Annotated in this window: 55 protein-coding genes and 5 pseudogenes (2 of these 60 cut by a window edge); 39 read left to right on the forward strand and 21 right to left on the reverse strand. The window is 48.3% G+C overall.

Annotated elements, in window-relative coordinates:
- The 4 genes in view from J1778_RS10840 to J1778_RS10855 are tightly spaced (at most 43 nt apart) and all read left to right on the forward strand, a layout consistent with a single transcriptional unit that may run on beyond the window.
- A protein-coding gene (locus J1778_RS10840; RefSeq protein WP_217173175.1) for a cupin domain-containing protein crosses the window boundary here: on the forward strand, window positions 1-327 show its final stretch. Its footprint begins 393 nt before the window's first position; only the last 327 of its 720 coding nucleotides appear in the window; its start codon lies off the left edge, out of view; the stop codon is at window positions 325-327.
- Window positions 328-348: 21 nt separating this feature from the next.
- On the forward strand, window positions 349-924 hold the full coding sequence (locus J1778_RS10845; protein ID WP_024359927.1) for a DJ-1/PfpI family protein: 576 nt from the start codon (window positions 349-351) through the stop codon (window positions 922-924).
- Between the two features lie 4 nt (window positions 925-928).
- On the forward strand, window positions 929-1,660 hold the full coding sequence (locus tag J1778_RS10850; protein ID WP_217173176.1) for an HAD family hydrolase: 732 nt from the start codon (window positions 929-931) through the stop codon (window positions 1,658-1,660).
- A 43-nt stretch (window positions 1,661-1,703) separates the two neighbouring features.
- Complete coding sequence (locus J1778_RS10855; protein ID WP_015689823.1) at window positions 1,704-2,585, forward strand: polysaccharide deacetylase family protein; 882 nt, start codon at window positions 1,704-1,706, stop codon at window positions 2,583-2,585.
- Between the two features lie 38 nt (window positions 2,586-2,623).
- On the opposite strand, the gene J1778_RS10860 is transcribed toward J1778_RS10855, so the two are convergent.
- Window positions 2,624-3,526, reverse strand: coding sequence for a LysR family transcriptional regulator (locus tag J1778_RS10860; RefSeq protein ID WP_015689822.1), 903 nt, complete (start codon window positions 3,524-3,526; stop codon window positions 2,624-2,626).
- A 425-nt stretch (window positions 3,527-3,951) separates the two neighbouring features.
- A complete protein-coding gene (locus tag J1778_RS10865; protein ID WP_032693554.1) occupies window positions 3,952-4,869 on the reverse strand; it encodes a LysR family transcriptional regulator in 918 nt (305 codons plus the stop codon).
- Between the two features lie 142 nt (window positions 4,870-5,011).
- Between J1778_RS10865 and J1778_RS10870 the strand changes: the two genes are divergently transcribed.
- The 13 genes from J1778_RS10870 (at window position 5,012) to J1778_RS10930 (ending at window position 15,698) form a co-directional block, all read left to right on the forward strand.
- Window positions 5,012-5,716 (forward strand): type 1 glutamine amidotransferase domain-containing protein, encoded by a 705-nt coding sequence (locus J1778_RS10870; protein WP_024359930.1) that lies wholly within the window; start codon window positions 5,012-5,014, stop codon window positions 5,714-5,716.
- A gap of 3 nt (window positions 5,717-5,719) precedes the next feature.
- Window positions 5,720-6,913, forward strand: coding sequence for an MFS transporter (locus J1778_RS10875; protein ID WP_024359931.1), 1,194 nt, complete (start codon window positions 5,720-5,722; stop codon window positions 6,911-6,913).
- Between the two features lie 220 nt (window positions 6,914-7,133).
- On the forward strand, window positions 7,134-8,060 hold the full coding sequence (locus J1778_RS10880) for a hypothetical protein (RefSeq protein WP_217173177.1): 927 nt from the start codon (window positions 7,134-7,136) through the stop codon (window positions 8,058-8,060).
- A gap of 138 nt (window positions 8,061-8,198) precedes the next feature.
- The gene (locus J1778_RS10885) at window positions 8,199-8,393 is read left to right on the forward strand and encodes an AlpA family transcriptional regulator (RefSeq protein WP_009635172.1); all 195 of its coding nucleotides are present in this window, start codon (window positions 8,199-8,201) and stop codon (window positions 8,391-8,393) included.
- Between the two features lie 14 nt (window positions 8,394-8,407).
- Entirely contained in the window at window positions 8,408-8,995 is a 588-nt protein-coding gene (locus J1778_RS10890) for a DUF2857 domain-containing protein (protein WP_163520588.1), read from the forward strand.
- Window positions 8,985-9,194 (forward strand): TraR/DksA family transcriptional regulator, encoded by a 210-nt coding sequence (locus J1778_RS10895; protein ID WP_120150991.1) that lies wholly within the window; start codon window positions 8,985-8,987, stop codon window positions 9,192-9,194. Before J1778_RS10890 ends, J1778_RS10895 begins: the two co-directional genes overlap by 11 nt.
- Before the next feature lie 395 nt (window positions 9,195-9,589).
- Complete coding sequence (locus J1778_RS10900; RefSeq protein WP_024359933.1) at window positions 9,590-9,811, forward strand: hypothetical protein; 222 nt, start codon at window positions 9,590-9,592, stop codon at window positions 9,809-9,811.
- 68 nt (window positions 9,812-9,879) lie between these two features.
- On the forward strand, window positions 9,880-10,527 hold the full coding sequence (locus J1778_RS10905) for a lytic transglycosylase domain-containing protein (RefSeq protein WP_217173178.1): 648 nt from the start codon (window positions 9,880-9,882) through the stop codon (window positions 10,525-10,527).
- Window positions 10,527-10,805, forward strand: a complete 279-nt coding sequence (locus J1778_RS10910) for a TrbC/VirB2 family protein (RefSeq protein ID WP_032693650.1) — start codon at window positions 10,527-10,529, stop codon at window positions 10,803-10,805. The genes J1778_RS10905 and J1778_RS10910 overlap by 1 nt, the downstream gene beginning before the upstream one ends.
- Window positions 10,806-10,816: 11 nt before the next feature.
- Window positions 10,817-13,564: a VirB4 family type IV secretion/conjugal transfer ATPase gene (locus tag J1778_RS10915; protein WP_217173179.1), complete on the forward strand. Its 2,748-nt coding sequence runs from the start codon at window positions 10,817-10,819 to the stop codon at window positions 13,562-13,564.
- Window positions 13,565-13,587: 23 nt separating this feature from the next.
- Window positions 13,588-14,307, forward strand: a complete 720-nt coding sequence (locus J1778_RS10920) for a TrbJ/VirB5 family protein (protein WP_217173180.1) — start codon at window positions 13,588-13,590, stop codon at window positions 14,305-14,307.
- 10 nt (window positions 14,308-14,317) lie between these two features.
- Window positions 14,318-14,593: an EexN family lipoprotein gene (locus tag J1778_RS10925; protein ID WP_217173181.1), complete on the forward strand. Its 276-nt coding sequence runs from the start codon at window positions 14,318-14,320 to the stop codon at window positions 14,591-14,593.
- Window positions 14,594-14,666: 73 nt separating this feature from the next.
- The gene (locus J1778_RS10930) at window positions 14,667-15,698 is read left to right on the forward strand and encodes a TrbL/VirB6 family protein (protein WP_217173182.1); all 1,032 of its coding nucleotides are present in this window, start codon (window positions 14,667-14,669) and stop codon (window positions 15,696-15,698) included.
- Window positions 15,699-15,766: 68 nt separating this feature from the next.
- Here the strand turns inward: J1778_RS10930 and J1778_RS10935 are convergent, their stop codons facing one another.
- Entirely contained in the window at window positions 15,767-15,922 is a 156-nt protein-coding gene (locus J1778_RS10935; protein WP_217173183.1) for a hypothetical protein, read from the reverse strand.
- Between J1778_RS10935 and J1778_RS10940 the strand changes: the two genes are divergently transcribed.
- The 9 genes from J1778_RS10940 to J1778_RS10980 all read left to right on the forward strand — a co-directional run bounded on the left by J1778_RS10940 (window position 15,921) and on the right by J1778_RS10980 (window position 24,259).
- Window positions 15,921-16,604, forward strand: a complete 684-nt coding sequence (locus tag J1778_RS10940) for a VirB8 family type IV secretion system protein (protein WP_217173184.1) — start codon at window positions 15,921-15,923, stop codon at window positions 16,602-16,604. The two genes, J1778_RS10935 and J1778_RS10940, sit on opposite strands and share 2 nt — an antisense overlap.
- Complete coding sequence (gene virB9 / locus J1778_RS10945) at window positions 16,604-17,491, forward strand: P-type conjugative transfer protein VirB9 (RefSeq protein ID WP_217173260.1); 888 nt, start codon at window positions 16,604-16,606, stop codon at window positions 17,489-17,491. Before J1778_RS10940 ends, virB9 begins: the two co-directional genes overlap by 1 nt.
- On the forward strand, window positions 17,488-18,792 hold the full coding sequence (virB10, locus tag J1778_RS10950) for a VirB10/TraB/TrbI family type IV secretion system protein (RefSeq protein ID WP_217173185.1): 1,305 nt from the start codon (window positions 17,488-17,490) through the stop codon (window positions 18,790-18,792). Before virB9 ends, virB10 begins: the two co-directional genes overlap by 4 nt.
- Window positions 18,782-19,810 (forward strand): P-type DNA transfer ATPase VirB11, encoded by a 1,029-nt coding sequence (gene virB11, locus J1778_RS10955; protein WP_217173186.1) that lies wholly within the window; start codon window positions 18,782-18,784, stop codon window positions 19,808-19,810. The genes virB10 and virB11 overlap by 11 nt, the downstream gene beginning before the upstream one ends.
- Window positions 19,811-19,859: 49 nt before the next feature.
- The gene (locus J1778_RS10960) at window positions 19,860-20,162 is read left to right on the forward strand and encodes a TrbM/KikA/MpfK family conjugal transfer protein (RefSeq protein ID WP_217173187.1); all 303 of its coding nucleotides are present in this window, start codon (window positions 19,860-19,862) and stop codon (window positions 20,160-20,162) included.
- 18 nt (window positions 20,163-20,180) lie between these two features.
- Window positions 20,181-20,486: a hypothetical protein gene (locus J1778_RS10965; RefSeq protein ID WP_217173188.1), complete on the forward strand. Its 306-nt coding sequence runs from the start codon at window positions 20,181-20,183 to the stop codon at window positions 20,484-20,486.
- 745 nt (window positions 20,487-21,231) lie between these two features.
- The gene (locus J1778_RS10970) at window positions 21,232-23,106 is read left to right on the forward strand and encodes a type IV secretory system conjugative DNA transfer family protein (protein WP_121525786.1); all 1,875 of its coding nucleotides are present in this window, start codon (window positions 21,232-21,234) and stop codon (window positions 23,104-23,106) included.
- An 11-nt stretch (window positions 23,107-23,117) separates the two neighbouring features.
- Window positions 23,118-23,864 carry a MobC family replication-relaxation protein gene (mobC, locus tag J1778_RS10975; protein WP_131010695.1) on the forward strand — a complete coding sequence of 249 codons (747 nt, stop codon included), beginning with the start codon at window positions 23,118-23,120 and terminating at the stop codon, window positions 23,862-23,864.
- A 107-nt stretch (window positions 23,865-23,971) separates the two neighbouring features.
- Window positions 23,972-24,259 (forward strand): hypothetical protein, encoded by a 288-nt coding sequence (locus J1778_RS10980; protein WP_115657475.1) that lies wholly within the window; start codon window positions 23,972-23,974, stop codon window positions 24,257-24,259.
- 162 nt (window positions 24,260-24,421) lie between these two features.
- Here the strand turns inward: J1778_RS10980 and J1778_RS10985 are convergent.
- Together J1778_RS10985 and J1778_RS10990 are read right to left on the reverse strand one after the other, a co-directional pair.
- Window positions 24,422-25,352: pseudogene (locus tag J1778_RS10985) on the reverse strand (ArdC family protein).
- A gap of 389 nt (window positions 25,353-25,741) precedes the next feature.
- Window positions 25,742-26,536: an AraC family transcriptional regulator gene (locus tag J1778_RS10990; RefSeq protein WP_154904336.1), complete on the reverse strand. Its 795-nt coding sequence runs from the start codon at window positions 26,534-26,536 to the stop codon at window positions 25,742-25,744.
- A gap of 87 nt (window positions 26,537-26,623) precedes the next feature.
- Here J1778_RS10990 and J1778_RS10995 point away from each other — a divergent pair.
- A pseudogene (locus J1778_RS10995) lies at window positions 26,624-27,814 on the forward strand (MFS transporter).
- A 93-nt stretch (window positions 27,815-27,907) separates the two neighbouring features.
- Here the strand turns inward: J1778_RS10995 and J1778_RS11000 are convergent.
- The gene (locus J1778_RS11000) at window positions 27,908-28,825 is read right to left on the reverse strand and encodes a LysR family transcriptional regulator (RefSeq protein ID WP_131010642.1); all 918 of its coding nucleotides are present in this window, start codon (window positions 28,823-28,825) and stop codon (window positions 27,908-27,910) included.
- A gap of 129 nt (window positions 28,826-28,954) precedes the next feature.
- Between J1778_RS11000 and J1778_RS11005 the strand changes: the two genes are divergently transcribed.
- From J1778_RS11005 to J1778_RS24865, 4 genes are all read left to right on the forward strand, one after another.
- A complete protein-coding gene (locus tag J1778_RS11005; RefSeq protein ID WP_131010641.1) occupies window positions 28,955-30,352 on the forward strand; it encodes an amidohydrolase family protein in 1,398 nt (465 codons plus the stop codon).
- A gap of 14 nt (window positions 30,353-30,366) precedes the next feature.
- Window positions 30,367-30,840 carry a DMT family transporter gene (locus J1778_RS11010; RefSeq protein ID WP_131010694.1) on the forward strand — a complete coding sequence of 158 codons (474 nt, stop codon included), beginning with the start codon at window positions 30,367-30,369 and terminating at the stop codon, window positions 30,838-30,840.
- 54 nt (window positions 30,841-30,894) lie between these two features.
- A complete protein-coding gene (locus tag J1778_RS11015; RefSeq protein ID WP_131010640.1) occupies window positions 30,895-31,755 on the forward strand; it encodes an SMP-30/gluconolactonase/LRE family protein in 861 nt (286 codons plus the stop codon).
- Window positions 31,756-31,930: 175 nt separating this feature from the next.
- Window positions 31,931-32,092, forward strand: a complete 162-nt coding sequence (locus J1778_RS24865; RefSeq protein ID WP_391520543.1) for a zinc ribbon domain-containing protein — start codon at window positions 31,931-31,933, stop codon at window positions 32,090-32,092.
- A gap of 151 nt (window positions 32,093-32,243) precedes the next feature.
- On the opposite strand, the gene J1778_RS24585 is transcribed toward J1778_RS24865, so the two are convergent.
- Entirely contained in the window at window positions 32,244-33,110 is an 867-nt protein-coding gene (locus tag J1778_RS24585) for a hypothetical protein (protein WP_131010639.1), read from the reverse strand.
- Window positions 33,111-33,289: 179 nt separating this feature from the next.
- Between J1778_RS24585 and J1778_RS24870 the strand changes: the two genes are divergently transcribed.
- The gene (locus J1778_RS24870; protein ID WP_224378618.1) at window positions 33,290-34,330 is read left to right on the forward strand and encodes a DUF4365 domain-containing protein; all 1,041 of its coding nucleotides are present in this window, start codon (window positions 33,290-33,292) and stop codon (window positions 34,328-34,330) included.
- A 281-nt stretch (window positions 34,331-34,611) separates the two neighbouring features.
- The gene (locus J1778_RS11035; protein ID WP_217173190.1) at window positions 34,612-35,529 is read left to right on the forward strand and encodes a hypothetical protein; all 918 of its coding nucleotides are present in this window, start codon (window positions 34,612-34,614) and stop codon (window positions 35,527-35,529) included.
- 210 nt (window positions 35,530-35,739) lie between these two features.
- Here the strand turns inward: J1778_RS11035 and J1778_RS11040 are convergent, their stop codons facing one another.
- Complete coding sequence (locus tag J1778_RS11040) at window positions 35,740-36,387, reverse strand: hypothetical protein (RefSeq protein ID WP_121525798.1); 648 nt, start codon at window positions 36,385-36,387, stop codon at window positions 35,740-35,742.
- 299 nt (window positions 36,388-36,686) lie between these two features.
- Here J1778_RS11040 and J1778_RS24590 point away from each other — a divergent pair.
- A pseudogene (locus J1778_RS24590) lies at window positions 36,687-36,830 on the forward strand (hypothetical protein); the annotation flags it as partial.
- A 48-nt stretch (window positions 36,831-36,878) separates the two neighbouring features.
- Here the strand turns inward: J1778_RS24590 and J1778_RS11045 are convergent.
- The 5 genes and pseudogenes from J1778_RS11045 to J1778_RS11065 form a co-directional block, all read right to left on the reverse strand.
- Window positions 36,879-37,520: a hypothetical protein gene (locus tag J1778_RS11045; protein WP_217173191.1), complete on the reverse strand. Its 642-nt coding sequence runs from the start codon at window positions 37,518-37,520 to the stop codon at window positions 36,879-36,881.
- 86 nt (window positions 37,521-37,606) lie between these two features.
- On the reverse strand, window positions 37,607-37,846 hold the full coding sequence (locus tag J1778_RS11050) for a hypothetical protein (protein WP_217173192.1): 240 nt from the start codon (window positions 37,844-37,846) through the stop codon (window positions 37,607-37,609).
- A 38-nt stretch (window positions 37,847-37,884) separates the two neighbouring features.
- Window positions 37,885-38,553, reverse strand: a complete 669-nt coding sequence (locus J1778_RS11055; RefSeq protein ID WP_121526076.1) for an HNH endonuclease — start codon at window positions 38,551-38,553, stop codon at window positions 37,885-37,887.
- Window positions 38,550-39,941, reverse strand: coding sequence for an AAA family ATPase (locus J1778_RS11060; RefSeq protein WP_131010637.1), 1,392 nt, complete (start codon window positions 39,939-39,941; stop codon window positions 38,550-38,552). Before J1778_RS11060 ends, J1778_RS11055 begins: the two co-directional genes overlap by 4 nt.
- Before the next feature lie 529 nt (window positions 39,942-40,470).
- Window positions 40,471-41,614: pseudogene (locus J1778_RS11065) on the reverse strand (IS3 family transposase).
- 511 nt (window positions 41,615-42,125) lie between these two features.
- On the opposite strand from J1778_RS11065, the gene J1778_RS11070 reads away from it, so the two are divergent.
- Genes J1778_RS11070 through J1778_RS11080 form a run of 3 tightly spaced genes read left to right on the forward strand, consistent with a single transcriptional unit; the run spans window position 42,126 to window position 46,328 of the window.
- Window positions 42,126-43,352, forward strand: a complete 1,227-nt coding sequence (locus J1778_RS11070) for an ABC-three component system protein (protein ID WP_121526008.1) — start codon at window positions 42,126-42,128, stop codon at window positions 43,350-43,352.
- Window positions 43,349-44,014, forward strand: coding sequence for an ABC-three component system middle component 1 (locus J1778_RS11075; protein ID WP_121526007.1), 666 nt, complete (start codon window positions 43,349-43,351; stop codon window positions 44,012-44,014). The genes J1778_RS11070 and J1778_RS11075 overlap by 4 nt, the downstream gene beginning before the upstream one ends.
- On the forward strand, window positions 43,989-46,328 hold the full coding sequence (locus J1778_RS11080) for an AAA family ATPase (protein ID WP_121526006.1): 2,340 nt from the start codon (window positions 43,989-43,991) through the stop codon (window positions 46,326-46,328). The genes J1778_RS11075 and J1778_RS11080 overlap by 26 nt, the downstream gene beginning before the upstream one ends.
- A gap of 473 nt (window positions 46,329-46,801) precedes the next feature.
- Here J1778_RS11080 and J1778_RS11085 read toward each other — a convergent pair whose 3' ends face one another.
- Complete coding sequence (locus J1778_RS11085; RefSeq protein ID WP_217173261.1) at window positions 46,802-47,542, reverse strand: SDR family oxidoreductase; 741 nt, start codon at window positions 47,540-47,542, stop codon at window positions 46,802-46,804.
- Window positions 47,543-47,938: 396 nt separating this feature from the next.
- Here J1778_RS11085 and J1778_RS11090 point away from each other — a divergent pair, with 396 nt between their 5' ends.
- Window positions 47,939-48,676 (forward strand): metallophosphoesterase, encoded by a 738-nt coding sequence (locus J1778_RS11090; protein ID WP_217173193.1) that lies wholly within the window; start codon window positions 47,939-47,941, stop codon window positions 48,674-48,676.
- A 268-nt stretch (window positions 48,677-48,944) separates the two neighbouring features.
- On the opposite strand, the gene J1778_RS11095 is transcribed toward J1778_RS11090, so the two are convergent.
- From J1778_RS11095 to J1778_RS11115, 5 genes are all read right to left on the reverse strand, one after another.
- Window positions 48,945-49,916: a chemotaxis protein gene (locus tag J1778_RS11095; protein WP_217173194.1), complete on the reverse strand. Its 972-nt coding sequence runs from the start codon at window positions 49,914-49,916 to the stop codon at window positions 48,945-48,947.
- Between the two features lie 198 nt (window positions 49,917-50,114).
- Window positions 50,115-51,092, reverse strand: a complete 978-nt coding sequence (acuI, locus tag J1778_RS11100) for an acrylyl-CoA reductase (NADPH) (RefSeq protein WP_217173195.1) — start codon at window positions 51,090-51,092, stop codon at window positions 50,115-50,117.
- A gap of 123 nt (window positions 51,093-51,215) precedes the next feature.
- The gene (gene acuR / locus J1778_RS11105; RefSeq protein ID WP_217173196.1) at window positions 51,216-51,884 is read right to left on the reverse strand and encodes an acrylate utilization transcriptional regulator AcuR; all 669 of its coding nucleotides are present in this window, start codon (window positions 51,882-51,884) and stop codon (window positions 51,216-51,218) included.
- Window positions 51,885-52,036: 152 nt separating this feature from the next.
- On the reverse strand, window positions 52,037-53,374 hold the full coding sequence (locus J1778_RS11110; protein WP_217173197.1) for an LLM class flavin-dependent oxidoreductase: 1,338 nt from the start codon (window positions 53,372-53,374) through the stop codon (window positions 52,037-52,039).
- Between the two features lie 9 nt (window positions 53,375-53,383).
- Window positions 53,384-54,370 (reverse strand): MsnO8 family LLM class oxidoreductase, encoded by a 987-nt coding sequence (locus J1778_RS11115; protein WP_217173198.1) that lies wholly within the window; start codon window positions 54,368-54,370, stop codon window positions 53,384-53,386.
- A 238-nt stretch (window positions 54,371-54,608) separates the two neighbouring features.
- On the opposite strand from J1778_RS11115, the gene J1778_RS11120 reads away from it, so the two are divergent.
- Window positions 54,609-55,793 (forward strand): M20 peptidase aminoacylase family protein, encoded by a 1,185-nt coding sequence (locus J1778_RS11120; protein WP_217173199.1) that lies wholly within the window; start codon window positions 54,609-54,611, stop codon window positions 55,791-55,793.
- 139 nt (window positions 55,794-55,932) lie between these two features.
- On the opposite strand, the gene J1778_RS11125 is transcribed toward J1778_RS11120, so the two are convergent.
- Both J1778_RS11125 and ispG read right to left on the reverse strand, forming a co-directional pair.
- A complete protein-coding gene (locus tag J1778_RS11125; RefSeq protein ID WP_217173200.1) occupies window positions 55,933-56,805 on the reverse strand; it encodes a glycerophosphodiester phosphodiesterase family protein in 873 nt (290 codons plus the stop codon).
- A gap of 81 nt (window positions 56,806-56,886) precedes the next feature.
- A pseudogene (ispG, locus tag J1778_RS11130) lies at window positions 56,887-57,671 on the reverse strand (flavodoxin-dependent (E)-4-hydroxy-3-methylbut-2-enyl-diphosphate synthase); it runs 312 nt beyond the window's last position.

Consider the following 57,671-nt stretch of genomic DNA (forward strand, 5'->3'; position numbering starts at 1 on the left):
AGAAACAAATTCGACTTACTCAGACTTAAAGATAATTATGGCCGGCAAAATATGGCATATGAAAAGAAATCACAGGAACATGATCTTTTACCTCCTTTGCAACAGATAGCTGCAGGCACATTGATCAGAGAACATGACCTACACAAATTAGCATACTTTTCCGTCAAAAATCTTGATAGAAAAATGTTGAATGACGAGGATGATTTTATTTTTATTTCATTAGATGTAAAAAGCCATCTAATGGGAAAGATCCATATCCTACGAGCTAAAGATGCCATCTCAGAAATGTACTGTGGTCAGACTGTATTTTTAATTAACGTCCCGTAACGCAATAAGAAGGAAAATAACATGTCTAATCCGACACGAGTAGTGATAATCACTGGTCCAGGTTTTCAGGATCACGATGTAGTTTATACTTACTATCGTTCTAAAGAGGAAGGATACGATATATCTATTGCAACAAAGGATGGAAGTGCAGTGACAGGGAAATATGGCATCACTGTTCCTATGGATAAAAGATCCAAAGACAATATTAATTTTGATCAACTCAACGCCACTGATTTTGATGCTGTTATTCTCACTGGCGGTCATGAAGCGCCTGATAGAGTTCGCCAAGATCAGAGAGTTAAAGATTTTCTAAAGCAGATGGTAATACAGGGGAAAGTTGTGGCTGGGCTCTGCCATGGTCCCTGGATTATGATTTCTGCCGGTATTCTAAGAGACAAACTCACCTGCGCTTATGTTGGTCTGAAAGACGATATGGTTAATTCCGGCGCCAATGTAATTGAAGCAGATGTAGTTGTCGACGGGAATATCATAACTTGCTCCTATTATGCTGAATGTGGAAAATTTATGCGTCAGACATTCGATGCAATAGATAGATGGAAGCGCGGCGAAACTCTTAAAGAACCGCTGGTGGTATAATTCGATGTTAATAGCAATGGATTTCGACGGGGTCGTGGTTGATGGAGTAGACGAATGCATGCTAATTACATGGAATGTATTACATGACAAACCTCTCAGTGATTTTAACCAAGATGTACTTCAAAACATCCCACGCCTGATGGCTAAACGATTCAGGAAATTAAGGAATTTTGTACGCCATGACGGTCACTTTATTGCCTCATTCACTGAATTTGGTAATGAAGCTATAGATAATGACAGATTCACTGCTATATATGAATCAATTCCAACTGAAGATAAGAAAATATTCAGGGATAAGTTCATCCATTATAGGAAGCTGGCAAGAAGTCTCTACCCTGATTTTTGGGCTGAACTACACCGTCCGCTATTGGATGTTTCAAATTTATTTGAAACAGCTAATGATATCTATATTGTATCAGGAAAGGATGAAGAGTCTATATTATACATTCTAAGTAAATATGGTTTAAACATACCCGCGAATAAAATATATGGGAGGATGACTGACAAAAACAAGACTCTTACCTTGCTAAAATCAATAGCCTTCGATAAAAACGAGGATATTCTATTTATTGATGACAATATCCAAAATGTTATTGATGCATTAGATCATGGCATTCAATCATTTTGGGCTAATTGGGGATACAACATCCCTGAGCATAAATTAATGGCACTTCAAAAAGGAATTAATGAATTAGATACCGAGGATCTCTTGAAATTAGTCAAGAAAACCTCTTAACGCAATATTATTTCAATTTTTTCTGTATGAGGAGTAATAACTCATGGCGAAAGAAATACTATGTGGTTTTGGAGTGGGTGTAGATGCCGTTGCAGGCTGGCTATCTTCTTATGGGGGAGAAGATTCTCCAAGCGATATATCTCGCGGTATGTTCGCTGGCGAAGTAGGTACTCCACGTCTTCTGAATCTATTTGACCAGTTTAATATCCCCACCACCTGGTTTATGCCTGGTCATTCCATCGAAACCTTTCCTCGGCAAATGGAAGCAGTTGTCAATGCTGGACATGAGGTAGGGGTTCATAATTACAGTCATGAAAACCCAATATCTATGTCGCCTGACCAAGAAAGAGAAGTCCTTCTAAAAGGCATTGACATGGTCACAAAATTAACAGGGAAGAGACCTACTGGGTATGTCGCTCCATGGTGGGAATTTTCTCCTGTAACCACAGATCTTCTATTAGAAAATGGCATCAAATATGACCATTCACTAATGCATCATGATCATCAGCCTTATTATGTCAGGAAAGGTGATTCCTGGACCAAGATAGATTATTCCAAGACACCGACCGAATGGATGAAACCGCTGGTACGCGGAGAAGAGACGGACCTTATTGAATTACCCGCCAGTTGGACAATCGACGATATTCCTCCTTTCATGTTCATGAAAACAAAACCCAACAGCCAAGGTTTCATGAATCCCAGGGACATCGAACAGTTGTGGAGAGATCAATTCGATTGGGTCTACCGTGAGCATGAATATGCGATCTTTACTTTTACGATTCACCCGGACGTATCTGGACGCCCGCACGTATTAATGATGCTCGAACGCCTCTTAACTCATATGCTTGGTCATCCAGGGGTGAAATTCCTAAAATTGAATGACATTGCAGATGACTTTGCCAAGCGATCTCCACGGATAAAATAATGACACGGCAGCCGATGAGGCTGCCTGTTTTATGTATCTCAAACCATAAATCCGCTATTTTTTGATAGTTCGAGAATTCTGTCTCTTATTCCTGAAACGAGTGGGTTACGTAATGAGCTATCAATCCATACCAAATAGATTGAATTTATAGGGAGTCTCTCATGGACATTCACTTCAACGATCTGACCTCCTGCTATGCTTTGGGCGCATAAATACTCAGGCATCACAGTCCAACCAATATTTTCTCGGATCATTCTTTCTAAAATCCGCAAATCCGGTACAGTAATAGACGGACGAAGCAGTGCAAAAAATCGCGAAGAATCCTGGAAAACTTCCCTTATCAAGGGTAACTGTTCATCGTAAGCTATTAGAGGAAGCTTCGACAGCGTATCAATCACGTCCTCGTTTTCTTTGAAGTTGTCTGCTATGAGTGACGCTACCACAACTATTAACTTTTCCATTCCAATTTCAGCATATCCAAATTTTTGTTTATCCGGCATAGAAGTTGTGAAACCTAGTTGACAACTTCCGTCCAGAAGACAGCTGTATATGCGCTTCCTATTTCCTGTCAAAACTTTAAATTTAATACCTTCATTGAATAATATTTTCACCAAGTACGGTAATTTTGACCACATTAATTCTGCTGGCCCGATGAAAGATACTGTCCCCGAGGACTTTCTTGTACGTGATCTAAGCATCGACAACTTCAGTTCAATCGTTTCTAAATCTGAAGCCACCAATCTCGCCAATTCCTCCCCATCCACTGTAGCCACCACACCATGTGAACGACGAGTAAAGAGAACACACCCGGTAAAAGCCTCAAGTGAATGAATGTGGGCAGACATTGCAGGCTGGCTTATGCCCAACCGCATTGCCGCTTTTGAAATCGAACCAGCTTTGTATACTTCAACAAAACTTCGTAACTGAACCAGATAGCTCATACTGCGCATCCTTAAGAGCCTGAAGCTCTCCGATTACGACATAAAATCGAAAGCCTGCACAGTATTATGTTATAAACATGTTCCGTTAATGCTTCTATACATATTAACTTATTTTAACAATTAAAGGATTTTATAGGGCAAGGATAGAACATATCAAGATAACCCATTGATATAGCTATATTTAACGTGCGTTATACTGGTTGGCATTAAGGTTTCAAGCATGCCATGAGATTCGGATTGGCGTGTTGTCTTCTATTACATACTCTGGGGAGTGATAGTCGCTAAACCTTTAAATTGACTAAACAATCATTGTATTTTTATCTATTAACGTTGACAACCTCAACTCAAATCGAGTTATCACAAATTCCGTTGGTCAGCGAAGCGGTTAGCTTCTTTTAGACCGGTTCGGACTACCTCTCGGAACATTAATCATCATCCCATGGTGCCCGTTTCCATTTTTCAGTCATGAAATCAATAAATACACTTAGCCTACGGGGTATTGGTTCTCGCCGCGCCCGGACAACACTGATCTGAGATGTGTTTGCTTCCCAATCAGGCAGAACTCGGCAAAGTTTCCCAGCTCTCAATTCATCATGAATATCCCAAGTTTCTCGAAGAGATATGCCAAGCCCCGCCAAACTCCAGGCATGCAATACGTCTCCGTTGTCACTGATAAGGTTGCCAGTAACGCTGATGCTTCTTTCATGACCGGCTTTACGTAACGTCCATGAATTGTGTAAAAAACCCGGGTAAGCGAATACTAAGCAGTTGTGATTTAAAAGATCTTCTGGTCGCTCAATGGGTGGATGATTCTTCAGATATTCGGACGATGCGATGAGAATACGTCTATTATTTGCTATTTTTCTGGCCAGAAGGCGAGAATCAGCCAGATCCCCCATACGAATAGCCAGATCGAAATCACCACTGTAAAGATCCTGGATTTGGTCAGATAACCTTAAATCAAAGCCCACCCTCGGATGTACTTGGCAGAATGCAGCGATCGCAGGAGCAACATATTTTCGGCCAAACGGTGCGGGCGCAGTCAAACGAATATTTCCGCTTAACTCCTCACTATCCCCTCGGGAAAGTTCCTTCATCTCATCCAGAACGGCCAACGCTACGCGAGCCCTCTCAGCTATAGCTCTGCCCTCGTCTGTAATACGTAGATTACGGGTGTTTCTTTCAAAAAGTGTAGTGCCAAGTGCAGTTTCCAGCCTGGCTATCTGCTTGCTCACCATCTTGGGGAGTATCTGTAGGTCTCGTGCTGCGGCAGAGAAATTGTTTCTGTCGACGACGTGTAAAAACACTTCAAGGTCGTCATTTCTCAAGTTTATTTTGTTCATTTTGGGGTAAGTGTTTGTCCGTTTAGGTCTATTTAAAGGATAAATAGATTGTTCCACAATAAGACTCAATATGACAAGTCTGTTATGTCGCATGCAGTCAGAAGAATTTTGCTTTAAGTCCCCCCATATAGAGGAAGTTAAAATGCCCAAACGTATCCTGTTTGTATTGACCAGCCATGACCGTAAAGGTCAAGCCGAGAGTAAAGATGCCGCACCCAGTGGTTTCTATCTTTCTGAGGTGTCTCACCCCTACGATGTACTCACAAAAGAAGGATATGAAATTGATTTCGTGAGTCCCAAGGGAGGCAAGACACATGTTGACGGTTTAGACCTCAGCGATCCGGTTAACGCCTCCTTTTGGAATAATGATTCCTTACGCGAGGCAACTAAAACCACATTAAAACCCTCGCAGATTGATCCTGACGTCTATGACGCCGTCTACTATGCAGGAGGGCATGCGACGATGTGGGATCTCCCTGACAATATAGAGTTGGCGGGTGTTTCATCACGAATTTATGAAAAGGGTGGCGTTGTCGCTGCGGTTTGTCATGGCCCCGCCGGATTGGTGAATATTCGGCTTTCCGATAATGAATATCTGGTTGCGGGCAAAAAGGTGTCAGCTTTTACCAACGATGAAGAACGTGCTGTAGGGTTGTACGACATTGTTCCATTCTTACTTGAAGACACGCTGAAGCAAAGAGGTGCTGAGCATCTTGCAGCCGCAAATTTTCAGCCACAGGTGATTGTCAGCGAGAGATTAGTGACCGGACAGAATCCCGCTTCCGCAAAAGGAGTCGCTGAGGCAATGCTGCCTTTGTTGGCTTCTATTGAAAATAGAAGAGCCTGAGTTATGAAAGAACGCATGCCTTTTGTTATATATGTCTTTGCACTCTGCGCTTTTGCTTTGGGATTCACTGAATTTGTCACGATCGGCTTAGTTTCCAGGATATCAGCTGATCTAAACGTCAGTGTCAGTCATGTAGGTACAGCGGTGACAGCCTACGCCCTCGGTGCCGTAATTGGTGCTCCGGGATTAACTGCGTTGGCAACACGATGGCCTCGTAAAAGATTATTACTTGTTGCTATGGGCCTGTTTACAGTTGGCAATGGTATCGTCGGTGCGTCTGAGTCCCTAACGCCTATGTTGATTGCACGATTTGCTTCCGGTTTAGGGCACGGAGTGTTTCTTGCTGTTGCTTCAAGTGTGGCAACCCAACTGGCTGGGCGACATCGTGCTGGCGCCGCTGTTTCGGTCGTTTTTGGCGGTCTTACAATTGCGTTGGCATTAGGCGTACCACTTGGTACCTACATCGGTAGTCTGTTGAGTTGGCAGTCTATATTCATGGCAGTAACGGCAAGTGGAGCGATCGGTTTCATTGGATTGGCAATGCTGATGCCCACGGATCAAAATGATCCCTCCTTGCAAGCAAATGCCATGGACGGTTTAAAAGCCATGTTCAACCCACTACTGCTTGCGGGAGCAGGAATTACAGTTTTGGCCTATGCAGGATCTTTTGCCCTGTATACGTATATTTCCCCGATTCTACTTCAGGTAACGCATGTAGACGAGCGTACGAGTAGTTTGCTTATGTTGGTCTACGGCGTGATGGCCGCTATCGGGAATGTCTGGGGTGGTCGCCTGACTGACAAGCAAGGTGCAGATCGTGCCGTGATGACAATTCTTATTGGTCTGGCGATCGTCCTCTTTGCTATGTGGTTCTCTGTCTCATCCTTAATGTTAATGGCACTGTTTATTGGGTTGCTTGGAGCATTGACATACGCAGCGGTCCCCTCAATGCAAGCAAGAGTGATAGGGCTATCTCACATACATGCACCTGAAGCTCCAGCTGTGGCAGCAGGACTGAATATTGCCGGTTTTAACGGAGGAATTGCATTAGGGTCGCTATTGGGGGGGGTAGCACTGGATGTTACTGGTCTTACAAGCCCTACTTGGGTTGGAGGCGGAGTAGTAATCGTTGGTATTTTATGGATGTTATTACAAATAAATTCTAATAAAAGACGCACCACCTCCGATTACTCCTGATAGTACACATAGCATTTAAAATGGCTCAGTGAACACCAAATCACTGAGCCATTTTATTTTACCTCTTTGAAAAATGTCACAACCAAACATAGGTTATTTTTTATTTTATAAAATCAGCCCATGTCATTCTGATCTATTTCATATCAATCAGAATTTTAAACATCTTTCAAAAACACAGCGAAATTCATCAGCAATATCATTGTGTGAAAGGAGATGTATTATGTCAGACAATCCAACTTGCCTAAACATTAGAGATGGAATTCCAGACTGGATAACTATAAGGGAGGCGGTAAGACTTCTCAATGCATTGAATGGGTGTAAAATAAGAAAAAGTGATTTTTATCGATTTGCTCTGCAAGGGAAAATTCGGTTTTCAATATATTTTCAATCCCCAGTAATATTGAGGAAAATTAAATCACGAAATCATAAATTAAAGCTAAGACCAATAAAAAATTCGTCAACGATGAAATCATTCATGCCTGCCGAAAGTTCCTTTGTCAACGAGAACAATTTAACTTTCAGTACTGAAGGAAGATATATCCACCCTGTACAAAGAGTCATTGACACAACATTACTCGGCTATGAATATGTCCTTATACAGCGTTTACTTGCACATTCATTAAAGATACCATCACCTGTAACAGGAGCAAAGTCGAATAATTATGGTATTACCGTCTGTTTATTGGGGGAATCGTTTCAACTTTTCGAAAAGATGACATGGCATGAAAGAATCGAACGACACGTAAAAAGGCTACCTAAAGATATTTCATCAGATGATTACGAAGATATAATACTAAACGCTACAAAGAAAGATTCGCATAAATATTATTTTCCTATGCCTGAATTACCGAGTGATGCCTGCTTTGTCCTCAGAAAAAGTGAACTTGATAAGTTGATCAACAAACCGATCGAAAAAGAAATACTTCAACCGTCTCCAACTCGGATATCCACCCCTCTATCACGCCTCTTCTGGCTTGCCTGCAAAAATAATGAAACTATCAGTCCGTTAATCATGCAACCGTATAAACTACTGTCCATTTTTGAACAATGGGCATCTGAGGAAGGCATTACCGATCGATTCAGTGGCGACACGCTCAAGACTGCGCTTGAGCGCGGCTCGCCCCCTTCCCTGCCAACACAAAAGTAAGATGATGCCCTTCGCTATGAAAACCCGTATTAAGGATTGTATTTCCCGTAATACGGGCTAATCAACTTTCTCCACACCACGACTTTGTGTTGTCGTGTTATCTCCCGGCTAGCGCTATATCTGCCACAGGAGAATAACGTGACATCTCATCAGTTATTACGTCTGAAACAGGTTGAGGAAAAAACGGGCCTGAAGCGCTCTCAAATCTATCTGTATATGAAAGACGGCACCTTCCCCCGCTCAATCAAGATTGGCCCGGCCAGTGTCGCCTGGCTCGAATCGGAAATTGACGAATGGATCAATATTAAATTAGTCCGCCGCTCAATAGGCTGAAGGGAGAAAATACCATGATTATCCCATCACTTAATTACGCCGTATTAACCGATGCCCTGCATGCATTGAAGGATGGCAACATTCGTTACTGTGAATCGCTAGGATTCACTTTCGACGAAATGAATGCCCTCAACCAATTATCACTGGACGAGCTGTTTATCATCAGTCGGGAGTCTGCGCAGTTTTTGGCTGTGACGGTTCATCACGACGCATTACACCTGCTTCTGGCTAAATCCCGTGAGGAGGTTCTGCAGCAGCAACGTATCAATCATGCCATCCGGCTCGGCGGGTCAATTGCGCTCCTCAATAAGTATTTTGGCCTCACCTCCAACGAAGTTTGCCTTCGTCGCCGGTTACTGGGCGTCCGTGTGCCTTATGGCCGGACGCCAGAACCGGACGAAGAGACGGATGCGGCCATCTGGCGGCAATGGCAACAATGCCGGGTGGCCAACCTGGAATCGACCGATGCGTTGGCCGCCATGATGCAGGTAACGCAAACCCTGCTGGCGAAAGTCGAAGGGTTATCACTGACCATCGTCTGGAAGCGTATCGCACTTTGCGAACAGGAGGCGTCAGACCGGAGGGCCACACATGCCGGATGAGATCGACCGCGATCAGGAATTTAATGAGCAACGACTGGAAGAGATGATTGAACAGAGTCGTTTTAAGCCAGGGTCTACACCATCATTATTCAATTGCCGTGTGTGCGGAAAGCCCATTCCTGAAAAGCGACGGCAGGCACTGCCGGGCATAACCACCTGCACGGAATGTCAGGAAAAACTTGAACGCCGAAGACGTTAATAATGGTCACAGAGACATGCAGGAATATTTCCCCTGCATGTCTCTATCATTAACTATAAATCCACAGTCGTCTTTATTAACTATTTCACTTCCTTTTATTCCTCGCAGAGTTTTTAGCCTCTCCACCGTTAATTTATCTCTCATTTTAAATTTGAATTTATCGTTTATATACCGCCCCGGATATCTGATCATGAAGACGTCATTACATAATAGTTACCCGTATTGACGTTAATTCGCTTGGAACGGGTATTGTTCTTTAAAAATAAGGTTCGGGCTGTCACATAACCACAATTCAGGGTGCCGCTGAATGTTCTCGCTGACCCGTTAAAACCGGAATGCAGAATTGGGATGTGACATTTATTTAACTCATCGTTGTTTTTATTAGAGGAGGCCACATGCGAAAACCCATTTATCACGTATTTGTCACCCAGGAAAGTCAACCCGATGCACAGGGCGAAATAAACACGTATTGGACCAGGGTTGGCGTGGCGTTCGCTCATAACGGTAAGTCTGGCCTGAATATCATGCTGACACCCGGTATTGCTGTCTCCGGCAAGCTGGTGCTGCTTGAACCCAGAGAAGATAGCGGCATTTCGCAGGATACCGCCTCTGCTTAATCCGCTTTTGACCTTCCTCCGGCAGGGGCTTGGTATACACCCGCCGGGCTGACTGTTAAGAGACCACCATGCTATCCACCACAGCCTTTCTTACGCTGTCGATGCAGTGCGCCGCCAGCGTTCACCCGTCTACGGCACTCGATGTGGCGCGGGTCGAATCCGGTTTGAATCCGTATGCCATCGCTGAAATTCTGCCCGGTGGCAAAGGCGTGACTTCACATTTCCCCACAAGCAAGGATGAGGCCGTCAGTCTCACCGGACGGCTGGCGGCACAGGGCCGACGTTATTCGGTCGGGCTGATGCAAATCACCAGCACCAATTTCCGTCATTACGGCGTGACCGCCCGTGACCTTCTTGCCCCCTGTACCAACCTGTCCGTGTTTGAGCACATCCTCACCGACTGCTACCGCCGCGGCGGTTCCCTCAAACGTGCGCTCAGTTGCTACTACTCAGGAAATTTCACGACCGGCCAACAGCCGGAATCTACATTTAACCAGACCAGCTACATCCAGCGCATCGGCTACGCCGTGCCGTCAACGCAGGAAGACCGGCAGCTACCTCCCGCCGAAAAGCTCGTGCCGGAAATCCATTACCCCACCGCCGTCTTGCGTGGCGAGCTTACCGATAACGCCACGCCAGTTCTGACATCCCTACGCTACCCCAATGCCGTTATACGCGGCGCGTTACCCATTCCCGGCCCCCAGGAGGGACAATGATGAAAAGAAAAGAGTATGACTGGACCGTCCTCTCTTCCTTGTTAATGGCAAGCCCGGTGCTGGCAGCAGACAGCGGATTTAATAAAGCCAATGAGACGCTGAGTAACACCTCCACCGGCCTGCTCGGACTGGCCGCCGTCACCATCACGCTGGCCACCATGTGGGTAGGATACAAAGTCTTATTTGACGGCAAGAGCCTGCATGACATGCGCAACGTCATCATTGGCGCCATCCTTATCGTCGGTGCATCAGGTTTCGGTGCCTACTGGGCGTCATAAGGGAGGTAACGATGGCTACGCTGAACAAAGCGCTGACGCGACCTGCCGCCATAGCCGGCATTCCCCTCGTGCCGTTCGTGATGGTCAGCGGGGCCATCGTCCTGCTGGCGGTCTATGTCAGCTATTACCTGATATTACTGCTTATTCCCGCCTGGCTGGAGATGAAGGGAAAGGCCAGAACCGATATTCACTATTTCGGGCTGCTCTGGCTGGCCTTTAAAACCCGTGGCCGTTTTGGCACCAATAAACATTTTGGTGCCAATGCCCTGCTGGCAAACCGCTATGACGCCGTCGACGTCTCGGAGTTTATTGAAAAAATGAAGTTAAACGAGCACGTTACGCTGGATAAATACATTCCGTATTCCTCCCATCTTCACCCGCACGTCATCAGAAACCGCCAGGGTGATTTGGTAGCCAGCTGGGAGCTGGAGGGCACCATTTTTGAATGCGAGGACGAACATCATCTGACGTTAATGGCGACGCATCTCAATAACGTGATTCGTGGGTATGAAGGTCTGCCGGTTACCTTCTATCTTCACCGTATCCGGGAAAAGTACCACGATGTCTTTGACGCGAATTCAGGCATTCCCTTTTCTGATGAAGTGACCCGGCTGTATTACCAGCCGATCAGCGAAAAACCGTTCTGGCGGCACCGGCTGTTTTTCACCCTCTGCTACGCGCCCCTCTCTCCGCTGGAGAAAAAGGCCATGAAGGCGCAGCCGTCCGGTAAACGCAAAGCGGCGCTGGATGATGCCCTGAAAGTGATGCTGGAATACCGGGAGGCACTGGCTTCCGCGCTGTCCCGCTATACGGCGACGCCGATGGGGATGTATGAAGACAACGGACGGGTGTATTCCGCCCAGCTGTCCTTTTATCACCGCCTGCTCACCGGCCAGTGGCAAAAGGTGGCGGTCACGCGTGCGCCGTTTTATGAAACATTAAGCACGCCGGATGTCTTTTTTACCACCGACACCGCCGAGTGCCAGACAGTCGGCGGCTCCCGTTTTTTCCGCAGTCTGGAAATCAAAGATTATTCGCCGGAAACCGCGACCGGCCTGCTGGACGCGCTGCTGTATGCCGAAAGCGAGTATGTGCTGACACAGTCCTTCACCTGCATGGCCCGCGATGAGGCGCAGAAGCATATTCGCCTGGCGGAAAAGCGCCTGAATTCGGCGGATGACGACGCCATTTCACAGCGTGAAGAGCTGATTGTCCTGCGTGACCTGCTCCAGTCCGGGCATGTGTCCTGCGGGAAATACCACTTCTCCCTGCTGGTATCTTCAGACAGCCCCGAGCAGGTGGTGAAGGATACCAACGCGCTGGCGCAGCCTTTCGCCGACCTCGGCATCATGACAACGCTGTCCACGCTGTCGCTGCCCGCCGCGTACCTGGCGCAACTGCCGGGGGTGTATACGCTGCGCCCCCGTCTGGTGGTCGTCAGCAGCCAGAACTTTGCCGACCTGGCGAGCCTGCACAACTTTCATTCCCACAAGCGGAACGGCAATCCCTGGGGCGATGCCATCGCCATCCTCAAATCCCCTGGCGGTGGCGGGTATTACCTGAACCTGCACGACAGCCAGAGCGGGCGGGATGACTTCAACGAAAAAACGCCGGGTAATACAGCGATTATCGGGAAAACCGGCTCCGGGAAAACGATGCTGATGACCGTCATGCAGCAACTGATGCAGAAGTACCGCAATCCGGCGACGTTCTCTGAATCAGCCCCTCTTAAGCTACTGACTACCGTGTATTTCGACAAGGACCGGGCGGCGGAGATGGCGATACGTCAGATGGGCGGGCGTTATTTTCGTATTCGCACCGGCGTGCCTACCGGTTTCAACCCGTTTTCGCTGGCCCCAACCCGGCGGAATATCAGCTTTATCAAACGGCTGGTACGCATGCTGTGCGGCCGCAACGGCAAGCCGCTCGATCCGCGCGATGAGGAGCGCATCAGTGCCGCCGTGGATACCATTATGCTCGACTACCCGCCGGAATACCGCAAGTTCGGTATCACCCGGCTGCTGGAAGTCCTGCCGGAGCCGCCAACCCCCGACGCCCGCATCAACGGGCTACGTATTCGCCTTAAACAGTGGGCGCAGGGCGGCGAGTTCGGCTGGGTATTCGACAATGAGGAGGACACCTTCAACATCAGCGACGTCGAAAATTTTGGTATCGACGGTACGGAATTTCTCGATGATGACGATATTCGCGGCCCCATCACGTTTTATCTGCTGTACCGCGTCACCAGCCTGCTGGATGGTCGCCGGCTGGTGATGTTCATGGACGAGTTCTGGAAATGGCTGGCCGATGTCGAATTTTCCCGCTTCTCGCTCAATATGCTGAAAGTGATCCGCAAGCTCAACGGCATCTTCGTCCCCGCCACCCAGTCGCCTGACGAAATCGTCACACACCCGATTGCCCCGGCGATTATCGAGCAGTGCAGCACGCAGATTTTTCTCGCCAACCCGAAGGCCAGCCGGGCGGATTACGTGGAAAAGATGAAAGTGCCGGAAAGCGTGTACGACATCGTTAGAAACCTCGATCCGGGTGAGCGCGACATGGTGGTTCTGAAAACGCCGTTACGTGGAGGTGAAACCCGACCGTTTGTGGCGATGGCGAAAATGGATTTAGCGGGTCTCGGGAAACTTACCAAAATGCTGAGCGGGAGCGAAGACAACCTGAAACTGTTCGACACCCTTTATCAGGAAGGTATGCAGCCTGATGACTGGAAAGCCGCCTTCCTTGAACAAGCCCTGTAATAATCCTGACGGAGGTAATGAAAATGCGGTTCAGAGATATCATACTGGCGTTATCGCTGTTTATTTCCACCCAGGCGATGAGCGCCGGAATACCGGTATTCGACGCCGTACAGAATACCGAATCCATGAATCAGTGGATCCAGAAACTCCAGCAGTGGCAGGAAACCGTCACCCACTATAGAAGTGAACTCGATGCCTACAAGCAGCAATTAGCCACAGCAACGGGCGTGCGGGACGTTCAGGCATTTCTCCGCGAGGCCAAAAGTCTGAAAGCCGATATCGATAGTCTTCGTCAAAACGGTATTTCACTGGATGACCTGCTGAGCAACCAAAGCGGGTCATATTCGTCTGAACTTAATAGCTTGTATAACAAATATAAAACGTTCGATACCTGTAACCCGTCCAGCGCTTCACAACGCTATCTGGACAGCTGCAAACAGACGATCCTGAATCAGGCTGTAGCGATAGAAAATACGTCCGAGGTTGAAAATAAATTCGCGGGCACGCTCGACGATATATCAGATTTATCAGACCGTATTGCTAATGCGCAGGATTCGAAAGAGTCACAGGACCTGGCTAACGCCATCGCGGCCAAAAGCGTACAATTGAATGCGCTGACCAGCCAGTGGGAGATGTCAGTCAAACAAACTGAACAGCGAGCAACGCTGCTGGAACAGCAAAAACAGAAAGCCTTTGAGCAACAGCAATTAACTGCGCCCGTTGCTGATCTGAACTCTTTATAGGGAGGTTAACATGTTAAACCCCGGATTAACCTTATGCGTCATGTCAGGCATTCTCTTCTTATCCGGTTGTAAAGAGACGAAATCAGAAGCCTGGTATAAAGAACATCCCGATGAAACCTATAAAGTCTATACGCAATGCCTCACGGATGGTGAGGCAAGCGACAACTGCGAGTTTGCACACCGGGCAGCACTCATGTTTGCCCAGACAGGGAAACCCGGCATCAGGGAAAAATTCGAGACGCTGTTTCAGCAGGAAGCCCAAAAAAGAAAATCCGTCACTCAGTAAGATCCCCGCCAACAAAAACAGGGATCCCTCCCTGTTTTTATCCCCTGTCTGTTCCTGACTAATGAGAGGCACCATGTCCGGTGGTATTTTTGTTGGTATGGACAAAAACATCATGGATGGACTCAATGCCGTGTTAGAAGGTCAGTCTTCTACCTACGGCACCCTAATCAGTGTGATTATCGTCAGTTCCTTCACCCTATTTATTACGTATCGCGGGTATCAGACGCTTGGCGGCAAACTCCAGACACCGGTTGAAGATGTTGTCTGGGATGTGGGGCGCATGTTGCTGATCACCACTTTCGTTTTAAACCGCGATGGCTGGCTAAATGCCATCATTGCGGCCATTGAAGGGCTTAAGGACGGCATCAGTGGCGATGATAATGTCTGGGCACTGCTCGACACGGTGTGGGAAAAGGCACAAGCGCTGGGGCAAACGCTGTTCAATTTGGACACTTCTACCTACGTTAAAGTGAATGGCGGTTTTGCCGAGGTGCTGGTCTGGGCCGGTGCAATCGTTCTGTTACTGGCTGCAACCTTTGTCAACCTGCTCGCCGAAATCACCATTCTGTTAATGACCACCACCGCCCCACTCTTTATTTTCTGCCTGCTGTACGGTTTTCTTAAACCCATGTTTGATAACTGGCTGAAAACAATATTTACCGCAATCTTAACGATCATGTTCTCTGCCCTGTCTGTCCGGATCGCCATCAACTACCTGAATACAATACTGGATGCCGCCACAGCAACGTCTGCTGAAAGCAATATGGTGACCCTGGCGGCGCAATGTTTGCTGGCCGGGATTGCAGCAGGCGTCGTGGTGTATTTTTCAGCGAAAATAGCCACTGCGCTGAGCGGTGCCGCCGTGCAGGCCGTGTTACAGGGAGCAGCCATGAGCGGACTGAACGGGCTGGCGAGCAAATCTGCCGACGTAGCCAGACCCGGCATAAAGGCAGGGGGCCGACTGACCGCCAAAGGTGGCATGGCCGCAGCAGCGACAACCGGCAGGTTCATTGCCGCAGGGGCGGGAAAAACCGTGAGCGCCTGGCAGAAACGTGCCACCGCCATTGAAAGCATGAAACGCCAGAATCAGCAGCGTCACCGTTAATCCTCCCGACCGCTAATCTCATTCCCCCGTCACGCCGTGGCCTCTGCCAGCGGTGCGGCTTTCCTGCATTAATCCGATAAGAGGCTTCCATGAAATTCAGCATCTTGCTTCTGGTGTTGTGCGCGCTTACGGGCTGCGCGCAGCATCAGGGCGACCTCCCGCCGGTGTCCGGCGATCCCCAGCCGGTTAATTCCCCCGCCATCATTCAGGAGCTGACTCACCATGTCTGATATTCAGCGCATCATTAATGTCTCGCGCTCTTTTGAATCCATCCTGCTGGAAAAGGAAGAGCGTTCCCGCAAAACCGCTTGGCGGGTGGCCGCTGCCGGGCTGATTCTGGCTGCACTGGCAATTACGGCCATGATTATTCTGCTGCCGCTGAAAACCACTGACATTGAATTGTGGTCGGTGGATAAACAAACAGGTCGTTATGAGTATATGACCCGCATTAAAGAGCGGGATATGGCGTCTGAAAAAGCGCTGGCCCATTCACTGGCGGCACACTATGTCAGACTCCGTGAGGGATATAATTATTTCTCCCTCCAGCGTGATTACGACGACGTGCAGTTATTTAACAGCAACAGCGTGAACCGGGATTATCTGGACGGGTTTAACGGCGACCAGGCACCGGATGTTGTTTTTAATAAAGCCGAATATGTCGTCTATATCGACATTATTTCCAATGTGCATGCGCCTGCCACCGGGCCGGATAATCTGGCCACACTGCGTATTAAGCGCACCCTCCGCCGTATCTCTGATAATTCAGTGAAAACGGACTTCTGGAATATCCGCCTCACTTACCGTTATGTCCCGCATCAGCAACTGACGGACAGTCAGCGTGAAGTGAACCCGCTGGGCTTTATCGTCACCAGCTACCAGCGCGATAAAGAACTGAGGAGCGAATGATGCTGAAAAACATCCTGCTCCTGACGGGCTTACTCGCGTCATGCGCGGCATGGGGCACCGCCACCCCGCGCGGCAGCGCCTATGACAGCCGGATGCAGAACGTATCGTATAACAGCCAGAACGCCACGGTCGTCAATACCCGCCCTGGCTACGTCACCACGCTGCTGTTTGACGACGATGAGACCGTGACTGACGCGCAAGCGGGCTTTCCCAAAGGCTGGACGGTAACGAAAAGTGATAACCGGGTGGACGTCAGCCCGAACCCCATCACCCAGCCGGTGACGGACGCCAGCGGCAACAACGTCAGCCAGGTATTTTTGCCCACGGCAAAGGACTGGAAGACCAACCTCTTCGTGGTGACATCAATGCGTGATTACAGCCTGGAGCTGAACGTGCTGGACCACGATTCCCCCGCGCAGGCGTTCGTTATCCGTTACCACTATCCGGCCGAGGTTCGCCAGCAATCCGCCACCGCCAGCGCCGAGCATCAGACGCAGCAGCGTGAAAGACAGGAGAAGCAGCAGATAGCGGCAGCATTCGGACAGGCCAGCATGCCACGCAACTGGCGCTACACCAAACGGGTCGCCGCCGGTTCGACCTCCATCGCACCGGATTTTGCCTGGGATGATGGTCATTTTGCCTATATCGGTTTTTCCCCCCTCAGAACCCTGCCTTCCGTTTCCCGGGTGGTTAACGGACGGGAGCAGGCAGTCACGCCCCGGACGGTTAAGCAGGGTAATTACATCGTGATGGTGGTGCCGGCATCACCACAACTGGTGCTGCGTTACGGCACCTCGGTCGTGGGGATCGAAAACGACGGATTCGGGCGCATCCCGATAACCCGCAGCGACACTGTTTCACCGTCCGTTACGCTGGAGGCTAAATGACCGATAAACCTGTCCCGGACGAACCGGAAAAAACCATCGCAGAGCGGGAAGCGGAAGCCCGCGAACGCGCCCGTGCGGCAATGGCGTATCAGGAGCCGGAGCAAAGAACACCCCCCGGCCAGCCGGAAGTGACCCGTTTTCGTAAGGTATCCGGTCGCCGCACGCTGATCGTCAGCCTGATGAGTCTGACTCTGGTGATCGTCCTGGCATCCGGCGGCGATCGTCTTTTCAGTGCATTGAAAGGGGGTAATGAGAAAGAAGCCGACACCGCGCCGCCGCCCTCCGCCGGGAAGACGTTTCATGAGCGTCAAAATCTGGGGATGGACAGTAATCCGTTTGGCCTGTTCGGGCCGCACACACAGGACGGAACAGCCCCTGTCAGCCAGACCGTCTCCTCCGCACCCACCCTGCCACCAACCCCACCCGACCTGAACAAGGCAGTTGCGCTGGCTGACGGCTTGAACAACGCCCGACCAATGCCGGGCGATAATACACGCACGTCCCCGGGCCAACTTCGCAGCAACGCAGAAACGTCCGACAGTCCGTCATCATCCACGACATACACATCCTGTCCGTCAGTACTGACCAGAGGTAAGGATGGCCGCCTGCGCTGCCCGGAGACTGCCGCGCCGGAAACGGGTAACAACGACAATCCAGACGTCGCCCGTGTCACCGGCGTCAGACGGTTGGGTCTCGATCCTGATCTCTATATCCCGGTGGACCGCTATATCCCGTGTTCGATGATGTGGCGCTTCGTGTCCGATGTCGGGGGGCATATTTCCTGTCTGATCAGTGAAGATGTTTACAGCGCCAGCAACCATGTGACGCTGATCCCGGCGGGAACGGTCGCCCGTGGTATCTACCGCACCGGGGCACTGCAACACGGACGCAGCCGGATGTTTGTGCTGTGGACGGAGCTGCGCACGCCTGAGCCCGGCAGCCTGCAAATCCCGCTAACTGATACGCAGGCCAGCGGCCCGCTCGGTGAGGCGGGGATCTCAGGTTGGATCGACAACCATTTCTGGGAGCGCTTCGGCAATGCCCTGATGCTCAGTACCGTGCAGGACGTGGCAGCGGCGGCGTCGGATGCTGCCCCGGGGAAAGACCGCAATACCGACTACACCGAAAACACCCGCGCTGCCACGGCGGAAATGGCGAAAACGACGCTGGACAACAGCATCAATATCCCGCCCACCCTTTACCTGAATCAGGGTGATGTCATCGGGATCATGACCGGCACCGACATTGATTTCTCATCCGTCTGGCAGCTGCGACTGAAAAAGAGGTGGTATGAACGCTGAAAACCTGTCGCTGGATTTTATGAAAAACCAGCTGTTTGGTGATTTTATTGCGCAGGACGGCCTGACGGAAATTGCCGTTAACCGGCCGGGTGAACTGCATACCAAAATCCGGGGGAAATGGCGAAGACATGAAGCCCCGATTACGCTGCGCCAGTGTTACGCCTTTGCCAGAGCGCTGGCGTCCTGGCAGGACGATAATATCGACGACACCTCGCCGATCCTTTCCGCCACGCTTGAATCAGGCGAGCGCATTCAGGCCATTATTCCCCCGGCCTGTGAGCGTAATACCGTGTCTATTACGCTGCGCAAACCCTCATTCGGGCAGAAAACGCATCAGTCATGGATTGATGCGGGATTTTATAACCGGGTAAGCGGTAAGGAGCGAACGGAAGGCAAAGATGTTGAATTGACCCGCTACTATCAAGGTGGGGATATTTCCCGCTTTATGGAAAAAGCGGTGGAATACGGCAAGACGATTTTTATCGTCGGTGAAACCGGCTCCGGTAAAACCACCTATATGAAAACGCTGCTGCACTCTATTCCCCGGCACCTCAGGCTGACCACCATCGAGGATAATCCCGAAATCCGGTTTTATCACCACACCAACTATGTCCATCTCTTTTATCCGGCAGACGCCGGGGATAATGCCATTGTCACGCCCGGCAGACTGATACGCGCTAATTATCGTATGAACCCTGACCGGATATTACTGGCTGAAATTCGCGGACAAGAAGCCTGGGATGCGCTGAAAATCGTCGGTTCCGGGCATGAGGGATTGATGACCTCCCTGCATGCGGGCAGCCCGGAAGAATGTATTGAAGGGTTAATTGACCGCTGCTATGAAAACCCCGACTGCCGGAACATGCCTTTCGACGTGCTGTTACGCAAGGTGCTTAAGAGCGTTGATGTGATAGTCAGCATTGATATTCACGGTGACATACGCCGTATGAGTGATGTTTATTTTAAACCCCTTCATCTCAATGGCATGAGAGGTGTATTCAGCAAAGGGCTCAAGTAAATAACTTATCGAATTACGCAACCCTCGTTTAAATATGAAGGTGACCGAAATGAAAAAATCAATATTCTCCGCATTATTACTCTGCATTATGGCGTCATATTCAACCTCCGTCATGGCCGCTGACGCCTGTGAAGTGGTGTTATGCATGTACGGTAAAGCCATCGGTAACGGCGGCGGCAATGAATGTCATTCGGCTGAACGTACATTCTTTAATATCGTGAAAAAGAACAAGCACGGTTTTCTGCCGGACCATACTGCCGATGCCAGAAAATCGTTCTTACTTGAATGTGATTCAGCAGACCCGGCAATAATCAGCCAGATTATCAATAAATTTGGCCGCGTGCGTGGTTAATTAGCGGAGGTTACCTTTATGACCAAACCGGGTTTTATTCAGCATCCATGGACACGTCAGCGCGGAGATTCCATGAGCGCAGCCTGTGTTATTGAGCACATTGAAAATGAGGCGATGCACGGATGCGGCCTTTATTATGAAATTTATCACTACCGGGTTGTCTGCCGGTTATTGCAGATGCTGCAAACGCTGAACGCCACCGACAGAATAACGCTGACAGAGGAAGCCAACCGGCGTGGGTTTACGCTGGATGAAACCAGCATTAAAGAAAGTCGTCAGTGTTATTCTGACATCATCAGGGAAATCCGCGAGAGCCTCTATTAATCCCTGTATTAATTTTATTCGCAGGTCCCCTATAGCGCCAAAATATTTCAGCCGAGTCCGGCTTAAGGCGTGGCGGTTTTCAGGTTTTACGGCCCCACATTTTTCGCGGATTAAGGCGTGAAGAAATGCGGGCCGTAAAAATGAGGCAGCGGACAGAATTATTTTCGCGGGTTAAGGAGCGAAAATAGTTCAGGCACCGCGCCTCACCGGCAAACAGCCGCGCCCACGCGGATTTTGCCGGCCGGGGGGAGCCGAATAAATTTCGCCGCCCCAGCGAGCGAAAAGCTGTCGCCCACGACAGCGCTTTATTTGGGGGGCATCGCCCCGCACACCGTCGCGGCTAAGTCTCCGGCCAAAAGCCGGTAGCGTGGCGCGACCACCCTCTTTAAAGGTCAGCTTCCCTTTTATTCACGCTGCGAGGAACGAGCAAAGGGAATAAAAAGGCGAAAGCGACCGTCTTAAAGGGGGTGGTCGCGCGTAGCGGGCGACGGTGTGCCGCCGTTGACGTTGGGGGTTTTGGCACGGCGTCCAGCCGCGACATTACCCCCATGCGACAGGCAATAAGGGCGTCCAGCCCGCATGTAGTGGCGCACGCCGTTTAATGCAGGAAAGCATGCTTCCCTGCATATGGCCGCAACGCGGCCACCTTCTTTACCCCATACGCTCGCCCCGCCTTTTCGCCCAATACCGTTGGGCGAATTGATGGGGCGATGTCGTGGGGCGAACTGCTGACGAAGGAGGCATCGTGATTTTGAATAAGCTGGCCGTTTCACTGTCGCCGATAGTGAATGGCGCGTTGAGCTTCATTGCTTTTATGCAACAGCATCAGCTGATGCTGGCGCTGTTATCGGGGTTGACGATGCCGTTTTTCATGTCGATGAAAAGCGATGAACGGCAAAAAGCCCCGTTGTGGCAAAAGCTGATTATTGCTTTTTCCCTGCTGTGTTTTCTTTCCGGTACGATGGCCCCGGTTGTTATCTGGATTTTCCAGTGGTTTTATAAAGACAAAGTAGTCGCCAGCATTCCCGTTCTGGCATGGCCGGTGCTAATTACCTTTACCCTGACGGGTTTTATTTTGCATATTCTGCTGCGCAGGGTATTAACACCTGAGTTAGATAAAATAAAGAAACGCCTCGTCAGGAAAACCACGCTTGAACGGGAATTACGCACCGATGTGCGCACGGTGAAATCCCTGCTGCCGGAAACACTGCATTATAACCCGCTGGATTATATTGACCTGAACAAAGGGTTATTTATCGGCATGGACCGCGATATTCAGCCGATGTACCTGCCGTTAAAAGACTGGCAAAAACAACACGCGGATATTATCGGCACCACAGGAGCTGGTAAGGGCGTTGCCACCGGGATATTACTTTATCAAAGTATCCTGGCCGGTGAAGGCGTATTTGTTATGGACCCCAAGGATGATGAATGGGCCCCCCACCTTTACCGGAAAGCCTGCGAGGATGCAGGCAAACCTTTTGCCCTGATTGACCTGCGAAAACCCCAGTACCAGTTAAACCTGATTGAAGAAATCACCGCCGATGAACTGGAAGAGCTTTTCGTTGCCGGGTTCAGTCTGGCAGAGAAAGGTCAGGAATCGGATTTTTATCGCATTGATGACCGGAAAGCGGCCCGGATAGCCGCGCAGTTTGTCACCCAGAATACTACCGCAACCATTCGGGATGTTTATAACGGAGACTACGTTCAGGGTATTGCCGATAAGATAAAAGCCTTTTTCGGAAAAATTGAAGAGCTGGCTTTGCTCAATGCCATTAATGCCCCCACCGGATTTTCGCTTAATACGATATTTGAGGAAGGCGGTTGCTGTTATGTCATCGGTTCGATGCGCAACAGCAAAATCATTACCGCTCAGCGTATGCTGCTGGTTCGCCTGTACCAGCTGGCAGAAAGGCGCGAGCGAGTGAAAAACGTGCCCCACCCCATTGCTATTTATCTTTCCGAACTGAAATACCATTTATCCAGGCCCGCGCTGGAAGGTTTAGGCGCGGCACGGGATAAAGGTGTACACATTATTATGGATCACCAGTCCATTGCCGATTTAAAAGACTGCCCGGCCGATTTGAAAGGTGACGCTGTTGTCGGCGCAGTCGTTGAGAACGCTAAATTCAAACTGGTTTATCGTGTCATGGATCCGGACACCGCTGAATGGGTGGCCAGGATGTCAGGCACTATATTAGTCGATGATGAGGTCCGCAAAGCGAAAACCGATGCCGTGCTGACAGAGACTATCGACGATGAACGCACCATCAGGCAGGCGGAGCGTTTCTTTACCGACAGCAATATGATCCTGAACCTACCCGATTTCGTCAGCTTCATCTTCACGACAAAAACACTCCCGGCTGCTTCGCTGATTTCGCCCATCAGGGTGAAAAAACGCGAACTGGAGATCTGTGCCGTGTCGCCCGCGATTGCCGCCACCGCCGCAACGGTTAACATATCCTTGGATTTTAGCGAGGAGGAAACATCCCCCGACCCCGCATCAACGCCGAATATCACCACAACGCGGCCCGATCTTTTTTTTGATGAGACGGGCGAAAAAGACACGACAATACCGAATGCCGATCAAGAGGAAAACCCGTCATTGCTGGATTTTTAAAGGGGGGAATGATGCTTATCACCGAATACAGCGAACGCCAGACGCGACACCGCGAAAAAATACAACGACTGCTGAATTTTCTGAAGGAAGAAACGTACAGTGACTTTAAAACGCTGATGCTGCTGTTCGGATTCCGAGATCATAAATCACTGTATTCCCTGCTTTCAAAAGTCGAGGGCATGGGCTTAATTCACAAGCACGTCTTGATATCGCGGACGATGAAAATTTCATTATGGGGCATAACCAGTGACGGACTGGCCGTTGTATTAACACCAGACGATGCGCTTTTCCCGGCGCGGTTTGAGCCTTCAAAAATCACCGGCTGGACGCTGGAGCATCACCTTGATAATCAGGCGGCCCGGATCATCCTTGAGCAAAAAGGCGCATCCGGGTGGATAAACGGGGATCGCACAACCTTCCTCAGCCGTTATCAGGTCAGTCACCGCCCTGACGGGCTGATTACCCTGCCCGGCGGCACCGTGATCGCCATTGAGACCGAGCGTCGCATGAAAACCAGAGCCCGTTATCAGTCGATTATCGCCAGCCATTTACTGGCCCGGACCCGTAAAGACTGGATTTACGTTTTTTATATCGTGCCGGACCCGCAGAAAAAACGCGGTCTTGAACGGCTCTTTGACAACATCAGGCACGTCATCGTTAACCATCAGCACATCCCGCTGGAAACCCGCCACCGAAATGTCTTCCGCATCTACACGCTCGACGAGTTGCAACGGCTGGATTTAGGCAACTGCATATAGTTGTTCTGTATCACTAACTGCCCCAACCCGCCCACCAGCAGCGCAACGACCGGAAGTAATGCCCTACCGAAATACTCCCCCATCATCAGAACAGACAGGACACCAGAATGAACAGAGAAACTGACCGACTTGCGGACGTACTGACCGAAATGAGCGCAAAAGCGCTGGTGACATGGATGACGCATTCCGCATTACAGGACATACCGCGCGAAGCATTACTGACTCGCGGCAGCGATTTTGTGTATGCCTTACAAGCAAATTTTGTGCTGCTGCGGGATGTTCTGTCAGAAACACTGGAAGATATTGAGCAGCAGAGTCATGGCCTCGAAGAAAGACTGGATAGCCTGGAACAGCGGCTACTTGCGCTTCAGGTAGTTGCTGGTAACCTGGAATAGCTGCATATTCAGCCCTGTCCGTGTGACTTGCTTTATTCCACTGTAGAGACATGACTGTTCGGTGCTCGCCTGGCTGCGCTCCGCCTCACTCGTGTCCCTACAGCGTTACTGTTTTAAGCGGCCCTACACGCAAAGCCGCATTTCGTTGTGACTCCTTCCTGCTCAGATTTTATCCATCAAATAACGATGCGCTTTGGATGCCGAGCTGGCGGCCTTGAAAATATAGCGTTTGTCGTTCCTCAGTGCTTTCAGCCAGGAAGCAATATAACTTTCATGCTGAACCGCTCCGACAATCCCCAGGTCCGCCATCAGGAACGCGCTTCCAAGCTCGGCGATCAACTCCTCAAACGCATAACCTTCACTACCAAACTTCCCTTTCATTTCTCGATTCAGACGGCTTTTACCACCACTCCAGTGCACCAGTTCATGCAGACCGGTGGCGTAAAAATTGGCAGCATAGGCAAAAAGATATCGTTCCGGTAAGTGAATTTCATCGGTTGACGGGATGAAAAAGGCGTTTTGTCCTTTCTCGATGATGTTTGCGCCACTCTTCCGTAACAGGTTCTCAGCCTGCGGCAACGGGTCAAATGTTGCTTCCGGGCTGACTGTTTCAGTTGTCAGGGCCAGGCCGTCGATTTGCTGAACGTTAAACACGGTGAAGGTTTTCAGCATCGGGATATGTTCAACTTCTCCGGCGTCGTTTTCCTTTTCCAAGGTCGCATAGAAAATGGCAGTAGTGCCGTGTTCTCCCTTGCGTACCTGCCCGCCTTCCGCTTTTGCCTGTTTGTAGGTCATCCAGCGCGAATCACTGAATCCCTGTTCTGACGCACTGTACCACAACAACATGATATTCATTCCACTGTAAGCAGCACCAGTCGCGTAGTTTGAAGGTAATCCTGACCTGCCACGGACAGGACCACGGCTTAACGCCTGTTTCAAGGGCAGAAATGATGCTGTCAGTGACTGTCTGATAAATATCGCTTTTGGTTTTGGAACATTTCGTTTTTGAGGAGCCTGACTGCTCCAGCGGGGATACGCTGGTCGCCGTTGCGGTGTTAGGGGCGCTAGTCTGGGTATGCAGGGAAATAGTCATGGTTTTTCTCCGTCAGTGGTGTGATTTTCGTCTTCGTATCGCCTGACGGTTCGCTTTGCCGACATCGTTCCGTCCCGCAAGGGCGCAGCATGCGTGCTATTTACCCTTGAGGGACGGGTTGAGTTGGGAAACGATTAGCCGGAAGCTGATACGGGAACGGAAAGCACACGGGAGAAAAAACTGCCCCTGCATAGCCGGGCGTAGCGCCCCTTACTTCGCAGTGGTGAAATGGGTTAAAAATTGTGGTTTAGAAATTGAATTTAACTGTATAACTTTAGACCTGATATAGCAGTGTTCTGAGGTAGAACACACTCAAATCTGACTTTCTGCTTTGAGCGAAAAGCGGACCCTGGCGTTCTTTATAAAAATCCGGTTTGTGTTGTTTTGCATTAGTTTAGAGACGAAAAATATTGCGTCGGTGATTTACCCAGTGCTTTTCTGAACATCGTAATAAACGCGCTGACCGAATCATATCCCAGCATTCCGGCGACGCGCTGCACGGACTGACCTTCTGCCAGATGGCTCAGGGCAATCATCAAATGCAGTTGCTGACGCCAGCGACCAAAGCTCATTCCTGTTGCCTCTTTTATCCGTCTGGCCAGAGATCGCTCGCTGATGGCCAGATGAGCAGCCCACTGCTTTAACGTTCGCCGGTCATCAGGCTCATTAAAAAGTGCCTCAGCCATTTTCCGGATTTTAGGATGATCCGATACGGGAAGATGGAGCGCTTTAACCGGCACATCTGGAATATGTTCCAGCAGCACTGCTGCGAGCCTGGCGGTTTTACTGTCAGGAGAATAAACCTGTCCCTGCTCTGCAAGATACAGAACAAGCTCGCGGACCAGAGGCGTAATCGCCAGGGTACAGCAGATTTCCGGCATCACCGCCGCGCCGGGCTCGATAAACAGAAAGTAGGTATCTGCATTCTTCGTGACCCGGCAACTATGAGGGACTTCACCCGGAACCCAGACTGCATGTCCCGGTGGAACAAGCCACAGCGCATCCTCAACCTTACAGCTCACTGCACCGCGCAAAGAGAGAATAAGTTGCCCCTTGCGATGAGCGTGCGGACTTTGACCGGCATACTCGCCTGACGATGATACATGCAGGGCAATAGCAGCCTGACTGAAAGCATCGGCGTTAAACTCCTCCGGCGAGGTCACCGGTTTTTTATTAACTGGCATGATTTAGCTATATGTTGTCAGGTTATCTATATTCTGTAACTCATGCGTTCTTTAAAGTCTTTCTTTTTTCCAGAGAAAGCAAAATTTATGTCCCACATTACGAACAAGTGGTCTTCAATCATACTTGTGACCGGCATCCTTTTTATCGCCATTAACCTGCGTGTTCCTTTTACCGCTATCGCACCCGTTTTAGAGTCTATCCGCCATGATTTTGGGCTAAGTATTACTGCAGTTGGGTTACTTAACTCGCTGCCTTTACTGGCCTTTGCCGCCTTTTCTCCCCTGAGCGCATCCATCTCCCGCAAGTACGGTCTGGAACGCACCCTTTTTGGTGCTCTGGCCGTAATTTCAGCGGGCATCCTGCTTCGCTCCACAGGCAGTATCTGGACGCTTTATGGCGGAACAGTATTGATAGGTATCGGGATTGCCTTGGGCAATGTCCTGCTGCCTGGCCTTATCAAGCGTGACTTTTCTGGCAGGGTGGCTTCCGTGACGGGGGCATATTCCATCACCATGGGCGCTGCGGGTGCCATTGGCTCTGCCATTGTCATTCCTCTGACGCAGAGCTGGGGCTGGAATATCGCGTTAGCCATGCTGGTTATTGCACCGCTCCTTGCGTTGCTTTTATGGTTGCCCCAGTTAACGAATAAGCATCAGCTGCCAGTTGCGGGTGAGAAAAAAGTGGCGACCGTCGCGGTCTGGCGCTCGCCTCTGGCATTGCAGGTCACCCTGTTTATGGGCCTGAATGCGATGCCGTTTTATGTTGCGGTCGGCTGGCTGCCAGCTATTCTAACGGACAGTGGACTCTCCTCAGCTCAGGCTGGCGAGGTACACGGCATCCTTCAACTGACCACCGCCATTCCCGGCCTGATTCTGGCGGCCACGCTGCGTCGTCTCAACGATCAGAAATTAGCTGCTGCTGGCGTCAGCCTGTTAACCGCAGTGTCCTTTATCGGCATCCTGTATCTGCCGGGTATGGCGATGCTGTGGGCCGCGCTTCTCGGCTTCGGCTCAGGTGCCAGCATGATGCTGGGTCTGACATTCATCGGGCTGCGTACTAAAAACGCGGGTGATGCTGCCGCCTTGTCAGGCATGGCGCAGAGTGTCGGTTATCTGATGGCGGCGATGGGTCCGCTGTTGCTGGGCTAAGTACAGGAGTTGTCCGGAGGCTGGACGGTGCCATTACTGATGACCGCAGCAATCGCAGTCGCAGGCGCCTGCACCGGAATGGCTGCCGGACGAAACGCTCACCTGGAACCTGCACTGCAGCCGGGCTGAATTCACAGATACAGCAGGGGAAAGCTCAGTTCCTCTGCTGAGGGTGCTATTAATTGTCGTTTTGAAGAGTCTTCCTGTTACCGGAGGCATCTTTTACCGGGAAGACCGTTCCTCTCCTGCGCCCTCGTTGAAAAGTCCGGCGACCCATTCAGCAAAAACACGCACGGCGGGAGAGAGAAAACGCTGATGCGGATAGAGCATCGTCACCGGCACGGAGGGGGGCTGCCAGTCCGCCAGAACCTCGACCAGTTTGCCTTGCTGCAGATTCTCCGAAATCACATTCTCAGCAAGCTGCGCCAGCCCAAAACCCTCAAGACACAATCTAATGTAGAGTCCCGTTTCGTTAACGGCTGCATCCCCCTCAACCGAAACAGAGAAGGTCTCAGTGCCTCGAGTAAAACGCAGTTCATTAGCGCGTCTTCCCGAACCGGAAAAGTAATGAATTGCCCGATGCTGTGACAACGCTTCAGGCGTCTCAGGGACACCGAACTTCCTGAGATAGTCCGGCGAGGCACAGGTCACCCAGCGAAACCGGCCAAGCGGACGGGCAACCAGCGTGGAGTCAGTTAATTCACCGGTTCGTATGACGCAATCCACCCCTTCCTGAACAAGATCGACCTGCCGATCGCTCACGCCAATCATCAGGTAAATATCCGGATAAAGCAGGAAAAAGTCTTTTAGGTTGGGCATGACGATGAAATGGGCGATCCCACCAGGCATATCTACCCGCAGCCGCCCCTGAGGGCGTCTGACGGAATCGGTCAGGCTGGATTCACTATGCTCAATCAGCGACAGGATCTCCCGGCATTGTGCCAGATACTGCAGGCCTTCAGGAGTAAGGCTGACTCGTCTTGTCGTGCGGTTCAGCAGACGCACCTGCAGGTATTTCTCCAGGTTTTTAATCGTACTGGTAACGGTGGAAGAAGGCAGAGACAGTGTTTCTGCCGCGCGTACAAAACTCCCGGCTTCAGCAACCCGCGTGAAAACCTGCATAGCCTGAATCCGATCCATCGTCCTGCTCCTGGGTAAAAGTGAGTCTGATTATTCGCGAATTATGAATGATGAAAACGCTTTAATCATCTTTTTCGGGCTAATGACGTGGCGTATCGTTTCCCCATTGATCAGGAAAGAGGCAAGTTTATGGCCGGTTACATCAGAAATATTGTTAACAATCAAAATGTCACTTCACAGGCTACGTTGGTTCGTGGCGCGACGATACTGAGCATGGACGAGAACATCGGTAACATTGAGCGTGGTGATATTCTCATCAACGGCTCAACGATTACCGCCGTGGGCCAGAACCTTGATGTGCCGGGTGCGCATATCATTAATGCCACCAATATGATTGCCATGCCGGGAATGGTCGATTCTCATCGTCATGCATGGGAAGGACAGCTGCGCCGCATTAATCCAAACGCCACCTGCCTGGACGACTACAGCAACGCCACACACTTCTCGTTCGCTAAATATTACCGTCCTGCCGATATCTATGTCGGCAACCTGCTGACGGCGCTGGGCGCTATTGATGCGGGCATCACCACAATGATCGATAACTCGCACAACAGCCGAACCGCAGCGCATTCCGATGCCGCCGTCGAGGCCCTGCTTGATACCGGCATTCGTGCCATTCATGCTTCCGGCGCACCGGTAGCAGGCGAATGGGATAAAGCGCACTGGCCGGGAAACTGGCAGCGTCTGCAGGATAAGTATTTCACCGACAACCCTGAAAGCCTTGTCTCTCTCGCCGTCATGGCCCAGCTGGAGCCGGAGTTGTGGGCCGAGGCCCGCAGGCTGGGACTGTCGATTGTCACTGAGTTCTTTGGCGCTGAGATGGGGTCTGAACTTGAGTCACTACATCAGCAGGGGCTGCTGGGTCCGGACAATATTTTCAATCACTGCACAGCGCTACCTGACCGGGGATGGGAAATTCTGCGGGAAGCGGGTGTCCGGGTGAACGTCTGCCCGCGCTCAGATTCGCACTATGGCATCGAAAGCGGAATGTTCGCCATAGCGGCCGCGCAGCGTCATGGCATAAATCCTGGCCTGAGCGTAGACAATGAAACATCGTACAGCACCGATATGTTTATGGAGATGCGCGTCGCCTTTTACCTGCAGCGCGTGATGGGCATGCATCAGCAGCAGTGCTGCGATTCCGAACATGCGCTGAAAACGCTTCCGGCGGCGCAACTCCTTAAAGCCGCGACTCTTGATGGCGCTGCCTGTGCAGGGCTGCAGGACAAAGTGGGCAGCCTGACGCCAGGCAAACAAGCCGACCTGGTGCTGATTAACGCCAGTGATCTCAATCTTTACCCGTCCGGCAATGCCTTTGGCACGGTGGTACATGCTGCCGAGCGCAGCAACATCGACACCGTCATGATCGGCGGGCGCATCGTAAAACAGAACGGTAAGGTGCTGGGCGTAGACAGCGCGCGACTACGTGCGGCGATTGATGAATCGCGTGAGCACCTGTTTGCCGCCTCTGGCTACCAGAGTAACATTTTTGCTGACGCCTTCCTGCCGCTGGAGCAGGAAGACTGAACGGGATGAAAAGCATGGGTATGATCTATTACGTAATCGCCTTTGCCGCAGGTCTGGGGATCACCCTGCAGACGACCCTGAACAGCCAGCTGGCAAAGGGACTGGGCGGCGACCCGGTCACTGCGGCGCTGTTTTCCTTCACGGCGGGCGCGTTCAGTCTGGGAGTTTACGCGCTGCTGCGGGGTGGGCTGATGACATCGTTAGTGGCGCTCCCGTCGCAACCCCTCTGGAGTCTGGCGGGCGGGCTGATAGGCGCATGTGCCCTGTTCAGTTATGTCGTGCTGGCGCCGAAAATCGGGTTTTCAGCGCTGCTCGGGCTCGCGATTGTCGGACAGTTACTTTCCTCGCTGATGATTGACCATCTTGGCTTGCTGGGCGCTGTGCGGCGTCCGGTTTCGTTACTCAGGCTGGGGGGAATGGTTGTCATGCTGATCGGACTTGCCGTCATGCTTTTCGGCGATCGGCTCTCTGCACGTTTTCTGCAGTAACTGCGTTATCCACTTGCCCTCGTGCAGTAAGACTTTTTTATCCGGAGGATTAACATGTTTTCAATTGCAGCTGATGTCAGAAATACGCTAGGAGAGTGCCCGCTGTGGTGTGAAAGAACCCGCAGGCTCTACTGGACTGACATTGAAGCCAGCGAACTGCTCGCCATAAAAGAAGGCAATGATGCTGTGATGCGCTGGTCGCTGCCTGAACGCCTTTGCTCCTTTTCCCTGACTGAACAAAGTCACATTCTGCTGATGGGACTCGCGTCCAGGCTGGCTTTCTATGATCTCAGCAGCGGATTGCTTACCACAGTGGCCGCTTCACCAGGAAACACCGGTACCCGCATAGGTGATGGACGGTGCGACCGTGCCGGTAATTTTGTCTTCGGAACGATGGATGACGGTTATCCCGTTAAAGGCATCGGTAAGTTTCACCGGCTCAACGCGACGACGCTGACTGTTGAGACGCTTGCACTGCCCGATGTCGCTATACCGAACAGCATCTGTTTCAGCCCCGATAGTGGCACGCTTTATTATTGTGACTCGATGCAGGGTCGGATTATGTGCTGCGATTACCCCTCGCTGCAAAACCAGCGCGTGTTCACCAAAATCGAAGGCGGCGGCGCGCCTGATGGTTCCTGCATTGATGCACAGGACTATCTGTGGAACGCAGAATGGGGCGGCAGTCGGGTTGTCCGATACAGTCCGGGGGGAGAAATACACAGTATTCTTTCTGCTCCAGCCCTCCAGACAACCTGCCCGGTGCTTGGTGGTTCGTCACTCCACACACTTTCATGTACCAGTGCCCGGGTAGGCCTCGCAGAGCCAACCGCTTATGACGGTGCGCTTTTCAGCATTCGGTCACCTTTTTTTGCCGGATTACCAGAAAGCCGTTTTGCAGCGCACAAAATATAACCTCTGGCATTTGATCAGATTCAGGCTGAGAGAAAGCGTCCGCTTCTGGCACTAAGCAGTCGGTCATTCTGGTCTACTATAGTACGTAACATCCGGGCGTGTTCCTGAAAACGGTCGTAGAAAGTGCGGACTCAGTCGTTCCCTGGCCGACGCCGGTCTCGGTGAGTTCTTCTGGCTGCTCGAGTACAAATGCGCCTGGCACGAGGTGAAGCTACTGAAAGTGGGCAGGTGGGAACCCAGCAGTAAACTCTGTTGTTCTTGCGGTGAATTCAATGCTGATTTGATACTGGCCATGCGGACATGGACATGCCCCAGCTGCGGCTCCGGGTTTCACTGATAGCCCTGGGCGTATCCGGGAATCCTTGTCGGGTATGTAAAAGGTTGAGCAAACCCACCGGCGTGGTTGCGTTCTTTGTCGCCATAGCAGCGGTGAGCTGTTGCTAACGTCAACAACGCTGGGGAATTGAAGCGTTGTTGAATTTGACTTATTAGATGGCCTTACTTCGATATTCAATTTCTAATATCGCCTTTGTCATTGCCGCAATAGCTATAGCATCTGCCATAGTCAATTCAGGCTTGTCTAGGCTTCCGTGTCCAGCAGTAGGTAATTTGTTACGCAAATCATAAATATCTTTAATCGCAACAATAAGGTTATTAGATAAGCTTGACTTTTTCTTGAACTGTTCAAAAAAACCACCCAATGATTGATTTGATACATTTGGGTTTTGAGAAATATCTTTCGCCATTGTTTCTAAAATATTAGAGGCGGCGTGCAACGCTCCTGCCGGGTCATTGGAATCTAAACAATTATTCATTCTACTTATTTGCTGAACAATATTGGGGTGCAATTTTTTTAAGTAATCACTCCCCAAATTTTCATTGAACTGTTTAACATGACTAAAGACATCGCAATCCAAATAAAACCTAGGAGTAACAGTCATCCATGAATACTTCCAGTCATTTTTTATATTATCATTTGCCGCAATACGCACACCTGTATCCTGATCTATTTCATCGACATATTTACACATGTAATCAGCATAATAGTAAAAATACTTATATGATATTTCAGGGCAAAAATTACTGATCGATGAAATACCTCCATTTTCATTTGAATAAACTGAGGGTAATTCTTCATCACATAAAGATGAAAATTTAGTTCTTTCCCAATACTCACTCAACTCCTCTTCTTTTGTATCCGTTATGCCCGCTATCATTTTGCTACGTTTAAGCAGAACTACACTGTCATGGTATCGAGGGCAGCTATGCGAATTCGCGTATGGGCATACTGTTGCCGCATTTCGATTATGACTCTCGTTATCCCACCAATTTTTATCAGGAATAATTCTTTGCATAATTTGGTTGTTATCTCGCGATTAAATGAATTTTTAACTCTATTCATAGCTTATCAGCTCTACCATACCTGCCGCCACTGTAAGCATCCCCGTACGAGTGCCATTCGAAAGTGGATGTCACCATATCGAGGTGTCATGTGATAGATTGCCTTTTTGAACGCTTAAATGGGAAACAAAAAGTGACCTCTGAGTCAAATCGAATTTCCGCTGCAAGCACCGCCTATGTCGATGCAGTATGTCGTGCGTGGGGGTGGTCATGGCAAGAGGTAGGACAGGCCGATGATGACGGTTTTGATGGGCTAGTGTATCTGCGAAGCAAAAGGATTAATAAAGACCGACCAAAAGATCGCCGATCATGGAAACATGAATTTACTGGGGGCCTAATCCAAGTCCAGGTGAAGAGTGGGGCAAGCTACGTGGACTATACGGGTGAAGACTTTCTCGAAGTTAGAATTCCAAATCTTGAAGTCAAGCGAGATCTTTGGAGCAAATCACCGCTGCCTGTTGTGCTGGTTTATGTAAAGGAAGCATCGCCGGGAAAACTTGTAAGCCAAGCTTGGTGGGCAGATCTCAAGCGAGCGGACTCCTATACTAAACGGGGCACGGTGATCGTCCAGCTAAAAAACAGATTCCAATCGGGCCTGGAGTGCATTCGACCATTTTCACGACTTGCTACCGGCCAGCATCGAGCGCAGGGGCTCGTGGAAATTGACATGACGCAGAAGAGTAGTCTACCTGCTCGTATTAATTCGTTTTCTAAACCAATTAAGTTTGCAGCCTGGGATTTTTATAGATTGTGGAAGGCCGCAGGTGCCACGCATCCCACACTTGGTGAGGTCATAGTTAATAGAACGGGCTGGTCTCACATTACGCGTGTAAAACGACCACTTGCACGTATAATCGCAAGCTTTGAGTTGTTACCTACCGCCGCGCGTATTATTGAGACAGTCGATACATGGCATAGGCTTCGAAGAGGTCTAAAGACTCGAAAGTTTCCAGGCGGTTCATGGGCGGAATACGACTACGTGGGGGTCTCTGCGTTAGTAAAGTGGCCTGCGCGGGAAGCATCTGAGGTAATCGTGATACTTAAGCGTGAGACTACCCTAAGTGAAGAGCTGATAGCCAAAGACTCTAGCGCAAAGAGCGGTATTAGAGTTATAGGAACAAAAACTTGGTTCTATTCCGTGTACGAGCCCGGTAGGCGTAAAGGAAAAACTTGATCGGTGCGTCACTCTCAGACTGATCCAGACGTACTAGGAAACCCAATACCGGCAGGCTAGGTAAGAGTTAGCCGCTCTCTATTGTGTGCGCACCGACCAGCGAGCACAGTACCATAACCACGAGTTAGAGGTCTATACTTAGTAGAAACGGCAGCGCCAGAAGCTCACGGCGCACATAGCGTTCGCTGAACAGAAAATCTCAATAATTTCTCTCCGTTGCACTCACCGGTGAGAGTGCAAAAGCATTGTTAAATGACAACCGGTAAGCACAAGGATTTTTAATGATTGGAATAATTGGTACAACTTCCATCGAGGTAAGGAAAGATCAGGGCTCTAAAATTATAACCATCACGCAGAGAGGTGCTTCAAAAAGCAATGTTATACCTTCTGTGGTTGTGGTTTGCGAAGATGCAATTGCGGCGAAAGTTCTTGATCTAGTCAATGCGGAAACTAAGGGTTCATATAGGGTTGTTACCGCAGGGGCTTGGGGTAATATGGCGACTCTATTGTATGGAATGTACTTCTATCGAAGGCATCTGCAAGAGACAGGTGACACAAGGTTTCTAGAGGTTTTGTGCGTCACGGATGGAGATATAACGCCTGACTGGTTTCAGAAGGTCATAAAGGAAACTCATCGTGGAACTCATGCACCTGATCACATAAAAGAAACTCTATCTTTAATAGAGCAGAGTCTGATAAGTTTTAAATTGTCAGACCATCCGGAAAAAACAAAAGGAATACCGGAGTACAATCACAAAAAGTGGTTGGACGAGATTTCTGAAGAGCATGTCAATAAATACTTCGAAACTCGCCTTGCAGAATTGAATTCTTTCCTAGAGAGGAGTAAGCGTGATCAAGAGGGTGGAATCGGTATCGAGATTTGGCATATTAAGAAAGAGATTTCAGAAACGCTACGCATTATTGAGGTTTCCCAGAAAATGAAGTTCAAGGCTGTTGATGACTTAGTAGATTATCACGCTTATTATAAGCGTATCTCTGCTGTTTTGAAGCGCGGAGATACGCTGATGCACTATCACCAGCATGACATAGTGTATTCAGTGCTAAGTATCATCAGGAAATTTAATCCTGTACGTTGGCATGCTTACATAACACCTGTTAAAGAGGCTATGGAAGAGGCGTCATTTAATCAAACTGAGGTATTCAGGAAGGATAGGTTCAACAATACAGAAATTTTATGATGTATTCGAATTTCTATGGCGAGGGCTATAGAATGGTCTATTAGCTTGATAAATTATGACCGGGTGTAGGATTTTACCATAAATTACCATGCGGGGTTCCGGTCATTCGAAGCATTGAGTAACCATATTGATGTCATCTACGAACGAGGAGCTGACGCAACGTAGGTGGCCTAATATTTACGAGTGAACCTTTTAAATTCTAATACTTAATCAGAATGTCTGTTGTGTCGACCTCATCTTTCGTTCTGCTTTTCTTACCATCTTGTTGAAAGCCGCCCTTGATTTGATACGAGTAATGTCTGCCTTGCTTTTAAGTAATATTTCTTTAGGTTTCCATCCATGATCAGCGTCTATTCTCAATTCATCACGGACATTCTCAGATAATTGAGCGACATTCAATCCTAAATCCATATAAAGCTCACGCCTCAACAGGATATAATCCCCCATAAACATTGGGCCGAAATTTGGATTGTCAGTCATTTCTCGGAGTTTATTTTTGATTTTCAATAAATCAATGTCGATGGATTGCAACCTGTAAATGAGTGTTGGTTCAAGATACTTGTGCTCACCTTTCACCGTACTCATATCGAAAGTGGGAGGGGCGACTTGTGTCTTTAAATATTCAGGGGATTCAGGTTCTTGAAAGGTTTCATCAAATCCTCTATCCCATGAAGCTTCAGCGCATTCACTGACAAATTTATCCAGAAGGAATACAAGTTGGACGCTGATGTAAGTGCGTTCTGTTTTACTCTTTCTCCTATCAAAAACTATCTCTTTGACCAAATTAAAAAAAAGTGGAATTCCCACAGCAGCAGCGCCACCAAGAAATCCTTGCATACCAGGACTAAGGTTGAACATATGAGCAATCATCAAGAATTGAGACTTGTTCGATTTTAACTTATATCAGGAAGAATAAGATATTTTTTTTGTGAATTAGAATTCAAATAAGATAGAAAGATTCTGCTACTCCATTCTATGCAATCATTGGCCTTACCTACGACCGCTTATGGCACTTTTCGACCAGTTACCACGAGCATTTCTTCATCATAAACTGCCGGGATACACACAGCTTAAAGCAATCTATCCCGGCGCGTTGTGCTAGCCGTTAATCAGACGGGCTATCAACTATGAGCCTTCAGTGATATCAGACAGGCTCCTACGATGGTCAGGTTGCAGAGGCTCTGGCCATGGTACGTGCACTGAACAAGATGACAAAGGCAGGCATGCCAGAAACGAGCGAATTGCCTGAAAACCCCACCGGCTACGGGAATATTTACCCCAAATCTGATTTATTCAACTAAGCCTTACTGCGCCTAAAAAATTATTCATTCAACATAATTATAAGTGAATTAAATAATTATTGTCGGAATCACTTTTACATCTAGTTTATTAGTACCTAAACTAGAAAGGCTATGAGGGTTAATTAAAACCCTAAGATCAGCCATTAAATCCAATACATTAAAATCCCAACTTTGCTTTATTTTATTAATAACTGGCAAAAGCGTTGGGTCATAATTAGAGCGTTGTAAGGGCCCTAGAGTCATAAATATTTTCATCGTGCCAATTGCATTATGAAAATCCTTAATTATCCAATGGTCACTTTCAATAATTACGATATATTTTGTTCCCTGATTTGTTTCAACCCATTGACCAGTAATATTAGGAGGCAGTGCATTATGATCAAGATGACGGAATACGCGAGTTTTCACACCTATCCCAAAACTATAAAAACTTCCCTTTTTTTTACCCCAAAAGCTTTCTAACATCAACTTTTCTCCATAGTTTCCTTCAACCTCTCCCAGAAGACCGAAATTTTTTTCTTCGCCTTTCAATACAATGCACAAATCCGCATAGGAAACATGCTGACCAGCTTCTTGTAATGTAATTTTATTAAAGCCGATCAATTCAGGATTATATTGCTGTGCAAATCTTAAACCGCTTAAAAAATCTTTACCACTTACAAAAACTCCGTACTGTTGAGTCTCACTCAAAAAGTCATAGTTATATAACTCTGATATTTTTAATACGATATTTTTATATACTTCATGACCTTCACTACTAGTCAGGAAATGACATATCAAAGTTTGAAGGCCAAAATTTTGTAGAGATTGTTGAATGTTATTAAAAAACCGAATCCTGCCTTATTTACTAGATTACCCAATGTAGGCTCAACCCCAGACATAAATGATGATTGGAATCCGTGACTAAGCGTTTTTTGTTCATAGATAGTTTCTAATATTGCGCAATAATGCATTGCCCAATAAGAGTTTTTATCCGTAAAAATAGCAGGTTTTATTATTTCAACTGTATTATCCATAAAATCCTCATCGACATTTCATTAAAAATAATGTATTTTTATTTTACAGAATGGTTTTGAGAAGAAAGAAGACAAATCAACTCTTCAAAAGAGTTGACATTGTATTTTTCATAATTCAAATGAATCAGTCTATTCTCTCTATGAAATCTTTCATTCAAACCAAAAAGATCGACCGTAAACTTACCCTTAGGCTTTCCATCAATTAGATCGTATGCACCAGTATTATGATTTAATTTAAGATGTTCTGAACGTTTATCAAGATATGGATGGATTAATTTAAAATCACAATTTCTGTATGTATCCCCTAATTGATTTATGGTATCACTGTTTGATTTATAATCGGACCCATTACATATCGAACAAGCCAAAACTAAATTTCGTGTGGTAAATGTGTATATTTTATACTCTGACTTAGGCGCTATATGTTCTCTTTGTATGTTTCTGTCTCCCGCTTCTCCAACTCGATAAGAAAACTTAAACCCACAATATGGACAAAAACCATCCTGTAACTTGAGTAAATGTTGCTTAATTTTATTTTTTAAATCATCCCTTTCCTTTCTAATCAAACCTAGAGAACTAATAGAACCATCCCAGATCTGTGAATGCTCAAGATCAGATCTAATCAAGGCATTTATTAATTTTCTTTCTTTTCTAGAGAGATATATTTTAAAATTAAATGATTCAATCTCTTTAAAGTCTCCCCTCATAAATTTTCCTTTTTTACAATTTCCTCAGCAGCTTTAAGTGTGTTTTTTATAGGGTTTGACTCATCAAAATCAAATCTATTTAATCGATAAAAAGCCTTTTCAAAGAGAGAGTAGTTTTCCACATTGTGGTTAGTCATGTAATCAAATAAAATTCTCAAATCTTGTTCAAAATACTTATTATTGTATCCGGTTATACCGAAAAACGTATACAGCGTATTTTCTGGTGACATCCCAAAGGATTCAGGATAAGTATTTTGCAAATATACCTTCCTATTTAAGGTACTTAATTGCATAGAAATTATTGTCGATGATAACTTAGATAAATTTGAAAGAATAAAATGTGAATGAGTTGCTATAATTGTATGACAGCCTGTGAAATTTTCAATCGCCAAATCTAAAAGCCTGCAAAACTCAATTTGCCAATTCGGGTGCAAACTTATCTCAGGTTCATCGATCAAAATTAAAGAGTTATCGTCAATGTTGGCTATGATAGATAACATCACCCTAAGTATATTAAATTCGCCTGAACTCGCTTCATTAATATCATATCCATCATGCGAAAATAGAGATAATCTTTCAACCGAAAGAATACGTGCATCAACAAGTTTTAATACTATGTCTAAAGTATTTACATCACTATTATCGTCGTCATTACCTAAATTAAAATTAAGATCAGCGTATTTACTCTGATTAAAATCAGATAAAATAGAAAAGATGTCACTTTCATTGCCAATATAATATTCAGAAGACAAAAATCTGTTCAGAGATCCATCACTAAGACTAGAACGAACGTTATCTTTTTCAAAAAATTTATTATAATTCTTCCCTTTCTTTATAACTATTCCCACTGACCTTTTGAAGTTTAATTCATTCAAAACCTTTACAGCACTGTCTTTTTTCTTTTCATCTAATAATATGGTGATTAAGTATTTCAGCATATCATCATTGACATTGGAAAAGAATATATTATTAGACGCACTTCTTAGCCCAAGATATATGTAATTAGGTGAATTTCTAATTCCATTTTTTGTTGGGAAATAAAATTTATCCTTATAACTATTAGTTACGGCAAGTATTTTATTTTTTTTGAAATAATCGTTATCGCTTGATTCTGATACTATCCGCCCATTAGTTAATTTTAACTCATATTTAAATCCGATTGTGCTAATTATTTTCTTCTTTTTAGCGGCATTCGCGCTTAATTCGCACAAAAAAATATCACATATGCAAGAGAGAAATGAACTCTTTCCAGCACCATTGGGCCCAATGACGACTGTCTTTAAATTTCCTTTCTGTTCAGAATTAGATACAATCACTTCAGTATCTATAAACATTTTATGTTCATACAGTTTCAACCTTTCAATTCTCACAATTCTATAACTCCACATGAAATTACATTCAGCATCGAACTCACCCTAAAAACCCCCATTTAAATAACTTGTTACACTCCCCTAATAACATATATTTAAAAACCTGCAACCGCTTAAATAACACATTCTTCAGCGAGCTGTTCACTTTATTACATTTCGAAAAAAATACAAGATAATTGGAATAGTTCAACAAAGATTCATTCCATGCGGAGTATAAATGATATGAAAGAAAATAGTCCCTTAATGTTACTATATGAAATCTACCAAAAAAAAACTCCAGTTGATGCCACATATGATATTTCTATAAAAAACAATCCCCTCTAGACACAAACTTATCGCTCATACCAATCATTGTATTTAGCCATAAAAGCGTCTGCTCACAACCAACTAAATACCAACAAAATAATTATCACGCCATGTATTTTCTCTCTCACTTCCTTTTTTGATTTTAGCATTTCCCTCCTAACCCCGATGTAAGCATGACCCGCTCCCCGTATGTGATCCATTCATAATCAGGAATAACCGGCAGTTTGACCCGAACCCCGTATTAACTCCGCCCATTATTAGAAATTACCGGTTCGTTTGATCTGTCATTTTGCTCTGACCCGGCGGATTTTTGGGCATATTCTACCGGCGTTTGCCACCCAAGGGAAGAATGGGGTCGGCTCTGATTATAAAATACTCTCCACGCCTCGATTTTGCACCGGGCATCATCCAAAGACATAAACCAGTTCTCATTCAGGCACTCTTGCCGTAGCCGGCCGTTGAAGGATTCTACAGTAGCGTTGTCCGTCGGTTTGCCGGGACGGGAGAAATCTATCTTTATCTGACGCTCGTAAACCCATTTATCAAGCATTTTACCGGCAAATTCGCTACCGTTGTCAGCTTTCAGCATCAGCGGTAATGGACGGTTGAAGGCAATAGTGTTCAGCATATCAATAACATCGCCTGCCCGCAGATTTTGCCCCACGCAGATCCCCAGACATTCGCGAGTAAAGAGATCGATAATAGTTAACAACCTCAGGCGACGGCCGTCATACAGTGCGTCTGAGACAAAATCCATGCCCCAGATATGATTTGGGTGGTTCCCTTGCTGTACTGGTTGGCGGGAACGGGCTGATTTATTTCGGTGAGGACGTTTAAGCCGCAATGACAACCCCTGGTCCCGATACAGGCGATAGATTCTTTTATGGTTATCGCGCCAACCCTCACGCCTGAGCAGGATATGCACCCGTCGATAGCCATAATGGACGCGCGTTTCGGCAATCTCCCGGATACGCAGGCATAAGGCACCTGAATCACGTGCGACCGAACGATATCGCACTGAACTGCGGCTGGCGTTGAGCGCGCACCACATACCTGACGCTGACTGGCTCCATAGCGCGTCTGCAAGTCGAGGATCCATTCACGTAACCGCGCCAGCGTCATGCTTTTTTTGATAGCACATCCTGCAGCATGGCTTTGTCGAGGCTCAAATCGGCGACCAGTTTCTTCAGCCGGGTATTCTCCTCTTCCAGTTGCCGTAAATGCTTCAATTCAGAAGGTGATAGGCCGCCGAATCGTTTTCGCCAGGTGTAAAATGTGGCATCGGAAATGCCCAGCTTGCGGCACACTTCCGGTACGGGCGTACCCAATTCGGCCTGCTTGAGCGCAAACGCGATCTGCTCTTCGGTATAACGGGACTTTTTCATCGGCATCACCTCCGTCAACGGAATGGTTTTATCATGCCGGATTTCCAGTTTTGGGTGGAGCAGAATCTTGGGGTAGGGTCATAACAGTGCCAGCAGTAAACGAGAATGGTACATATATGTGTAACAACTCAGAATGGCTGAACCAATCTCAGGTGATCAATCGGGGTAGCAATTTCAAAGCTGCATCAACGACGTTATTTCGCAAGGTCGAAATATTCTACCTGTACCGGTTGGCATACGCTGACTGCCCCATGTCTTCCTGTTGTGGGTGCAAACTGAGAGTAGCTCGTTGCCATATTGAGGAAATAGCTCAAAGATCATCGCGACACCTCATTCATAGAGGACTAGCCGGATCTAGCGACTACCTACGAAGCAAGAATATCGGCAAGCAAAAAAAGATAGCTCTGTGATATCATTTCTGTACCCAAGCACAGCGAGGCAGTATGGTGAAAGGTCGGAATCTCTGATTTAACTTGGCATCGATATTGGGAAGATATCAAAAGGAGTCAACGTGAGCGACGAGGAAGCAAGAAAGTATCCGCATAGCGCTATTTCCACTTGGAGCGGATTCGTCTACCAAGGCAAAGTGGCGCTCTATCATTGCCTCAAATTAATTAATGCAGGTAATAGTGGATTCGAGCTACAACTGGATAGCACAGACGATTTTGCGATTTACAAAGATGATAAACTCATCAGCGCCCATCAGGTTAAAGCAAAAATCGGCGATTATCGCAGTAACTATAAGGACGCTTTAGAAAAATCGGCCGCAATAGAATTAGATAGAATAGCAGGGATAAAAAGATATTTTCATATATCCCAACCCATAAACGACCATAGTGATTACATAGATGACAATCACGAACGAGTTGAGTTTTATGTATATGGTGAATCTCGACACTGCGAACTCGACAAGATAGAAGAGCTAACGAAAGAGATTATTAAAGAAATCTATTCCCGTCAGGCCATGGTTTTTGATGATAGCCTTATAGATGCAAATTACTGTCTACTATCAGATAAAATTAGCTCACATGCGTTAGCCATTCATACAAAAATACAAAATGATGGTGACGCTCAACGTAAAGCAGCTTATCAATACCGTGTAACTGAAGAAAGTATTCTTGCAGACATAACAGACTCAAATCCATACGAAAGAAAGGACTATTACGCGATTGAGCTAAAGGCGCGCCTCTACACCCACCTGGAAGAAAGACTCGCTGAATCACTCCCGGGTATGTCGGACGTAGCCTACGAAAGAGCAAGACGTATCTACGAGCTTATAAGAATCTCTGAGGGTGGCGATTTCAAAACACTCTGCCAATTGATGAAGCCCTCAGAAAAGTTTTCACGTATTCAGAACTCAGATATACGTCGATACACGAACCTCGTACACACCATTAATGTTGAGCCAATTTTAAAACGACTACCGCACTATTTAGACAGTAACAATAAATTTTACGCACCGACGGCGTTATATTTGCCAGAACCAACAGACAAAAAATATTGCACCTCTGAAATTATCGCTGAAATAAAAAACAACGACGATCTAGGTAGGCTGTTGTTCGAATTCAACAATCTTATTGCAGCCAAGGCTAGCGAGAGCTTCATAATTGACACCAAGTATACAAACTGCTTCGATATAATCTCCACTGACGATCAAAACCGCATCGACAGCAACATCACCAAAAGTTTATGCATCAGCATTTTAACAAAAGACGACGCAGAGGCTCGACTTAAATGATTATTGACCTCATACACCAAGCTCTAGATGCACACAATTTCTCCAAAGTACATGAGAACAACACGACAAGTTTCTATGTTCGAGAGAACGGTACGGCGATCCGATTTGCCGTTTTGCACAGGTTAGATAATTTGATGAAGCCTGGAGATCTTAACGCAACCATCAACCAGTCTGCGCCGGTGGCATTTACAGCTGATCCCGCATTTAAAAAAAATTGCGATTTAATCTGCATTCATCACCTCGACAAGTTGGCCGAATTCAAAAATTCTGAAGAACAGATTTTTGAAATCGAAGAAGACCCTCACTTCTACAAAAAATACGTACTTTACTATAGCGATACAGAAGTTGAAGCCATTAAAGGACTAAACTTCGCAAAGCTAAACGAATTGATTTCTGATAAAAAACAATTTGATGCTTACAAAAAAGAACCCACATCAGCCACTAAGTACAGCGCAGCTGCCAAAATATTCATTAAGCTGCCTTTCTTGGCACTTAATATTAATAAAGTTGAACTAGTTCCACTCCGTTTACAAATTGAAGAGGCTGTGGCAGAAGTCGACCTTACTAAGACGTATGAAACGGTACAAAAATACGACCAATTAAATGCAGAAGATCTGATAAAGGAGCTGATTAGCGATGAACTGGCAAATTTCCAAAATTGAGATTTCAAGTTTTAAAGCCTTCAAACAAATTCATCTGGATTTCGGTAGCTCATCACTTTTGACATTAGATGGACCAAATGGATTTGGCAAAACTAGCATATTCGATGCTATTGAACTATTGCTAATCGGCAGAATAAAACGAATTTGTAATCTATTTACAAATTTAATGATGAACAAAAAAACGAATTACGAAGACAATCTGCTTTGGAATAACCGTTCAGGTAATAATGACCTGACTATCAAAATAGAGTTTATTAATGGTTCGCGTAAGCTCACTCTAGCAAGACATACTCCCGCGTCAAACTTTCATGAGAAATCAAATAATCGAGCAGACCAATTTATCCACCTTAAGCTTTACGAGTTACCCGAATTCTCATCAAACAATTATGTAGCAGAAAACCTTCGCAACGAAAATTTTATTGAGGAACTTTTTGGCGAAAACTTCAAAGAAAACTTTTCTTACTTGAATTATTTGGAACAGGGCCAAAACCAGCTTCTGCACACACGAGTAGACAAACGTAAAGAAGCGTTAAACAACCTCTTCAATATTAGTGACGTGAAAACAGAAACTGATAGCTGTAAAGCTATCGCTTTGCGACTCACAAAGTTCATCGGCGACCCAAAGCGTGCTGCAGATTTATCAAGGTTAGAAACAGAGGCCAATTCACTCAAGAAAATGATTCAGGCTGACTTGGGTGTAATTGAATATAAAAAAATCTCCACTGCAGTGCTACAACCAGGCTGGGATAATGAGACTCCCTTCCCCACCTACTCTGCGGAAATTCATAGAGAATATATTGATAACATCCAGAATCTTCAAAGACTGACTCTACTAAAGAGTGCAATACAAACCAGAGATAAAAATGATTCTATTGAAAATTTTATTGAACTTAACAAAGATTCTATAAAAAGCTTGGCTCGTTTTGGCAATGATTTGAACAAGCTGGATGGTCTCGAATCCATCAAAAAAAAATTGAACGAGCTGCTCAAATGTGGAGGGATTATCAAACGTGGCGCTACAGTCATCAAGGCCCATGAGGCCAAGAGCCTTGTGGGATGGCCCCAGGGACGTCTGGAATTGTTCCTTGAGCAAATAGTTACCCGTGACTCGCTTCAGCAAAAGAGCACCTCTAATACCAACGCTGCTGCCGAGCTGAATCGTCTAAAAGCAGAACTAGTGAGTGAGCATACTAAACTCTATCCTGACGATCAGCATTGCCCACTGTGTGGGGCGGACTGGCAATCCCATGATGCTATGCTGCAAAAGATTGAGTTCCGATCCACGCAGATCAATAATGTGCTAAATGCTGATGGTCAGGCCCTGATAAATCTCACTGGACTAATGTCTGCAGAACTAGCCCAAATTGGCGCTCAAATACAAGGTCGGATAACGCAGTTATCCGTTGGCTATAACAGTGCCCTACACAGCTCCCTACTCCGTGATAAAGCCCGGTTGCCAGCGATTAACCAACTCGCCTCCCAGCTTCAAGCCTTAGGGGTACAATTAAACCATTCATTCTCCGAGAATGATGAAGAAGTGGACACTCGGATTCAGGCTCTAACAGCTTTCATCAGAAGCCAGAAAGCAGCTGAGACAGAACCTCTGCCGCAAGATTGGAGAAATATCATCACATTTGCTTTCAAAGAGTTGCAGGACTTTTATATTGTTGAGCTTCAGAAGCTGAAAGACAAAGAGCTGTATATCTCAGCTAAAGCAAACGAGGCCCAGAGCGTAAGGCTCCAGCAGTGCCTTTATGAGCTACAGGTCATTCAGCGTGAAACCGAAGCAGCGCAGATTGCTAAAGGCAAAGTGACTAAACTAAAGGCTACTTTGGAGAAAACAGAACGCCGCTACTCGGAACAAACGATTGCTGAAGTTGAGCTCATTTTCCATATTTATAGCGGAAGGCTTATCCAAAACTATCAGCGTGGTTTGGGTCTGTTTATTGAAAGCAAAGATGGTAAAGAGCTCAGGTTTCTTACAGCCGAGAAGTCTGAATATGATGCGATTCTGTCGATGAGCTCTGGGCAGGTGTCGGCGCTCAGCCTAGGATTTTTCCTCTCGCTGAATAAAGTTTACTCCCGCGTGCCGCTGATCCTGATCGATGACCCGTCCCAGTCGCTAGATGAGGTGAATATCGCCTCTTTAACTGATCTTCTTCGCTGTGAGTTCAGCAATCGCCAGTTAATCGTTTCCTCGCATGAGGATGACATTTCCTCCTATATGCGCTATCGGTTCTCCAAGGCTGGTCTGAGCACCCGATCATTAAACATGCAACGCTTAGCTAAGGAAGCTCTAGTCGCTGCGGGCTGAGTCATTATGACAGGGGCATATGGAGCGTGCCCACTAGTCTATGGACTTAGATAGAGGTGAGAAATGTCCGTTCTTGGCACAGAGTAGACGGTCATGTCTCTTTGGAAACAATCTCGCATAGAGCCGACTTTTTAATGCTCGTTCAAACACCCCTACCTTTGCAGAGAACGTCGTAGAACGATCAACACATGAAGCGAAGTATTTAAACCTGCTTTTAGTAACCAGCAACTATTGGTGGTCATTCTGGTGGTCTTGACAGGGAGAGCTTTCAGGTTTAGCTTACTTATTAGCCAGTTACTGGCAAAGGCGATCCCAGTCAGAGGAGCCAAATTTAGAGAAGCCCGCTCAGGGAAACCTGAGCGGGCTTTTTGTTTTTTGGCTTTTTTGACCGGCGGTTATGAGCGAGGAGCGGATCTTTCATTAAAAAAGCTGATGATCTAAGGCCAATAACTTTTCAGAATTCTGATTGTTAATCAGTAATGAACCAGTCCGCCATCAACAGCATACTGGCTGCCGGTCACGTAGGATGCATCGTCGGAAAGGAGGAAGAGTGCAACTGCAGCGGCTTCTTCGGCTGTTCCTGCTCGGCCCAAAGGAACCTGACTCACCACAAAATCCTCGAACTGCTGACGAGATTCTTCAGGCATAAAATGTCTGAAATTGGTCTCAATCGGACCTGGTACCAGTGTATTGGCGCGAATGCCGCGTTCAGCCAATGCAGATGCCCAGCTTTTAACCATCGCCACAACGGCGCCTTTCGTTGCTGCATAAAGGCTGGTCATTGCCGCACCTTCATAAACAGAAGAAGACGAGGTGACAAGAACGGATGCGTTGGGGTTCAGTGAATCGGACAGTGCTGCCAGCTGTAGCATCGGGCCGCGGACATTCGCGTTCATCATGCGGTTAAACGCATCTGCCGTTACAGATTCCACAGAGCCTACTTCTGCGAAGCCAGCATTAAGCCATAACCCATCCAGCGAGCCCCAGCCGCTTATGGCTGTCTGCAACGAGCTTATGTCTGCTTCGCTTGCCGCATCGCTTTTCAGAATAAGCGATGTGTCAGGCAGCAGACTGCGGGCGCGCTCCAGCCTTTCTTCATTGAGCCCTGTAATGGCGACATGACCGCCTTCCCTGACAATGCGTTGAGCCCCCTCCAATCCCATACCGCTTGTACCGCCAGTAATCAGTATGCGTTTTCCCTCAAATCTGCTCACGTTTACCCCCTCATTTGTCTCTAAAATCATCAAATACCTTACGCAAAATGAACATCAGCCGTCATCTGTTTCAACATGAAACTATGAATTTCCGGTTTCGACATCTGCCTGGCACAAAGCGGACAGCTGAGTTGAGCATTGTCCGCAATGAGCGATGAGCAGACGTTACGCATCCCTGCTAACATTGGCTCTGAGCAGTCAGAATTGAACTTAGTGATTCATTGTGAATTCCCGAACGCCTTTGCAGCCAGTCTGATTCGCCGCAACTTTTTGAATTACTGATCCTAATTAATCTGTCCATTGTTGCCATGGTGGCGAAAAACATGAAATTTGAAACCGGATTTATGGTTATGAATCACGATCTTGTTCCCCACACAATAATCGTATGAGGTTTTTATGCTGATAGTGCAGGTTTCAGACATTCACGCCTCACCCGAAAATGACCATCTGTTTCGGTTCGATCAGGTACTAAATTGGCTTACGCATCTACAGCCGGACGTACTGGTAGTTACAGGTGATCTAACAGATGGGCATTGGCAGGAAGGTTATATAAAGATAGCTGACCGTCTGAATCAGCAGAATTACCCTTCGTTGGTCCTGCCGGGTAACTCAGACGACCGCTGTCTGGTACGTTCCGTTTGGGCTGAGAACAAATGGGCGCACGATGCCCAAGGAGAGGCCCTGCACTTCATTCATAACACCAGTGGCATTCGTCTGATTGGTCTGGATTCGACGATTGATTATAAGGATTACGGCAGTGTGACTGACCATCTGGAATGGTTGGATAATCAACTTAGTGACGCATGCTGCCCTCCATCATTGCTGTTTCTGCACCATCACGTATTTGCATCTGGCATACCAACGCTAGACGAAACGATGTGCAGAGGTCTGCCTGAGATGGAAGATTTGATTAGACGCGCCCCGGCCAGACTACTCGCAATTGCTTCAGGCCATGTCCACAGACCAATAGCGAGTACGTTTGCGGGCATACCTGCCTACATTTGTGGCTCCGTTTGCCCGGCTAATCCTGTCTGGTTTGGAACAGTAAACGCTCCTCCTGCGAATGACCCGCCAGCGTTGATGATTCACCGCTACGTCAGTAACTCCCTTACCAGTCATCACGTTTGCGTTTAACTGGTATTCAGAAAAGTATAGACCTCATAGAAAACGACCTGATCCCCAGTGATCAACACATAATGTTGTGCGGGAGCAATGTCTGCTCCTGGCACTTAACCGACAGTTAAACCCCTTTGCATGAAATTTATGATTGGGGTACATCTGCCAGTCTTCTCTTGAGAGGAACACGCGTGCCCGACGTAAACAAACGACAAACGCTCTTATATCAAAACAATAAAGCCCGCACATTTTACGGGCTTTATTGCGAACTTCAAAACCTCACTCACTACATGTGCGCGATCTTCTTCGCATCCAGCGCTTTATGGATCGCAGCTTCCAGTTCGTTGATTTCGAACTTCGCCACGTAACCGTCGGCACCGACTTTGCGCACGTGATCTTCGTTGGCGCTGCCGGACAGGGATGAGTGAATAATTACCGGGATATTTTTCAGGAATTCATCACGCTTGATGTTCAGCGTCAGGGTGAAGCCATCCATTTCCGGCATTTCCAGATCGGTTAATACGAAGGAGATTTTATCGGAGATGGGCAGCCCTGCTGCTTTGCACTCTTCCGCCATTTTGCGGATTTTATTCCAGGCTTCCAGACCGGTCACGTGCATCTGCGCCGGGATCTCCATCATGTTCAGCCCTTTTTCCAGCATCTGACGCGCGACCTTCGAGTCTTCCGCGACAATCGCCACAGTGCCCGGTTTCAGTTTGAACGCGCTGGTTTTCTTCTTGTCCATGTCGATATTGCTGTTAGGGATGATGTCATGCAGGATCTGCTCGACATCGAGCACCAGTGCCAGGCGGTTGCTGGATTTATCGTTATCCAGACGCGCGATACTGGTGATGTTACGGCTCTTCACGCCGGACTCGGCGGCCAGCACCTGACTCCATTCGAGACGCACGATGTCGTCCACGGATTCCACGGCAAACGCCTGCGTGCTGCGGGCATATTCCGTGACCAGCAAAATGTTCAGCCCGGTTTTCGGCACGCAACCGACCACGGCAGGTAAATCAATCACCGGAATAATTTCCCCGCGAATATTCGCCATGCCCATCATCGGCGATGACATTCCTGCCGCTTTGGTCAGTGTTGGCATCGGCACGATTTCGCGCAATTTGAAGACGTTAATACCAAAAAGTTCAGATTGTTCGTCTTCCGGCGAGGTTCCAAGACGGAACAGCAAAAGCTCAAACCGGTTTGATGAAGTGAGATTAGTTCTCTCATCAATTTCTTTCTGAAAATTGTCCATACTTTCCCCATGCCTGTCGTTATTCGTTTTTATCGGTGTTTGCGCTGTGCGTCGTTCGGAAAATAAGGAATTCCGTTCTCTTTTTATCTCAGAGGGACACTGTATTTATCGGCTGTTTTGGGGAAATTCTTTAGCGCGGCAGGAAAATTGAACAGGAAAAACAACCCGGCATCCTGAAAACGCCGGGTCTGCAGAGGGTTAACCGCCGATTTTCACCAGCGTTCTGCCCTGAATTTTATTATTCAGAAAATCTTCTGCATACGCCGGTGCCTGTTCCAGCGTGATTTCTGTTGAGGCCTGCTGATAGAAGCTCTCCGGCAGCGTACTGGCCAGACGTTCCCACACCGCCGTACGGTGTTCAGCGGGCACAGATACTGAATCAACGCCCTGCAAACGCACGTTACGCAGAATGAACGGCATCACAGTGGTTGGCAGACCAAAGCCCCCCGCCAGACCACAAGCTGCCACGCAGCCGCCGTACTTGGTTTGTGCCAGCACTTTAGCCAGCACTTTGTCACCAACGGTATCGACAGCACCGGCCCACAGCTGTTTTTCCAGCGGACGGGTTTCGGCAAAATCATCGCGTGAAAGAATTTCGCTGGCGCCGAGTTTACGCAGGTAATCGTGGGTGGATCCACGTCCGGTCACGGCGGCGACGGTGTAACCGAGGGTATGCAGCAACGCCACGGCGGTGCTGCCGACGCCCCCGCTGGCACCGGTCACAACCACGGTGCCACTGTCCGGCGTGACGCCCGCGTCTTCCAGTGCCATCACGCATAACATGGCAGTGAAACCGGCTGTGCCGATGATCATGGCGTTGCGCGCAGGCAGCGTTTCCGGTAGTGCGACCAGCCAGTCACCTTTGACGCAGGCCTGCTGCGCCAGTCCGCCCCAGTGGTTTTCGCCCACACCCCAGCCTGTGAGGATCACCGCCTGTCCGGCCGAATATCGCGGATCGTTGCTGCTTTTGACATGTCCGGTGAAATCAATGCCCGGCACCATCGGGAACTGACGGATGATTTTGCCCTTGCCGGTGATCGCCAGTGCATCTTTGTAATTAAGCCCTGACCAGCTGATATCCACCAGCACGTCGCCTTCTGCCATTTCCGGCAGTGCGATGTCTTTCACTGTGGCCAGCGTAGCGTTGTCTTGTTGTTCGAGAACCAATGCTTTCATTTTTTTCCCTTTAGTTTTCAGGAGATTGATATTGTGTTGTCGTCAGCCATGCGATTGCCAACGTAATGATTGCAGGTGCTGTTTTGGAGTTATGTAAAAAGCTAATTTTGGGAATAACCGAATTTATGAACGAAGACTGCGTCGGAAATACGCCCAGAACTGATCCAGCGGTTCGGCGGAGCGAAACAGCTTTGCGCGCATCACCGCGCCTTCCCAGCCTGACCAGAAGATTTGCGCCAGCTGTTCCGGCGATGCTTGCGTTAAGAGTGTGGCGCTGATTTCGCCGCTTTGCTGAGCCTCACGCAAACAGGCTGCAATCCGGCTTTCCCAGTCGCCAAGAATAGCTTTCAGCTTTTCCGGAAAATCTTCAGGCAACAGCGCGGACTCCTGGAGCAGGTTCCCCACCAGGCAGCCGCGTGTGAAACTGAACTTCGCCATTCCCTGCCCGGCATGTCGTACAAAGGCGTCGATGCGGCTTAAAGGTGACATTGTCACGTCCAGCAGAAACTTATCCAGCCGGTGAGCAAAGAAATTGCCGTAAGCGTCCAGCACCGTCATGCCGAAATCCTGCTTACTTTTGAAATAGTGATAAAACGAGCCTTTCGGTACGGCGATATTTTTAATCACCGCGTCGATACCTGCCGACAAATATCCCATCTCGGTGATCACTTCCAGCCCGGAGCGGATCAGCGCTTCGCGGGTATCAATAAACTCGCGCTCACTCCTTGGCGGACGCCCGCGGCGCGGCTTGTTCAGGGTTTGTGGATCTGCGGTAAGGTCAGCATTCATCATTTAGACCGGTCGTTTATTAATTGCGGAAAGCCTACGCCGAATCGTTTTCACAGGCAAGCACACCTGTCTTTCCTGTCCCATTTTCCCTGCAAAGCAAAAGGCCCGCACGGTGTTACCGGAGCGGGCCTTTTGTACTGATTTGTATGTTGTAACTATTTTTCGTTCACTGTCTCGCGGCGGGTTTCCTGCACGCTGTAACGGTTGGTTTTAAACGGAATATCCAGCCGCTCGCGCAGGGTTTGCGCCTCTGAAGGATGCCAGTAACCACGCGCCGCCAGCACCGGCAGAACCAGCCGGGTGATATCGTCGAGCGCCTCCGTGAGCACCGGTCCGCTGATGATAAAGCCGCTGGCGCCACCCTCTTCCACCCAGCGGATCAGGCGGTCAGCCACCTGTTCCGGCGTACCGAAGAATTCACCGCGCGGCAGCGTAGTCTGATACGCCACTTCGCGCAGCGTCAGGTTCTGTTCCTGCGCCAGTTTCTTGATGCTGTCGGTGGTAGAACGGAAGGTATTCTGACCCAAATCCCCCAGTTCAGGGAACGGACCGTCCAGCGGATACTGACTGAAATCATGATGGTCGAAGAAGCGTCCGAGATACGCCAGCGCGTCATCGGGTGAAAGCAGAGAAAGCAGATACTGATATTTGGCCTCCGCTTCCTCTTCTGTTTTGCCGACTATCGGGCTGATGCCGGGGAAAATCCCCACCGGATGACGGCCATTTTTCGCGACCTGCACCTGCAGTTTTGCGGCGTACTCCTGCGCTTCTTCCAGCGTGCGGGCATTGGTGAAAACCGCATCGGCAGATTTTCCTGCCAGCGCGATACCGGCATCAGAGGCACCGGCCTGGAAAATCACCGGCTGTCCCTGCGGCGAACGCTGGATATTCAGCGGCCCTTCCACCGAGAAAAATTGCCCCTGATGATTCAGTTTGTGCAACTTCGCCGCATCAAAAAACACGCCGCTTTCACGGTCACGCACAAACGCGCCGTCTTCCCATGAATCCCACAGCCCCTGCACCACATTGATATATTCTTCCGCAATCTGATAACGCAGCGCGTGTTCAGGATGATCTTTGCCGAAATTTTTCGCGGAGCCGGCCAGCGGCGACGTCACCACGTTCCAGCCCGCACGCCCCTGACTGATATTGTCGACGGACGCCAGCTGACGCGCCACGGTAAACGGGTCGCTGTAGGACGTTGAAATGGTGCCCGCCAGACCAATGCTGTGCGTGGCTGACGCCAGCGCCGACAACAGCGCCACCGGTTCGAAACGATTCAGAAAGTGCGGCAGCGATTTTTCGTTGATGTGCAGACCGTCGGCGACAAACAGAAAATCAAATCCCGCCGCTTCGGCTCGCAAGGCTAAATCGCGGAAATATGGAAAGTTCACGCTGGCATCGGCAGGTGCTTTTTCATGTCGCCACGAATTCATATGTCCGCCCGCACCGTGCAGCATCAGACCCAGCTTAATACTCTTTGAATCGCTCATGAAATCTCCTTAATGCTGGCCTGCCAGCAATTCGATGGACTTCAGACGCACCGCGGCATCTGTCAGTGGGGTGTGGATCACAAATTCATTCACGCAAAGCCGGCGCTGAATATCGCGCAACTGTTGATGGATATCGCCGGGCGTGCCGTGCAACACGCTGAGCTTCTGCTGCTCAATCTGATAATGCGTAGCGCCGGCCTGTTGCACAAAGGCCTCCGACTGTTCGCGGGTGCCCACCGTGACATGCCGGTCGCCGACAGTGACACGAAAATTATGTTGCTCAGCCACCAGCGCCGCGGCCTGTTCGCGGGTTTCTGCTGCAAGAACCGCCAGGCTGACCAGCGCCTGCCCTTGTCCTGCAGAGTATTCGTGATAAGCCAGCACGGATTCCGTCATCACCTGTTCCGAGGTATTGATAAAACCGGCGAAGACAAAATTCCAGCCCAGTGATGCCGCCAGTCGTGCGCTTTCCGGGCTGGCACCCAGCAGAAATCGCTGCGGAATCACGGACGGACGCGGCAACGCACGGGCTTCCTTGCCGGCCAGATGGTCATCAAGATGCGTCAGATAATGCGTCAGTTGCTGTAACTGCGCGGGAAATCCGGGAGCGGAATCTGCAGGTGCATGACCACGTAAGGCTTTGGTGGATAGCGGTAAACCGCCAGGCGCTTTGCCGATACCGATATCCACGCGATCCGGCGCCAGTGACGCCAGCAGATGGAAATTCTCCGCCACTTTATACGGGCTGTAATGTTGCAGCATCACGCCGCCTGAACCGATCCGCAGCCGGGATGTGTGCGCCAGCAACCAGGCAATCAGCACTTCCGGCGAACTGCCTGCCAGCCTGTCGGTATCGTGATGTTCTGAAACCCACAGGCGGTGATAACCCAGCGCTTCGGCTTTTTGCGCGAAAGTGAGCGTCGCTTCCAGCGCCTGCGCCGCAGTCTGCCCGTCGTTGATCGGGCTTTGATCTAATAAACTCAGTCGGTAATTCACCTGCGCATCCCTTTTATCCATTGTGACAAAAAGAGTTCCATGAAATACGTCCAAAGCTAAATAATAAAAACACGTTTCTATAGTCAGTATTTTGCTATGCGGTTGTCTGAAAAAAGGAGTGTGCAAAATGACTATAAATTATAGCGACTGAGTATTTAGTTATTCTCATCAGTCTGACTAGCATGAAATGACCTGCTTCTTTAAAACATTCATTCTCAGATAATAAGGTTATTTCACCATGAGTATTTCACTTGCCGAAGAAACGAAAAACACCGCACAAACAAATGCATCAGATTTGGAAAAGCAACTCATCGCCTGGCGCCGTGAATTACATCAGCATCCGGAATTATCCAATCAGGAATTTGTCACCACGCAAAAAATCACGCAGTGGCTGAATGCCGCCGGGATCCGCATTTTATCCCTCGGATTGCAAACCGGCGTGGTGGCGGAAATCGGACCGGAAACAGGTCCGGTGGTGGCGCTTCGCGGTGACATCGATGCGCTGCCGATAGAAGAAACGTCCGGCGTGCCGTTCAGCTCGCAGCAACCCGGTGTGATGCATGCCTGCGGACACGATTTCCATACCTCAGTAATTCTGGGTGCCGCCCATCTGCTCAAAGCAAGGGAAGACCAGTTACCAGGCCGCGTACGGTTGTTTTTCCAGCCAGCAGAAGAACGGTTTGGTGGCGCGTCGCAACTGATTAAGGCCGGTGCGCTGGAAAATGTGGATGCTATTTTTGGTCTGCACAATGCGCCTGAATTACCGGTCGGCACCTTCTCCACCAAAGGCGGCGCGTTCTACGCCAACGTTGACCGTTTCCAGATAACCGTCACCGGCAAGGGCGCGCACGCTGCGCATCCGGAGGAAGGCGTGGACAGCATCGTCACCGCCAGCCATATCGTGACCGCATTGCAAACGGTGGTCAGCCGCAATGTCAGCGCACAGGAGGCGGCGGTGGTCAGCGTGACACGCATTGAAGGCGGCAATACGTGGAACGTGCTACCGCAATCCGTCGAGCTGGAAGGTACGGTACGCACCCACAACAGCGAAATCCGTGAGCAAATTCCGCAGCGTATTCGCAAAGTCATCGCGGGTGTCGCGGACGCGCTCGGCGCTAAAGCCGAATTACACTGGTTTGGCGGGCCGCCGGCGGTAGTCAATACGCCGCGCTGGGCCGAGTTCAGCCTGAAAGCGGCAGACGAATTTGGCTATAAAACCGAAGTCGCGCAGGCACAAATGGGCGGTGAGGATTTTGCGTTTTACCTGCATCACGTACCGGGTGCGTTTGTCAGCATCGGCTCGGCCAGTGATTTCGGTTTGCATCATCCTCAATTTAATCCCGACGAATCGGCTATTTATCCGGCGGCAGAATATTTCCAGCAACTGGCTGAAAAAGCACTGGATGAATTAACCGAAAAATAAGAAAGTCTTTTTTATTTAACAGCGATTCGCCCGGTTATTCCGGGCGATTTCTGCGTTAACCAGGTTGACTAAAAAAAGAAGGCCTTAAAAGGAATTTGAAATTTTAAGGATTTGTCAGCGGCACGTATGCCATTGTCATTTACAGATTAACCTTACGGTTAAATTTTGATGGAGAATCAACCAGCACACCATCAGCACCTAACTGTACTGCCTGCTGATAATCTTCAGGCGTATTGATATTGAAAAGTATGATATGGGCTCCTGATTTGGCATGAAAACATTTCATGGCATTTTCATCCCAGATGAGTGTAGAGGGTGAATGTCCTTCTCCAAGGGTGAACTTTTCAGCCACATCAACCTCACGCTTCAATTCTAATCCATACCAGCGTTCCGCACTTTCCTCTGAACTGATACCACACTGATGAGCCAGCAGAATATTGGCCAGCGTTGTTCGTGTGTGATCCCTGCTGATAAAACGCTGAACATCTTTTGGTAATGCATTCAGGTATTTTTCATCCGTTGAATATACACGGGTTCTTTGCAAGCTTTTTGTGTCACGGAGCACCTTTCCCAGCGCTTTTGCAAGCGTGTCCGGTGAGGCGTCAGGAGATTTGATATCGATAAAGAATTTCGTTTTTGGCCATTTCGTTAAGACACTTTCTAACGTCGGAATAGAAATCCCTTTATTTCTGTAAAGGAAGTCAGGTGCACCATAGTAATACCCTGCATCAGCAGTGGCTAACTGATCTGCATTGAAGGATGAAACCGGACCCGTATAATTAGTCAGCGTTTTTAAATCAGAGGGCCGATACAATACAGGTATTTCATCTTTGCTCATCTGAACGGTTATCCAGACAGCATCTGCATTATTTTGCAGCGCTTTTGTGATGGCTAAAACAGTATTTTCCGGTGCATCCCCTGTTCCTCCGCGATGCGCTATTATTTCGGGGCTGGCACAGACTTGCGTGGCAACAGCAAGGAAAAACAATGTTGACAGTAATTTTTTACACATATAATCTCCGTATACTAAATTGATCCATTATTTTCAAATAAGACTCACTGCAGGGAATACTCTATATCTTCAACCCTGATGTTATTTTTCATTCATCATCGCGACTCTGGCGCGTATTTTATTTTCAAGTTGATCAATTATTTTATCATTGTCAAAACGTTCTTTTTGACGCACTCCTCCCTCATAAAAACTGCTTTTGTTATGGCCTCCCGCAACCCCTAGCGTTGATACTAATGCTTCACCCGGACCATTCACGACACACCCGATAATTGAAACATCCATTGGCAGGGTAATATCTTCCAGACGCTGTTCCAGTTCATTAACTGTTTTAATCACATCGAATTCCTGCCGGGAACAAGTTGGACAGGCAATAAAGTTAATACCACGGGAGCGAATACGCAGAGATTTTAAAATATCGAATCCTACCTTCACTTCTTCGACAGGGTCAGCGGCGAGAGAGACGCGCAGGGTATCGCCAATCCCCTCTGACAGCAGCATGCCAAGTCCAATCGCCGATTTTACGGAACCACTGCGTAATCCGCCTGCTTCAGTGATCCCCAGATGCAGAGGTTGTACAATTTGTGCGGCCAGCAGACGGTATGACTGTACCGCCAGAAAAACATCTGACGCTTTTACACTGATTTTAAACATATCAAAATTCAGGCGATCCAGAATATCTACATGTCGCATTGCAGACTCCAGCAAGGCTTCCGGTGTGGGTTCGCCATACTTTTCCTGAATATCTTTTTCCAGTGAACCACCATTGATGCCGATACGAATGGGTATATTTTTATCGCGAGCGCAATCAACGACTGAGCGAATACGGGCTTCATTACCAATATTGCCGGGGTTTATTCTCAGACAAT

The organism is Rahnella bonaserana, assembly GCF_019049675.1.
Taxonomy (GTDB): domain Bacteria; phylum Pseudomonadota; class Gammaproteobacteria; order Enterobacterales; family Enterobacteriaceae; genus Rahnella; species Rahnella bonaserana.

Coding starts and splice junctions, on each gene's coding strand:
- J1778_RS10845 (WP_024359927.1), top strand. CDS start 349: ATGTCTAATCCGACACGAGTAGTGATAATCACTGGTCCAGGTTTTCAG.
- J1778_RS10850 (WP_217173176.1), top strand. CDS start 929: ATGTTAATAGCAATGGATTTCGACGGGGTCGTGGTTGATGGAGTAGAC.
- J1778_RS10855 (WP_015689823.1), top strand. CDS start 1,704: ATGGCGAAAGAAATACTATGTGGTTTTGGAGTGGGTGTAGATGCCGTT.
- J1778_RS10860 (WP_015689822.1), bottom strand. CDS start 3,526: ATGAGCTATCTGGTTCAGTTACGAAGTTTTGTTGAAGTATACAAAGCT.
- J1778_RS10865 (WP_032693554.1), bottom strand. CDS start 4,869: ATGAACAAAATAAACTTGAGAAATGACGACCTTGAAGTGTTTTTACAC.
- J1778_RS10870 (WP_024359930.1), top strand. CDS start 5,012: ATGCCCAAACGTATCCTGTTTGTATTGACCAGCCATGACCGTAAAGGT.
- J1778_RS10875 (WP_024359931.1), top strand. CDS start 5,720: ATGAAAGAACGCATGCCTTTTGTTATATATGTCTTTGCACTCTGCGCT.
- J1778_RS10880 (WP_217173177.1), top strand. CDS start 7,134: ATGTCAGACAATCCAACTTGCCTAAACATTAGAGATGGAATTCCAGAC.
- J1778_RS10890 (WP_163520588.1), top strand. CDS start 8,408: ATGATTATCCCATCACTTAATTACGCCGTATTAACCGATGCCCTGCAT.
- J1778_RS10895 (WP_120150991.1), top strand. CDS start 8,985: ATGCCGGATGAGATCGACCGCGATCAGGAATTTAATGAGCAACGACTG.
- J1778_RS10900 (WP_024359933.1), top strand. CDS start 9,590: ATGCGAAAACCCATTTATCACGTATTTGTCACCCAGGAAAGTCAACCC.
- J1778_RS10905 (WP_217173178.1), top strand. CDS start 9,880: ATGCTATCCACCACAGCCTTTCTTACGCTGTCGATGCAGTGCGCCGCC.
- J1778_RS10910 (WP_032693650.1), top strand. CDS start 10,527: ATGAAAAGAAAAGAGTATGACTGGACCGTCCTCTCTTCCTTGTTAATG.
- J1778_RS10915 (WP_217173179.1), top strand. CDS start 10,817: ATGGCTACGCTGAACAAAGCGCTGACGCGACCTGCCGCCATAGCCGGC.
- J1778_RS10920 (WP_217173180.1), top strand. CDS start 13,588: ATGCGGTTCAGAGATATCATACTGGCGTTATCGCTGTTTATTTCCACC.
- J1778_RS10925 (WP_217173181.1), top strand. CDS start 14,318: ATGTTAAACCCCGGATTAACCTTATGCGTCATGTCAGGCATTCTCTTC.
- J1778_RS10930 (WP_217173182.1), top strand. CDS start 14,667: ATGTCCGGTGGTATTTTTGTTGGTATGGACAAAAACATCATGGATGGA.
- J1778_RS10940 (WP_217173184.1), top strand. CDS start 15,921: ATGTCTGATATTCAGCGCATCATTAATGTCTCGCGCTCTTTTGAATCC.
- J1778_RS10935 (WP_217173183.1), bottom strand. CDS start 15,922: ATGGTGAGTCAGCTCCTGAATGATGGCGGGGGAATTAACCGGCTGGGG.
- virB9 (WP_217173260.1), top strand. CDS start 16,604: ATGCTGAAAAACATCCTGCTCCTGACGGGCTTACTCGCGTCATGCGCG.
- virB10 (WP_217173185.1), top strand. CDS start 17,488: ATGACCGATAAACCTGTCCCGGACGAACCGGAAAAAACCATCGCAGAG.
- virB11 (WP_217173186.1), top strand. CDS start 18,782: ATGAACGCTGAAAACCTGTCGCTGGATTTTATGAAAAACCAGCTGTTT.
- J1778_RS10960 (WP_217173187.1), top strand. CDS start 19,860: ATGAAAAAATCAATATTCTCCGCATTATTACTCTGCATTATGGCGTCA.
- J1778_RS10965 (WP_217173188.1), top strand. CDS start 20,181: ATGACCAAACCGGGTTTTATTCAGCATCCATGGACACGTCAGCGCGGA.
- mobC (WP_131010695.1), top strand. CDS start 23,118: ATGCTTATCACCGAATACAGCGAACGCCAGACGCGACACCGCGAAAAA.
- J1778_RS10980 (WP_115657475.1), top strand. CDS start 23,972: ATGAACAGAGAAACTGACCGACTTGCGGACGTACTGACCGAAATGAGC.
- J1778_RS10990 (WP_154904336.1), bottom strand. CDS start 26,536: ATGCCAGTTAATAAAAAACCGGTGACCTCGCCGGAGGAGTTTAACGCC.
- J1778_RS11000 (WP_131010642.1), bottom strand. CDS start 28,825: ATGGATCGGATTCAGGCTATGCAGGTTTTCACGCGGGTTGCTGAAGCC.
- J1778_RS11005 (WP_131010641.1), top strand. CDS start 28,955: ATGGCCGGTTACATCAGAAATATTGTTAACAATCAAAATGTCACTTCA.
- J1778_RS11010 (WP_131010694.1), top strand. CDS start 30,367: ATGGGTATGATCTATTACGTAATCGCCTTTGCCGCAGGTCTGGGGATC.
- J1778_RS11015 (WP_131010640.1), top strand. CDS start 30,895: ATGTTTTCAATTGCAGCTGATGTCAGAAATACGCTAGGAGAGTGCCCG.
- J1778_RS24585 (WP_131010639.1), bottom strand. CDS start 33,110: ATGCAAAGAATTATTCCTGATAAAAATTGGTGGGATAACGAGAGTCAT.
- J1778_RS11035 (WP_217173190.1), top strand. CDS start 34,612: ATGATTGGAATAATTGGTACAACTTCCATCGAGGTAAGGAAAGATCAG.
- J1778_RS11040 (WP_121525798.1), bottom strand. CDS start 36,387: ATGTTCAACCTTAGTCCTGGTATGCAAGGATTTCTTGGTGGCGCTGCT.
- J1778_RS11050 (WP_217173192.1), bottom strand. CDS start 37,846: ATGGATAATACAGTTGAAATAATAAAACCTGCTATTTTTACGGATAAA.
- J1778_RS11055 (WP_121526076.1), bottom strand. CDS start 38,553: ATGAGGGGAGACTTTAAAGAGATTGAATCATTTAATTTTAAAATATAT.
- J1778_RS11060 (WP_131010637.1), bottom strand. CDS start 39,941: ATGTGGAGTTATAGAATTGTGAGAATTGAAAGGTTGAAACTGTATGAA.
- J1778_RS11075 (WP_121526007.1), top strand. CDS start 43,349: ATGATTATTGACCTCATACACCAAGCTCTAGATGCACACAATTTCTCC.
- J1778_RS11080 (WP_121526006.1), top strand. CDS start 43,989: ATGAACTGGCAAATTTCCAAAATTGAGATTTCAAGTTTTAAAGCCTTC.
- J1778_RS11090 (WP_217173193.1), top strand. CDS start 47,939: ATGCTGATAGTGCAGGTTTCAGACATTCACGCCTCACCCGAAAATGAC.
- J1778_RS11095 (WP_217173194.1), bottom strand. CDS start 49,916: ATGGACAATTTTCAGAAAGAAATTGATGAGAGAACTAATCTCACTTCA.
- acuI (WP_217173195.1), bottom strand. CDS start 51,092: ATGAAAGCATTGGTTCTCGAACAACAAGACAACGCTACGCTGGCCACA.
- acuR (WP_217173196.1), bottom strand. CDS start 51,884: ATGATGAATGCTGACCTTACCGCAGATCCACAAACCCTGAACAAGCCG.
- J1778_RS11110 (WP_217173197.1), bottom strand. CDS start 53,374: ATGAGCGATTCAAAGAGTATTAAGCTGGGTCTGATGCTGCACGGTGCG.
- J1778_RS11120 (WP_217173199.1), top strand. CDS start 54,609: ATGAGTATTTCACTTGCCGAAGAAACGAAAAACACCGCACAAACAAAT.
- J1778_RS11125 (WP_217173200.1), bottom strand. CDS start 56,805: ATGTGTAAAAAATTACTGTCAACATTGTTTTTCCTTGCTGTTGCCACG.